We start from the raw sequence: 55,698 nt of genomic DNA, 5'->3' as shown, positions 1-55,698 counted from the left end.
GGAATCATCCGGTAGGTCGAGCCGTTGCCCACGCCGGAGCAGGCGAAGACCACCAGGTAGGCGCAGAAGAACAGGCCGAAGTCGTGGCGGATCACCCCGGCCGCCGCCACGACGGTCGCCACGACCATCCCGGCGAAGACGGCCAGCGTGACCCGGGCCCCGCCGTACCGGTCGGACAGCCTGCCGCCGAGCGGCCGGGCGACCGACCCGGCCAGCGCCCCCACGAAGCCGAGCCCGGCGAGGTAGTCGCGCACGAACGGGTGCTGGGCGAGGAACTCGGGGAACGTCGTCTTGATCACCAGCGGCAGCGCGAAGGAGAACCCGATGAACGAGCCGAACGTGCCGACGTAGAGCAGCGACACGATCCAGGTCTGCCCGTGCCGCAACGCCGCCGCGTACGACCGGGGGTCGGCCTTGGCCTCGGCGAGGCTGTCCATGAACAGCCAGGCGCCGAGCCCGGCCACCACGATGAACGGCATCCAGACCAGGCCGGCGTACGCGAGGTGGACCCGTGTGCCCGACGCCGCCGCGGGGACGCCGGCGACGACGACCAGCGGCACCAGGAGCTGGACGACCGCGACGCCGAGGTTGCCGCCGGCCGCGTTGAGGCCGAGCGCGAAGCCCTTGCGCCGCTCGGGATAGAAGAACGAGATGTTGGCCATGGAGGAGGAGAAGTTGCCGCCTCCGACGCCCGCCACGGCGGCGCAGGCGAGCAGGACCCAGAACCTCGTGTCGTGGTCCTGCGCGGCCAGCCAGCCGCTCGGCACGACGAACGCCAGCAGCGACGACGGGATCAGCAGCAGCGCCGCCGAGACCGTCGTCCACACCCGGCCGCCGAAACGCGGCACCGCGAACGTGTAGGGGATCCGGATCGCCGCGCCCACCAGATTGGGCGCGGAGACGAGCCAGAACGACTCCGACACGCTCATCGGCAGCCCGGCGGCGGGCAGGCTCAGCACCACCACCGACCACAGCACCCAGATCGCGAAGCCCAGATGCTCGGTGAAGACCGACAGGATCAGGTTGCGCCGGGCCACCCGCCGGCCGGTGGTCTCCCAGAACTCCTCGTCCTCCGGGTTCCAGTGCTCGATCCATCCGCGGCCGCGCCGGGCGGCCGCCCTCGTTTCGCTCATGGGCAACTCCTCGTCAGCATGGTCGGGGTCTCAGGAAGGGGCATGCGCCGTCCCCGCCGCCTGCGCCTTCTCCGATTGGGCGAGCCAGCGGGCGATGCCGCACACCGTGTCGGTGCAGGTGCCGCAGCCCGTGGTCGCGCGGGTCGCCGAGGCGAGGGCGGTCAGGTCACGGGCCCCGGAGCGCCACGCGGCGACCAGCGTGTCCTTGCTGACCGCGTTGCAGCGGCAGACCACGCTCGTTCCGGACAGCCCCGCCGGGTTTCCGCCGTCGGAGGCCGCGCCCTCGCCGTACGGCATGGCCCGGCCGAGCAGCAGCGCGAGCCGGTCGGGCGGCACGGGCAGGCCGCGGTCGTAGAACTGGGTGATCGCGGCGGCGGCGTCGGGCACGCCGAGCGCGATGGCCCCCGCCACCCGCTCGTCGCGGACGACGAGCTTGGCGTAGCGGCCACGGGACGGTTCGCTCAGCCACAGCACCTCGGCGCGCGGGTCGTCCGGCGCGGCGTGCACGTCGCCGAGCGCGGCCAGGTCCACCCCGCTCGCCTTGAGCCGGGTCACCACCTTCGTGCCGCGGTAGGGCGACCGGGAGCCGGTGAGCAGCGCGGCCAGCGCGGCGGCCTGCTCCCAGGCGGGCTGCACCAGCCCGGGCACCGTGCCGGGATGCCGGGCGCAGTCGCCGATCGCGTGGATGAACGGGTCGCTCGTGCGCAGGTCGTCGTCCACCAGCACGCCGCCCTCGACGTCGAGCCCGGCCACCCACGCCTGCGCGGTCTGCGGGCGCACCCCCGCCGCCACGACGACGAGGTCGGCCTCGACCAGCCGGCCGTCGTCCAGCTTCAGCCCGTCGCCGGGCAGGTAGCGGGCCGCCCGCGAGTTCAGCAGCACCCGCACGCCGAGGCCGCGCAGGACCTGGGCGAGCACCTGGCCCGCGCCGTCGTCGAGCTGGCGCTCCATCAGGTGGGCCCTCGGATGGACGACGGTGACCGCGTTGCCGCGCGCCGCCAGGCCCCTGGCCGCCTCCAGGCCGAGCAGGCCGCCGCCGAGCACGGCCACCCGCACGCCGCCGCGCGCTCCCGCCGCGATCGCGGCGCAGTCGTCCAGCGTGCGGAACGTCGCCACGCCGGGGGCGAGCTCGCCGTCGTCGCCGGTCAGCCCCTCCACGGGCGGCACCCACGCACGGGCGCCGGTGGCCAGCACGAGCACGTCGTAGCCGATCAGCGTGCCGTCGTCGAGCGTGACGCGGCGCCCGTCGCGGTCGATCGAGACGACCTCGCGGCCCCGCCGCACCTCCACGCCGTGCGCGACGGCCCAGCCCTCCTCCTGCAGCCGCACCGACTCGGCGGACATCGCGCCCGCCAGCACGTTGGACAGCAGGACCCGGTTGTACGGCGGGTGCGGCTCGTCCCCGATCGCGACGATCGCGACGCGCTCTCCCGCCGGGTCCCGGCGGCGGATCTCCTCCGCCAGCCGGGCGCCGGCCATGCCGTAGCCGGCGATCACGACCCTGGTTCTCACTGCGCCTCCCGTTCCCCCGCCGGCGACAGCCGTACGGCGCAGACCTTGAATTCGGGCATCCGGCTGACGGGATCGAGCGCCGGATTCGTCACGAGGTTGGCGCGCTGGGCGCCCGGGAAGTGGAACGGCAGGAAGACCACGTCGGGCCGCATCGACGGCACGCAGCGCACCGTCGCGAGGACCCGCCCGCGCCTGCCGACGACCGCCGCCGCCGCGCCGTCGCGCAGCCCCGCCCGCTCGGCGGTGTCCGGGTGCACCTCGACGTACGCCTCGGGCACGGCCGCGCGCAGTTCCTCCACCCGGCGGGTCTGCGCGCCCGACTGGTAGTGCTGGAGCACCCGCCCGGTGATCGCGTACAGGGGGAACTCCTCGTCCGGCGGCTCGGCCGGCCCTTTGTGGTCCACGGCGGCGAACCTGGCCCGCCCGTCGGGATGGGCGAACCGGTCCAGGAACAGCCGCGGTGTTCCCTGATGACCCGGCCGGCGGAACGCGGGCCCGGCCGGAACCGGCCAGTGGAGCCGCTCTCCGGCGCGCAGCCGGTCCCAGGTCACGCCCGAGTAGTCGGCGGGGCCGCCCTCCGACGCGGCCCTCAGCTCGGTGAAGACCGTCTCGGGGTCGGCGGGGAAGCGCTCGGGCGGCTGCCCGAGCCGTACGGCCAGGTCGTGCAGGACCTCCAGGTCGGTGCGCACCCCGGGCGGCGGGGCCAGCGCGCGGCGGCGCAGCAGCACACGTCCTTCGAGGTTGGTCAGCGTGCCGTCCTCCTCGGCCCACTGGGTGATCGGCAGCACCACGTCGGCGGCCCTGGCGGTCTCCGACAACACGATGTCGGCGACCACGAGGAGGTCGAGCGCGGCCAGCCGGTCGGCCACCCGGGCCGAGTGCGGCGCGGACACGACCGGGTTGCTGGCGAAGACCAGCAGCGCGGACGGGCCGTCCGGGGTGCCGAGCGCGTCGAGCAGTTCGAACGCCGACCGTCCCGGGCCGGGCAACGCGGACGGCTCGACCCCCCACACCCCCGCCACGTGCGCGCGGGCCGTCGGGTCGTCGATCCGCCGGTAGCCGGGCAGCTGGTCGGCCTTCTGCCCGTGCTCACGCCCGCCCTGCCCGTTGCCCTGGCCGGTCAGGCAGCCCCAGCCCGAGCCGCGGCGGCCGGGCAGGCCCAGCGCGAGCGCCAGGTTGATCCAGGCCCCGACCGTGTCCACTCCGGTGGAGTGCTGCTCGGTCCCCCGTGCGGTCAGCACGTAGGCGCTCGCGGCCTCGGCCAGGATCGCGGCGGCCCTGCGCTGGTCGGCGGCGGCGACGCCGGTCACCCGCTCCACCCGCTCGGGCCACCAGGCGGCGGCCACCCGCCAGGCCTCGTCGAACCCCGTCGTGCGGTCGCCGACGAAACCGTGGTCGAGGCGCCCGTCGGCCACGGCGGCGTGGAAGATGCCGAGCGCCAGCGCGAGGTCGGTGCCGGGAACCGGCGCGAGGTGCAGCGCCGCACGCTCGGCCGTGGGGGTGCGCCGGGGATCGACCACGATCAGCCCGCCGGCGTCCATGGCGCGGCGCAGGTGGGACAGGAACGGCGGCATGGTCTCGGCCGGGTTGGCCCCGGCGAGCAGCACCGCGTCCGCGCCCTCCAGGTCGGTCAGGGGGAACGGCAGCCCCCGGTCGAGGCCGAAGGCGCGGTGCGCCGCGGCCGCCGCCGACGACATGCAGAACCTGCCGTTGTAGTCCACCTGGGAGGTGCCGAGCGCCACCCGGGCGAACTTGCCCAGCAGATACGCCTTCTCGTTGGTGAGCCCGCCGCCGCCGAAGACCGCGACGGCGTCCGGCCCGCGATCGGCGGTGATCTCCTTGATCCTGCGGGCGACCAGGCCGACCGCCTCGTCCCAGCTCGCCGGGCGCAGGGCCCCGCCGTCGCGGACGAGCGGCGTGGTGAGCCGGGCCGGCGAGCCGAGCAGGGCCGCGGCGGCCCAGCCCTTCTGGCACAGTCCGCCCGCGGACGGGTCGCGGGGCCGCACCCGCACCGAGGCGCGGCCCGCCGGGCTGAGGGTCATGCCGCACTGCAACGCGCAGTAGGGGCAGTGAGTGTCGACGGCGCCGACAGTGGCGTCCGCCGGGCGCGTGCTCGTCGCCGCGCTCATCGCTCCACCTCCTCGACCGGCACTCGTACGCAGCCGGGCCGGTCTAGACGACGTCGGGAGTGAGGGCGTCGTGGATCTCTGAGTAGTCGGCGGCCGGGGCCGGGGCCATCCGGCGGCCGACGCCGAGCGCGAGCATCTCCAGCCGGCTCATCAGCCGGGCGAAGTCCTCGGGGAGCAGCGCCTGCTTGCCGTCGCACAGCGCCTGCTCGGGCTGGACGTGCACGTCGATCAGCAGGGCGTCCGCGCCCGCGGCCACGGCGGCCAGCGTGAGCGGCTCGATGAGCTCGGGGATGCCGAGAGAGTGGCTGGGGTCGACCATCACCGGCAGGTGGGTGCGCCGCTTGAGCAGCGCCACCGCCGACAGGTCGAGCGTGAAGCGGGTGGCCCCCTCGAACGTCCTGATCCCCCGCTCGCACAGCACGACCTGGTCGTTGCCCTCGGCGAGGAGGTACTCGGCCGCGGTGAGCAGCTCGTCGACCGTGCAGCCGAAGCCGCGCTTCAGCACGGCCGGCATGCCGCTGCGGCCCACCTCGGTCAGCAGCTCGAAGTTCTGCATGTTGCGGGTGCCGATCTGGAAGCCGTCGATGACCTCGGCCATCCGGTCGACGTGCCGGGGGTCGACCACCTCGGTGAGGATCGGCAGGCCGGTCTCCTCCCTGGCCTGCGCCAGCAGGTCCAGGCCCGCCCACTTGAGGCCCTGGAAGGAGTAGGGCGTGGTGCGCGGCTTGAACGCGCCGCCGCGCAGGCCGACCGAGCCGTGCCGGGCGACGGCCCTGGCCGTGGACATCATCTGCCCGGGGTTCTCGACCGCGCAGGGTCCGGCGAAGACGGCGATGTCCCCGTCCCCGATCACGGCGGAGCCGATGGACACGGCCGTGCCCGAGGGGAACAGCTCGCGCCGGCCGAGCCGGAAGCCGCCGCTCGCCTGTGCCGTCTGCCGGGGCCGGGGCAGGTCGGCGGGGAGGGGCAGCAGGGTGCCGGGCCCCTGCGCCACCATCACGTCCGCCCCGCCCAGCCGGTACGTCCTGGCCGTGGTGCCGGTGGAGTCGAAGTGCTGGGCCCACCCGTCGATGCCGGACGGATCGATCGTCGAGTCGAAAACCAGCAACAGCTCGGCGTCAGTCATGGGAATTCTCCACATCCGTGTGGTCGGGTCTTCGTGGTGTCGGGGCGGCGGCGGTGTCGGGGCCGGGGTCGGGGTGTGCGCCGCCGGGCCGGGTCTTGGGGGGACCTCCGGCCCGGCCCGGCGGCGCGGATCGGGTGCGGATCACCGTTGATCCGCGTGCGAATCGCCTTCGATCCGCGTGCGTGTCGCGGGAATCGGGGGCGTCGGCCGGGCGGGATCAGACGAAGACGTCCGTGAGGATCGTGCCGAGCGACTTGCCGCCGTTCTCGCGGATGTAGGTGGACAGCGAGCTGTACTTCTCCCGCAGCCGGCGCTTGAGGACCTTGCCGGTGACGCCGACCGGGAAGTCCTCGTCGCTGCGCGCGACCTCCAGCATGGTCAGTTCGGGGTGACCGGCCGCCTTCAGCTTCTCGTTCGCCTCGTTGAGCAGCTTCTGCGCGTCCGGCCTGAGCGCGCTGGACGTCACGACCGCCACCGGGACCGTGCGACCGCGGTGGATGCCCGCCACCACGGCGCAGTCGAGGACCTCGGGCAGGTCGTTGAGCAGCAGCTCCTCCATGAAGACCGAGTAGCCGGTGCCGGTCGGGGTCTCGATGGCGTCCACCGCCCGGTCGACCTGGAAGTAGTTGCCCGCCTCGTCGCGGTAGGCCATGTCGCCGGTCAGCCAGTAGCCCGACAGCTTGCTGCGGTAGGTGGTGTCGGAGTCGCTCCAGTATCCGGCGGTGATCGCCGGGCCCTTCGCGCCGAGCAGCCCGACCTCGTTGACGTCGGCGATCGTGCCGTCCCTGCGCAGCACGGCGACCTCGGCGACGCCGACCGGCTTGCCCACGCACCGGTCGTTGCGCTCGTCGGCCAGCGTGCGGACCTTCAGCAGCACGCCCCAGCCCAGCTCGGTGGTGCCGAGGCGGTCGAAGAACGCGGCCGGCGGCATCGAGGGGTCACGCTTGGCCAGGATTCCCTTGATGTGCTTCTCGTGGACCGCGTCGCCGATGGAGATCCAGACGTTGACGGAGTCGATCGCCCCGGCCGGCAGGTCCGCGCCCGCCAGCTCGGCGTACGCGTGGCCGAAGGCCATGACGGTCGTCGGGCGGTACTGCTCGACGGCCTTGGCCAGCTCGGGGCCGCTGGTGTCGAACCAGGGCACGATGGGCGTGCCGCCCAGCATGGCGTACGTCGTGTAGGCGATGCAGCCGAGGTGCGACTGGGGCAGCGCGGTCATCATCACGGCGCCCGGCTGCTCGTGGTGGTCCACGAGGCGGAAGCGCGGCCCGGCCACGCACGAGTGGTGGGTCTGGATGACCGGCTTGGGCCGCCCGGTGGTGCCGGAGGAGTGCAGGATCGAGACCGGGTCCTCGCCGACGTGGCGGAAGCGGGCCTCCTGCGGCAGCACGGCGGGCGGAGGCGCGGGCAGCTCCTCGGCCACCTGCGTCCATCTCAGGCCGGGCAGCAGGTGGAACTCCTCGCCGAGGATCTCCAGGTGGGCGAGGTCGGTGTACATGCCGACCGGGTTGGTCTGGCGGCACAGCTCGGTGGCGATGTACCGCGACGCCTTGCTGTTGACCAGCACCGCCACCGCGCCGATCTGGGACAGCGCGTAGAAGTGCAGGGAGTAGGCGAAGGAGTCCTCCAGGTAGATGGCCACGCGGTCGCGGGGCCGCACGCCCTGGCGCAGGTACCACACCGACCAGCTCTGGGCCAGCTCGTCGAGGTCCAGCAGGCTGAACTCGGTCTGCTGCTCACCCTTGGTGTTGGTGAGCGGCCGGCCCAGGTGGATGAACGGCAGCTCCGGGTGCGGGTTGGCCTCGATGGCCTTCGTCAGCAGGTTGCCGCCGCCGAGGTCCGGGTCCGCGGCGAACCTGGCGCGCTGCTCCGGCGTGAGGACGGTCTCGTGGGAGATGGTCATCGATCTCACCTTTCAGTCGTGACAGGAGATGACGTGCTCGTGGTGGGGCTGAGCTCGTACGGGGGAAGCGCGCCGAACATCTCGGCGCAGGTGTCGCGGTAGAAGTCGAGGCCGGGGCCGAGGAGGTCGCGCAGCCCGCCCAGGGCCGCCGCGAACTCCGCCTCCCCGTCCGCCCGGCCGTCGAGGAGGCCGGCGAGTGTGCGCAGGCCGTCCGCGAGGGCCTCGCGGGCGGCGGCGGCCTGCGGGTTGGCCGACTGGACGTCCCAGTAGACCTCCGGGGTGCCCGAGGCGATCCGGGCCAGCAGTGCGAGCATCGTGGCGTGCGGCGGCGGAGCGACCGCGGCCAGCTCGGCGACGCCGACGCCGAGGCGGGCCAGCGCGAGCCCGAACGACAGCACCGCCGCGTGGGTGAGCGCCTGGGTCGCCGCGGCCAGCCGGTCGTGCTCGTGCGCGCCGAGCCGTACGGCGCGGCCGCCCCAGCTTTCGACCAGCCGCAGCAGCGCCGTCGCGCGGGGACCGTCGTGGAGCACGACGGCGGCGACCGGCCGCCCCGCGAAGCCGAGCGACGGGGCGAACATCGGGTTGAGACCGGCCGCCTCGACGTCCCCGGCGTGCGCCAGGATCTCGCCGGCGACCGGGCCCTTGACCGAGAGCGTGTCGGCGAGCAGCGCGCCCGGCCGCATCGCCGCGGCCACCTGCTTCACCGCCGCCAGCGCCACCTGCTCGGGCACCGCGAGCAGGACGAGGTCGGCCCGCCCGATCTCCTCGCGGAGATCGGGTCCCATGTCCGTGATGTCGCCGCGCAGGAACCTCGCCTCGCCGGGCAGTGCCTCCCCGGGCAGTGCCTCCCCGGCGCCGGGGTCGACGACGAGCACCTCGGCGCCGGACCGCAGCAGGTGCTCGGCGAACAGGCCGCCCACGGCGCCGGCGCCGCCGACGACGACGCAGCGCCGCAGCAGGTCCGCCGCGTGGTCCGCCGTGTGGTCCGCCGTGTGGTCCGCCGTGTGGTCCCTGCGGGTCATCGTCAGGCCCCTACGGTCTGGGCCGCGGTGGCCAGCACCGCGGTGATCATGGCGCGGGACTTGACGACCGTCTCCTCGAACTCCTCCTCGGAGTCCGACAGGGCCACGATCGCGCCGCCGACTCCGAAGCTGACCCGGTTCTCGGTGGCGACCAGGGTGCGGATGATGATGCTGAGGTCGGTGGCCCCGCCCAGGGAGAACCAGCCGAGCGCGCCGGAGTAGGCGCCGCGCGGCCCCTCCTCCAGGCGGTCGATGATCTCCATCGTGCGGAGCTTGGGAGCGCCCGTCATCGACCCGCCGGGGAAGGCGGCCCGCACACAGCTCACCACCGACTCCTCCGGGCGCAGCGTGCCGCGGATCGTGGAGACGAGCTGGTGCACCGGCGCGTACGTCTCGACGTGGAAGAGCCGGGGCACGTGCACCGACCCGACCTCGCAGACCGTGTTCAGGTCGTTGCGGATCAAGTCGACGATCATGAGGTTCTCGGCGCGGTCCTTCTCCCGGCTGAGCAGGTCGTGGCGGAGCGCCTCGTCCTCCTCCGGGGTCGCGCCGCGTGGCCGGGTGCCCTTGATCGGCTTGGACTCGGCGACCCGATCGGGGCCGATCGTCAGGAACCGCTCGGGCGAGGCGCTGAGCACCGCGACGTCGGGGAAGTCGAGCAGCGCGCCGTACGGCACCGGGCTGATGCTCCGCAGGTGGCTGTAGGTCCGCAGCGGGTCGATCTCGGCCCGGACGGTGACGGCGTTGGTCAGGCAGATCTCGTAGGACTCGCCGTGGTAGATCTCCTCCAGGCACTCGCCGATCCGGCTGAGGTAACCCTGCTTGTCGTGGCGCATCTCCACCGCGTCGGCGATCGCCGGGTCGGTCATGCCGACTCCCGCGAACGCGACCGGCTCGGCCGGCCGGTGCCTCGGCAGGGAGAACAGCCGCGCCGCGGTCTCGTCCAGCCAGGCGAGCGCGCCGCCGTCGGTGTCCCCGTCCGCGTTCGTGGTCAGCGCGAGCAGGTAGCAGGCGCCCTCCACGTCGTCGAGCACGAGCATCCGGTCGGCGAACAGCAGCGCCGCGTCGGGCTCCTCGGCCTGGTGCGCGGCCTGGCCGCCCGCCTCGGCCTTGAGCTCGTAGCCCAGGTAGCCGACGTACCCGAGGTTGAAGTCGAACGGCAGGCCCTCGGGCGCCGGCACGGCGCGCTCGCGCAACTGCTCGTCCAGGTACTCGAAGAACGGCTGCTCGACCCGCTGCCGCGACCCGTCGGCCCGGCGTACGGTGACCGCGCCCTCCGCCACCCGGTAGGTGACGTACTCGGCCAGCGGACCGGAGCCGTCGCCCATGAACGAGAACCGCGACAGGCCCTCGATCACCGAGCTGCTGTCGAGCCAGAAGCCGTGCTCCTTGCCCGCGAACAGCTCACGGTAGGCGGTCTCCGCGTCCGGCAGCAGCGGCAGCCTGCGCACGTGCACCCGATAGGGCGAGCGAGTGGCGGCGGCGCGCTCCTCCCTGGCCTGGCGGTGGGCCAGCGCGAGGTCGCGGAAGTTGGCCAGCAGCTCGCGACCGTACTCGCTGCTGATCGACTCGGGGTGGAACTGGACGCCCCAGATCGGCTCGGTGCGGTGCCGGACCCCCATGACGACGCCGTCGTCGGTCCAGGCCACGGCCTCCAGCTCGTCCGGCAGGTCGGTGGCGGCCAGCGAGTGGTAGCGCACGACCGAGAACGGCGAGGGCAGGCCGGCGAAGATGTCGGCGCCGGTGTGGCGCACCTGCGAGACGCGGCCGTGCATCGGCTGCGGCGCGTGGGTGACGGTCCCGCCGAACAGGTGGCAGATGCCCTGGTGGCCTAGGCAGACGCCGAGCACGGGCAGCCCGCTCTCGCGGATGGCCCGCGCGCTCACGCCGAAGTCGCGGGCCCGCTCGGGCCGGCCGGGACCAGGGGAGATCACGACGCTGTCGAACTCGTGGATCGGCACCTGGGACCAGTCGGCGTCGTTGCGCACCACCACCGGCGGCTGCCCGTTCACCTCACCCAGGAGCTGGTAGAGGTTGTAGGTGAACGAGTCGTAATTGTCGATCAGGATCGTTCTCATTCCGGGGTTCCTCCAAGCCGTGTCGGAATAGCCGGGTGAGCCGCCGGCGCCGCGTTCACCGAGCGGCGACATCGCCGATCACCAGGTCCTCGACCCTGCAGGTCTCCGCGATGACGAGTTCGTAGAGGCGGCGCAGGAAGTCGGGGTCGATTCCGTGGTCCTGCGCGTATCGGGCGGCCCGCCGCTGCACGATGCCGATGCGGTGGGGCTGCATCATCGGGACGTTGTGCTCACGCTTGAAATGCGCGATTTCCACGCAGCACTCGATACGCCTGCGCAGCGTGTCGAGCAGCGACTCGTCGATGCGGTCCAGCGAGGCCCGCAGCGTCTCCAGACCGTCTTCTCCGGCGCCGTTGCCAGCCATGTGAACAGCCCTCCAATCGATGGTGCGCCGGTGTTCCGGCTAATTCAGGATTCGATCTGACGCACATTTCTCACAACCCCTAACACCCCCACAGCGCAGCCGGACAGTCCGGGACAACCTCGGACTTCTCGGCGGGCCGCGAGGCCACGCGGGCAAAGACGGCCCGCGACCCCGGTTGACCCCTATCGGGAAACGATGGATCCCGAATGATCGGGAAATTTGGTTGACCGTCCGAAAATGGTGGAACTAATCTCCGTTCGCGAAGTGCCTGTGAGCACGTGCGAGAAACGGCGGTGGCGAAAGTGAAACCTCGAGCATTCGTACTTACCGGATCATTCCTGGTGATCTGCCGGGCCCCTCTCTATCTGCGCGAACTGTCCCGCCGGGGGCTGCGGATCCTCGTGGTCACACCGGCCTCCTGGCGGGAGCAGGCCCTGGCCCAGATGCGCGACCCCGCGCACCCCGCCTCGGTCATCGAGGAGATCGCCTTCACCGACGGCGACGTCAACACGGACAACTCGTTCACCGCCGGCGTGATCTCCGGCGTACGGGCGTGGCGGGACCGCTACGACATCGCCGGCGTCTACGCGGTCGGCGAGACGCTGGTCGAGCCGACCGGCCTGCTCGCGGACGCCCTGGGGCTTCCCTCCCCCGGCCTGCGGGCCACCCGCGCCTGCCGCAGCAAATACCTCCAGCGGTGGTATCTGCCGGAGTTCAGCCCCGCCTCGGTGGTCGTCCCCCCGGGCGCGCGGGCGACGTTCACCGCCGCCGATGTGTCGTTCCCCGCCGTGGTCAAGCCCGCGAGCCGGCACTCCAGCTCGGGCGTGGAGACCGTGCGCGATCCGGCCGAGCTGCGCGCCCAGCTCGACGCCTACCTGCCGCACGAGACGGTGCTGGTGGAGGAGAAGGTGGCGGGCCAGGAGTTCTCCGTGGAGAGCCTGGTGCAGGACGGCCGGATCGTGTTCGCCTCGGTCACCCGCAAGGAGACGACCGAGTCGGGCGCCCGCACCTTCGTCGAGCTGTCCCACTCGGTCCCGAACGAGCTCGACGGCGTGAACGAGATCATCCTCGACGCCAACCGGCGCATGCTCGAACGGCTGGCCTTCGGATGCGGCATCGCCCACGCCGAGTGGCGCGTGGACGACACGGGCCGGGCCTACCTGATGGAGGTGGCCGCGCGCACCCCCGGCGACGGCCTGTCGATCCTCTACTCGCTCGCGACCGGCGCTCCGATGGAACCGGAGCTCATCCGCATCGCCCTCGGGGAGCCGGCGGCCTACCCCGCGCCGCGCCGGTACGCCCGGCAGGTCTACCTGGAGCACGAGCCCGGGCGGCTCGGCGACGTGACGGTGGACTGGCCGGGGATCTCACCGGTCTGGGTGGGCGAGGGCGGCCTGTGGCCCGAGGTCGCGCCCGCCGCTTCGGACGACCCGCCCACGCTGCGCGCCGTGCTCGTGCTCAAGGACCGCGGCGCCCAGCTCGGGCCGCTGTACAGCTCGGACGACCGCGCCGTGACGTTCCTCATCGACGCGCCCACCCCGGCCGAGCTGGACGAACTCGAAATGCGCGTACGGCACGCCGTGCGGATCCACACGCTCCAGCCCGCCGGCGCCCGGATGTAGGGAATGTCTGTGGACGTGCGAGGCGCGGCGGGAGGCGATGGGCCTCCCGCCGCGCCCGCCTTTCAGAGGGCGTTGACCGTCAGGGGTAGCTGACCACGTTGACGGGCACGGTGGCCGTGCCCTGGGCCGCGCCGCCCGTGTCGTTGATGACATGGGCGATCGTGCCGACGCCGCCCAGCGACACCGTGAGCAGGTCGTGGAACTTCACGCCCGACCTGTTGGGGGCCTCGAAGCCGCGCTCGGCGACGATCGAGGGGTCGGTGCTGAAGTTGCAGTAGCTGCCCATGCCCCAGGCCTCGTGGCTGGTCACGCTGTCGGCCACCTTGTAGGCGGCGTAGCCCCGGGTCGAGCCGTTCATCCAGGACGCCTGGTTGGGCGGGTCGTAGGGCAGCTCGTTCTGGAAGAAGATCGTCTTGCCGCCCTGGCCGTTCCAGATCACCTCGTACTTCCTGTAGTGCTCGACGAACAGGCCGTACGCCGTGACGTTGTCGCCGTTGACGATCAGGCCGGTGTCGGCAGGGTTGGAGTTCCAGCCCACCCCCGCGCCGTGGTCGGCCCGCCACGCCCAGATGTGGTCGATGATCGTGTTGTCGCTGTTCACCACCAGGCTGGTCGTGGCCGAGCCGGGCCCCGCGCCGCCGATCCGGAAGAACACGTCCTGGATCGAGATGGGGTTGCCGGCGTGGCTCGCCGAGGCGCCGTCCGGGCCGACCCGCAGCAGCACCGGCGAGTTGACCGTGCCGGCGTCGAGCAGCAGACCGGCGATCTTCACGCCGTCGACGTCCGCGACGTTCATCGCGACGACCCCGTTGTCCGGGATCAGCGTGGCGTAGCCGAGCCCGAGGACCACCGTGTCCGCCCGGGTCACGTTGAGCGTCTGGTTGAGGTGATAGATGCCGGGCGTGAACAGCAGGTTGAGTCCCTGGCTCAGCGCCTGGTTGAGCGTGGCGGCGCTGTCGGACGGCTTGGCGACGTAGAACTGCGTCAGCGGGATCGACGTGCCGGGGGTCGCGCCGTTCGCCCAGCTCACGCCGCTGGAGTTGGTCCGCAGCGAGGGGACGAAGACGCGGTAGGCGCCGCCCGAGTCCACGTACAGGTACGGCTTCTCCCGGGTGACCGGGCTGGTCGCGAGCGTCGTGTACGGCGGGTTCGGGAAGCTCTGCGCCGGGGCGCCGACGACGCCGGAGAACACCATGTTCCACACGGCGTTGGTCCAGCCGCCGATGGTGCTGTCGCGGGTGAACCACTGCTGCTGGGAGTACGGGCCGACCGTGCCGTCGATCTTGCTGTCGGCGATGTAGCCGCCGCTGGCCCAGCCGTACCCGTTGGGCGCGAGGTTCAGCCCGCCGCGGACGTGGATCCGCCGGAACGGCGCGGCCTGGGCCACCGCCCACCTGTCGGTGCCGTTGACGGGGACGACGGCCAGGTTCTCCGCCGACCGCCAGAAGTTCTGGGTGGCGTTGCCGTTGAACCACCCGGCGTCGACGGTGATGTCACCGTTGATCGTCACGTTGTCCGGCGACTGGCCGAGACCGGCGATCGAGGTGTAGAAGCCGATCTGGGCGTTGAGGCCGCTGTAGGTGCCCGGCTTGAACAGCAGCGCGTACCGCTGGCTGCCGAACTGGTTCGACTCCTGCTGGTTGAAGACGGTGTCGATCGTGCTCTGGATGCTCGCGCTCGACATCGAGGGGTCGAAGACCCTCACGTTGGGCCCGAGGTCGCCGCCGCCCGGGAGATCCGAGCCGCCGCCGTCGCCGCCTCCGGTGGTGTTGACGGCGAACTCCCACAGCGAGTAGCCGTACGCCGTGGCGCGGGTGAGCCCGTACATCCGGACGTACCGGCCGGTCGCCGACACGTCGAGCGACTGCGTCCCGCTCACGCCGTTCACCGTGGCGGTCGCGTCCGACCACGACGAACCGTCCGGCGACACCTGCATCTTGAACGTCTGCGCGCGGGCGGTCTCCCAGCTCAGGACCACCTTGCAGATCTGCTGGGAGCTGCCCAGATCCACCTGGATCCACTGCGGGTCACTGAACGCGCTCGACCACCGGGTGCCGGTGTTGCCGTCGAACGCGGCCGACGCCGGCGACGCGCCGTTCTCGGCCGAGGAGGCCGACGACGGCCTGCCCTGCGCGACGTTCGCGGTGCCACAGGTGGTCCCGCCGCCGGAGGCGACGTTGACGGCGAACTCCCACAGTGAGTAGCCGTACGCCGTGGCGCGGGTCAGGCCGTACATCCGGACGTACCGGCCGGTGGCCGACACGTCGAGCGACTGCGTCCCGCTCACGCCGTTCACCGTGGCGGTCGCGTCCGACCACGACGAACCGTCCGGCGACACCTGGATCTTGAACGTCTGCGCGCGGGCGGTCTCCCAGCTCAGGACCACCTTGCAGATCTGCTGGGAGCTGCCCAGATCCACCTGGATCCACTGCGGGTCACTGAACGCGCTCGACCACCGGGTGCCGGTGTTGCCGTCGAACGCGGCCGACGCCGGCGACGCGCCGTTCTCGGCCGAGGAGGCCGACGACGGCCTGCCCTGCGCGACGTTGGTCGTGCCGCAGGCCGCCGCCGCGGCGCTGTAGGTGGCGGGAACGACGCCGGTCACGGCCGCGAAGGTCGACAGTGCGACGAGCCCGGCGGCGACCAGGCCGGATCGGCTGCGCCGCCTGCGCGGTCGTCCGGGTGCGGGGTGAGGCGGGGAGGAGAAAGGCATGCATGTCTCCTTGGCGCGGAGCCCCTCGGGCGAGGGTTCGGGGGATGAGAGAGGTCCAGCGGCATGAGCGTCCGTCGCCGCTCCGCTTATGTCAAGACTTATTTCACCCTCAGAATTATGTGACCGTCGCGCCTCACCTCGTACGCGGCGCCGTCCCGGGCGCTTCGGCGTGCTTTCCGTGCGGCGGTGCCGCGTCAGCCGGCGGCGGTGATCCTGGCGACCTGGGGCGCGTTCAGGAACTCCTCCAGGACGAGCGTGGCCGCCCCCAGCGCCACCGCGTCGGGGCCGAGGCGGCCCAGGACGATCGACGTCGCGGCGTACGGCTCGGCCAGCGAGTTGGCCGCGGTGGCGCGGCGGATGCCGGGCAGCAGGCTCTCGCCGAGCCGCACCCCCACCCAGCCGCCGATCACGATCTTCTCGGGGTTGATCAGGTTGACCAGGTTGGCCAGGCCGACGCCCAGGTAGGTGACGGTCTCCTCGACCACGGGGGACTCCGACGCCAGCACGCCCGCGAGGTCCTCCTCCCAGTCGCCCTGCGAGGTGACGCCCGCCCGGTCGAGGATGGCCTCGATCCCGACGTACGCCTCCAGGCACCCGCGTCCGCCGCAGCGGCAGGGCCGCCCGTTCGCCACGATCTTCGTGTGGCCCCACTCGCCAGCGCTGCTGCTGACCCCGCGGAACGTGGTGCCGTCGGCCACGATGGTCGCGCCCACACCGACGCCGAGCAGCACGATGACCGCTTCCGAGGCGCCCCGGCCCGAGCCGAACCACAGCTCGGCCTGGCCCATCGTCTTGGCGCCGTTGTCCACGTACAGCGGGAGCGAGGTCCCGCGCCGCAGGAGCGCTCCAAGGGGCACGCCGTCCCAGCCGAAGGTCTTGGCGTGGATGACGCCGTCGGCGCCCGGCTCGACGATGCCGGGAACCCCCACGCCGATGCCGAGCACCTGCTCGGGAGCGACGCCCGCGTCCGACAGCACGACCTCGACGCCCGAAAGGATGTGCCGGGCGACCAGCTCGGGATCGTGGCGGGCCGGCCGCAGCATGTAGTCCACCTTGGCCCGCTCGGTCATCTCCAGGTCGAACAACCCGACCCGGACGTGCGTCTCGGCCACGTCGACGCCCACCGCGAAGCCGTACTCGGGGTTGACGCGCAGCAGCACGCGGGGCCGGCCGCCGTCGGACTCCACCTGGCCCGCCTCGACGACGATGTTCTCGCCCAGCAGGTCGGCGGTCATCGTGCTGACCGTGGCGGCGCTCAGGCCGGTGCGCGCGGTGAGGTCGTTGCGGCTGGTCGGGCCGGAGAAGTACAGCGCGCGCAGCAACACGGCCCGGTTTCCTCGGCGGATGTCCCGTACCGTCCTGCGCTGAGGCCTTGCCATGACCCACCCTCCCCGTCGCGACACGGTCATCTTAGTTCAGAGGCGAAAACAAGCACCCGCGCCCTCTGTCGGCCTCATCACCATGGCATCTCAGGGTTTCCCGCCCATGACGCCGCCGTGTCGTCCCCCCCTTCTTCCAGGCCCTGAACCAACGTCGGCTCGCCGCGTCCCCAGAGAGGGTCTGATAATCTGATTTCATGAAGGTGATGACCGCCACCGAGGCCTCGCGCAACTTCGCAGCCGTGCTGGACGAGGCCGAGCACGGGGAGACGATCGTCGTGACCCGCGGAGGCAGGCGGATCGCGGTCATCGGTCCCGCTCCCGTCGCGCCGGGGCGCATGGTGAAGGCGTTTCTGGCCAGAAGCGCCGGCACCCTCGACGCGGAGTTCGAGGCCGACGTCACCGCGGCCAGGGAAAGCGTCCGCGACGAGATGAGGACCACGTGGCCCGACGCCTGATTCTCGACACCGGCGTTCTTATTGCCGCGGAGCGGGGCAAAGCCGAGGTGGATTCCGTCATCGGCGACGCCGACGACGTGGCTGTCGCAGCCATCACCATCGCCGAGTTGCTCGTCGGCGTCGAACTGGCCGATCCGGTCCGGCGTCCGGCCCGGCAGGCGTTCGTGGACCAAGTCCTCGCGCTGATTCCCGTCGAGGAATACACGACCGACATCGCCAGAGTTCATGCGCGTCTGATGGCATACGTGCGGCGCGAGGGCAAGACGCGCGGCGCCTACGACCTGCTCATCGCGGCGACGGCGGCGGCGACCGCCCGGACCGTGGTGACGATGGACTCGTCCGCGGCCTTCGACGATCTGCCGGGCGTGCGGGCGCAGGTCGTTCCCCGCTGAGTGCGGGGGACGCCGGTCGCGGTCAGGCGCGGGCGGCCGCGAGCTCCTCCATGAGGACCTCGACGAGGGCGGCGGCGGGAAGGTCACGGCAGCGGCGGTATCCCCGGCCGCACCACAGGGCCATCGCCTCGGGGTCGCCGTGCTCCGCAGCCGCCCGGCGCAGTCCCTTCGTCAGGTGGTGCACCTGCGGGTAGCACGCGGGCGCCGACGCCTCGTGCTCGGCCATGAACCGATTGGCCAGGCCCCGCGCCGTACGTCCGGAGAAGGCCCGGGTGAACGCGGTGCGGGTGAACCGGGGATCGGCGAGGGCGGCCTTGTGCACGGGATGCGTCCCGCTCTCCGGGGTGCGCAGGAACGCGGTGCCGAGTTGCGCGGCGACCGCGCCCGCGGCGAGGACGGCGGCCACGTCCGCGCCGTCCATGATCCCCCCGGCGGCCACGAGCGGCACGTCGGTCGCCTCCCGCACGAGGGCCACCAGCTCCGGCAGATCGTCGGGAGCCTCCCATGTGGGCGGCCAGGAGGGCGGCGGGGGCAGGAAGGCCGCCTGGTGCCCGCCCGCTCCGGAGCTCTGGACGATCACGGCGTCGGCGCCGGACTCGGCCGCCGCGACCGCCTCCCACGGGGTGTTCACCATGACCATGATCACGCTCCCGGCGTCGTGGAGGCGGGCCGTCACCTCGGGCGGCGGGCAGCCGAAGGTGAAACCCGCCACCGGCACCCGTTCGTCCACCAGCAGGCCGATCTTGGCGTCCCACTCGTCGTCGTCCCAGGCGGGGGCCTCCGGCAGCGTCACGCCGTACCGCTCGGCCTCGGGGGCGAGCTCCTCGCGGTAGCGGGCCAGCGCCGCGTCGTCACCCGGCTCCCGCCGCGCGGCCGCGAAATCGGGGACGAAGACGTTCACACCGAACGGCCGGTCCGTCCGCTCGCGCACCGCCGCGATCTCCCGGCGCACGTCCTGCGCCGTGCGGTAGCCCGCCGCGAGGAACCCGAGGCCGCCCGCCCGGGACACCGCCGCCGCGAGGGCCGGGGTGGCTCCGCCGCCCGCCATGGGCGCCTGGATGATCGGGTTCGACGGCCCGAAGGGAAGGACGCGACCGGTCATGAGGACCTCCTCACTCGTCTGGACAGCAGCGTAGAACGCGGTCGACGAGCGCTCCGGCGGCCCCCGTGTACTCGGCGGGGTCGAACAACCGGACCAGGTCCAGCCCGTCCGGCATGGGCAGGAGTTCCTCCAGCACCTCGGCCACGGGACGCCCGGACGCGGCGGCGGCCGCGGACGCCTCCCCGAGCAGCCGCTTGGCGGCGGCCTTCCCCAGGACCGGCGCGAGCACGGCGGCCGCCCGTTCCGTCACAGTCAGGCTGCCGGTGAGCGCGAGGTTGGCCCGCATGCGCTCGGGGAACGCGACCAGCCCCTCGGCCAGTTCGGCCGTCACGGCGGCGGCCCCGCCGACCAGCCGCAGGCACTCGCGCAGCGGCTGCCACTCCGCGTGCCAGGCGCCCGCGGGCCGTTCGTCCTCGGCGAGCAGGCACTGGCCGAGGCTCGCGGCGAGCGCGGGCACCTGGATCGCCGCCGACCGGACGAGGGTGGCGAGGACCGGGTTGCGCTTGTGCGGCATCGCCGACGACACGCCCCGGCCGGGGGCGGCCGGCTCCACGACCTCGGCGACCTCGGTGCGCGACAGCGACTGCACGTCCACCGCGATCTTCCCGAGCACTCCCGAGGCGAGGGCCAGCGCCCCGGCGAGGTCGGCGATCGGAATCCGCAGGACGTGCCAGGGGACCACCGGCTCGGCCAGCCCCACCTCGGCGGCGAACGCCGCGATCAGCCGCTCCGGGTACGTCTCGGGGTCGGGCACCGCGGCCATCCGCGCGTACTCCACGTAGCCCGCCAGCGTGCCGGCCGCGCCGCCGAGCTCGGCCGGCAGGTCGGCGCGTACCCGGCGCAGCCGGACCGCGGCCTCGCGCACGGCGTGCAGCCAGCCGGCCGCCTTAAGTCCGAACGTGGTGGGCACCGCCTGCTGGGTCAGCGTGCGGCCCGGCATCAGCGTGTCGCGATGCCGCGCCGCGAGCCCCGCGAGCGCGGTCGCGGCCCGGTCCAGGTCGGCGGTGATCAGGTCGAGGGTCCGGGCGGCCACCAGCATGGCGGCCGTGTCCATGATGTCCTGGCTCGTGGAGCCGCGGTGCACGAATTCGGCCGCGGCCGGGTCCACCACCGCCACGGCAGCCGTCAGGTCCTCGACCAGCGCCACCACCGGGTTGGCCGCCTCGCGGGCGCGCAGGGCCAGGGCCGCCAGGGCGAGGCCGCCCGCCTCCGCCACCTTGCCGATCGTCTCCGCGGCCTCCATCGGGACGACCCCCAGCCGGGCCTGCGCGCGGACCAGGGCGGCCTCCGCGTCGAGCATCGCGCGCAGCCACGCGCCGTCGCCGGTCGCCCGTTCGGCCGCCGAACCCACCCGGACCGGGGACAGCAGGCCCAAATCGAGGTCACTGCCGAGGTCGCCGCCGAGGTCACTGCCGGGGGTCATCGGACGCCCGCCGGGGTCGGACCGCAGGCGAGAGCCGTACGCGGGCCGGCGGCCACGCGGGCGACGCGGCGACCCGGGAGGGCCCGCGCGGGCGTCAGCGCGAGCACGCTGCGGGCGATGGCGTCGGAGTCGCCCAGGATCACGGAGTTCACCCCCGGCCGCACGCCCGCGGCCGTCACCCAGTGGACCGACTCGGTGGGCACCCCGTACGCGAACCGCCGCTGGTGGGCCCGCCCGTCCGCGTCCAGGAGCCGGTACGGCCGGCGGGTGACCGCGAGGCCGCCCGTCTCGTGCCCGTCCTCCCCACGCCGCCCGCCGATCACGTACGCCCGGCACTGCCCGGTGCCGAGCAGGTGGCGCAGCAGGGGGTCGGCCGTGCGCCGCAGGTCGATCTCCGGCAGGCGGGCCTCGACGAGCACCCTGGCCCGTACGGCGGAGCCCGGCACGGCGGCCGACTCGGCCTCGAAGACGCCGTCGCGGGCGTGCACGCGCATGTCGGGACCGATGACGGTGAGCACGCCCGCCTCGATGAGCGCGATCATCTGCTCGACCCGCTCGGCCGGCGGCCCGATGGACAGGAACGCGTTGAGCGGCGTGTACCACCGGTCGAGGTCGTCGCGGTGCGAGCGCCCGGTGAGCCCGCCGTGGTCGACCACCTGCCTGACCTCGTTGCGCAGATCGCGCAGCACGTCGAGGGCGGCCTTCAGCGGCCCGCTGACGTTGCCCTCGCGGGCCTGCGCCAGGTCGGTGCGCAGGTAGGCGGTCAGCCATTCGCGCCAGTCGTCCGGGCCGCCGAAGCCGATCCCCCGGTACGGCTCGGCCACGCTCTCCCAGTCCCACCGCACCGCCGCGCCGATGCCGAAGGCGTCCAGCACCAGGGCCTCCCCGGCGTCGCCCCAGGCGTGGGCGAGGTAGGCGGCGCGGAAGCGGTCGGCGACGCACGCGCAGTCCCGCCGCGCCAGGAGGGTCGCGTAGTAGACGGTCTCCACCTCCTTCGCGATCAGCGGCCACAGGTCGGCGCGGAAGTCGAGCCCACCGCGGGCGGCCGAGCGCTCGGCCAGCGACGCGATCCTGCCCGGCGTGAGCAGCAGCGGTTCGTGCCTGCCCTCGACGCCCTTCTCGTTCTCCCCGCGCGACTGGTACGGGATGCCCCGGCGCGATCCGGCGTACAGGCGGGGCTCGCGGCCGGAGGGCCGGTAGACGAGGCGGCCCGCCTCGCCGCGCTCGAACCGGCCCCCGCGCCCGAGCGTCAGCAGGGCCATGTGGTCGAAGAAGTTGAGCCCGAGCCCGCGCAGCAGCACCGCCTCCCCCGGCCGTACGTCGCTCAGGTCGGCGTCGGCGGGGTTGGCGGGCGGCACGTGGACCAGCCCGTGGGCGGCGGCGTACGCGGCCGCCTCCCGCTCGGCGGCCGAGGGCGCGACCGGCAGGTGCCCCTGGGCCAGGACCACCGCGTCGAGCGAGCCGAGGACGGTGCCGTCCTCCAGCACCACCCGCTGCGCGCCGGTGCCGGGCACGTCGTCGAGCGCGGTCGCCCGCGTGGCATGCACCCGCACCTCCACCTGCCGGGGCGCCCGTGCGACCACTCGCTCGAACACCCAGCGCAGGTAGCGCCCGTAGAAGGCGCGGGTGGGGTAGGTGTCGGGCCCGAGCCGGCGCGCCTCGGCGAGCACGTCCGCCGAGACGCCGTCCACCGAGACGCCGTCCACCGACACGCCCTCCGCCGGAAGCCCGGTGTCGGCGAAGAGCACCAGGTGCCGCGCCCACTCGTGCAGGCTGGGGCCCGTCTCCAGCGGCCCCCGGATGCCGACGCTGGGATCGGTGAAGAGCGTGACCTGCGAGGCGACGGTGTTCATGAGCAGCTGGCCCGGCTGGTCGGTGCGCCACACCTGTCCCGCCCCCGGCGGGTACGGATCCACGACGTGCAGCAGGACGCGTGCCCGCGGCGGCAGCCGCCGCGCGTTGGCGCACAGCCGCTCGATCACCGACATCCCGCGTGGCCCCGCTCCGATCACGCACACCTCGAACGGCCGGGTCGATCGTGTTGTGGTCATCCGCTCCTCCAGTTCCCCTCGGGTCGTGAGTCGAGGATGCGGCAGCGAAGTCTTCGTGAGGTATGTCACATTTGGCGAGGCGGTGTTAAGCATTGCTTCATGCACGACGTGACGCGCCTCGGGGCGCTGGTGGCGGTCGCCGAGGCCGGTTCGATCACCCGGGCCGCCGCCCGCCTCGGTTACACACCGCCCGCGCTGTCGCAGCAGATCGCCAAGCTGGAGCGGGAGGCGGGAGCCACACTCGTGATCCGGCACCGCCGCGGCGCCACGCTCACGGCGGCGGGCGAGCTGCTGGTGGAGCACGCCCGGCGGGTGCTCGACGAGCTGGAACGGGCCCGGCACGGCCTGGCCGCGCTCGCCGGCCTGTCCGGCGGCCACATCACGATCGGCACGTTCACGACCGCCGGCATCCACCTGCTGCCGCCGGTCCTCGCCGCGTTCCGGCGGGCTCACCCCGCCGTGGAGGTGAATGTGAGGGAGTACGAACCGCCGTCAGGGCTGCCCGCGCTGGCCACCGGCGAGGCCGATCTCGTGCTCACGCACACCTACGAACATCAGCCCGCCCCCGCGCCGCCCTCCGGGGTCCTCGTCGAGGCACTGCTGGTGGAGGAGCTGGTGCTGGTGGCCGCCCCCGGGCACGCGCTCACCGATGCGGCCGAGCCGCTGCCGTGGCCCGAGCTCGCCGGCCGGCCGCTGATCAGCGGCTCGCGCGGGCTGGCCAACCGGGAGGCGCTTGAGGCGCTGTTCCGCCGCGAGGGGCTGGTGCCGCCCGTCGTGGCGTACGAGACGGGCAACTACGGCATGTCGTGCGCCCTCGCCAGCGGGGGCATGGGCCTGGCCCTCGTGCCGAGGACCGTCGCCGACCTGGCCGAAAACCCCCTCAGCGTACGACGGCTCGCCCCGCCCGGCCTGCACCGGACGATCAGCCTGGCCATGCGGTCCGACGACAGGTCTCCCGCGCTGGCGACCATGCGTTCGCTGTTCAGGAGCATGCGCAGGGCGGCGCCCCGGCGGCCCCAGGAGGAGCCGCCGAGGTGAGGGCGCCGGTCGGTCCGAACCGTGTCATCCGAACCGTGTCAGTCGAATTCGGGGTCGGTGTTGCGGCTGCGCTTCATCTCGTAGAAGTACGGGAACTTCGCCATGGCGACGGCGCCGTCGAAGATGCGGACCGCCTCATCGCCCCGCGGGATGCGGGTCATCACCGGGCCGAAGAACGCCACGCCGTCGATGTGGATCGTGGGCGTGCCCACCTCGTCGCCGACCGGGTCCATGCCCTCGTGGTGCATCCGACGCAGGGCCTCGTCGTACTCGTCGGTGCCGGCGGCGTCGGCCAGCTCGACCGGCAGCCCGACCTCGGCGAGCGCCTCCTTGACCACGACCCCGTAGTCCTTGTTGTCCTGGTTGTGAATGCGCGTGCCCATCGCGGTGTACAGGTCGCGCAGCACGCCCTCACCGTGGTGCTGCGCGGCGGCGATGCACACCCGGACCGGGCCCCGCCACCTGGGCACCGCCTCACGGTAGAAGTCAGACAGGTCCTCCTTGCCCTCGTTGAGCACGGAAAGACTCATCACCCGGAACCGCAGGTCGATGTCGCGCTGCTTCTCGACCTCCAGAATCCACCGCGACGTGACCCACGCGAACGGGCAGACGGGGTCGAAGTAGAAGTCCACTCGGGGACGGCTGCCCGCTCCGGCCTGGTCGACGGCGCTGTCGATGTCGCTCATGAAACTCTCCTGACGAATGGGCTCGGGGGGATCGGAGGGCCGGTTTCGCGAGCGTATCCAATGACCGGTGGGCCACGACACCGGACTCGACCCCTTGAACCACCAGCGGTTCCCCCTCATCGTCGGCCGGTGGTGTCGTTCTCACCTGCCGGGCTCTCTAGGCTGTCCTCATGGCTGAGATTCACGCGAAGCCGGAGATCGGCGAGAAGGCGGCGACCCTGCGCGCGCTCCACGTGCCCGGCGACCCCCTTGTGCTGCCCAACGCCTGGGACGCCGCGTCGGCGCGCGCCGTCGAGGCGGCGGGCTTCCCCGCCGTCGCCACCGGCAGCGCGTCCGTCGCCGCCGCCCTGGGCTACGAGGACGGGCAGGACACGCCGGCGGACGAGATGTTCGCGGCCGTGGCCCGCATCGCCCGGGCCGTCGCGGTCCCCGTGACCGCCGACGTCGAGCGCGGCTACGGCCTGAAGCCCGCCGAGCTCGTCGAGCGGCTCGCCGCCGCGGGCGCCGTGGGCTGCAACCTGGAGGACTCCGACCCGGCGACCGGAGCGATGATCGACCCCGCTGAGCAGGCGGACTTCGTGGCCGCCGTGCGGGCGGCGGCGGACGAGGCAGGGACCGGCCTCGTGATCAACGCCCGCGTGGACACCTTCATCCACGGTTCGGGGACCCCCGGCGAGAGGCTCGCGGAGGCGCTCGACCGGGGCGGCCGCTACCTCACGGCCGGCGCCGACTGCGTCTACCCGATCTTCGCGGGCGACCCCGAGGTGATCGCCACCCTCGCCCGGGAGCTCGGCGGCCCGATCAACGTGCTGTCCCGGCCCGGCGTGCCGGCCGTCCGCGATCTCGCGGCCCTCGGCGTGGCCAGGGTCAGCTTCGGTCCCGGCATCCACCGCGCGGCCCAGGCGTTCACGGCCCAGATGCTCGACACGATCGCCCGGGGAGACGACCCCTTCCCGCCCGCCTGACCACGTCGGCCGGCCTACATCTCGCCGTACGACCAGCCCGACCAGCGCTCGACGCGGACGAGGATCGCGGGCCCGGCCGGGGGACGCTCGCGATACGGGGCGTACTTGCGCACCAGCCACGCCACGGCCCGCTCGTGCTCCTCGCCGCCCTCCACGACGCGGGCGAGCCCGTCGGCGCGCACCCACCACAGCCGTTCCCAGTCGTCCTCGTAGTGGTCGGCCAGCAGGCAGACGCGGGGATCGTCGCGGATGTCGCGCAGCCGTCGCAGGTCGGTGGTGGCCTTCGGCTTGTGGTCCACCGCCGTCACCACGGTGCCCTTCTCCCCGTCCCGCAGCACGGCGAACGTGACCGGGACGAGCCGCGGCGCGCCCCCGGCTCCAGCGGTCGCGAGGCGGGCCACCGGGGCCGCCGCGAACAGCTCGCGCGCCCGCCCCTCGGGCATTCTCACCGGCCCAGCCTACGCACGGTGAGCCTCCGGTCGCGCCCCCGGGCGCGCTTGATCGTCTTTGTACGGCGGCCTATGGTGTCCGCCATGGAGGCATCTGAGTTACTCGAGCGGGCCCGCTCGCGCGCATCCGACCCCGCAGACCCCCTGGAAGTCCTGTCCGCCGCGATCGCCCTGTGCCGGGACCTGTCCGGCGAACCGGGCGGCGCGGTGGACTCCCTGCTCGATCTCGCCGTGTGCCGGGCCCGTGAGGCCGGCGCGTCCTGGACCGCCGTCGGTGAGCGGTTCGGGTACATCGTGCGGAGCCCGCGCAGGCGCTTCACGCCCGCCTTCGCCCACCGGCACCTGGTCAACCGCCGCATGAAGCGCGACGCCGCCTGCTCCTTCTGCCGCAGGCCGCCGGGCCCACGCGTCCACATGGTCCACGGCGAGGGCGGGCGCATCTGCGACCGCTGCGTGGCACTGGCCGGCGACATCGTCGCCGGGCTGGCCCGTCGCGGCCGCTGACGCGCGTCAGGTGACGGTGAGCCGCGCCGCGTAGCGCTCGTCCCGCCACAGCTCCTCGCCGAGCACCTCGGCCAGCGCCGTCGCCGCGTCGTACACGTCGACATGGCGCAGGTACAGCGGGGCGAAACCGAAACGGACGAAGTCCGGCTCGCGGTAGTCGCCCACCACCCCCCGGTCCGCGAGCGCGCGCACCACGGGGTAACCCTGCGGGTGACGGTAGCTGATTTGGCTTCCCCGCCGCTCCGGGTCGCGCGGGGTGGCCAGGGCGAGCCCGAGCCCGGGGTCGACGAGATCGTCGAGCAGGTCGATGAACAGCGAGGTCAGGGCCAGGCTCTTGGCCCTGACCTCGTCCAGGTCCACCCGCTCCCAGATGTCGAGGGACGCGTTGAGCGCGGCGTACGACAGGATCGGCGGGCTGCCCGTGGCGAAGCGGCGCACACCCGGGGCGGGGCGGTAGTGCGGTTCGAAGTCGAAGGGCGCGGCGTGGCCGTGCCAGCCCGACAGCACGTTGTGGACGGCGTCCTGGTGGCGCGGCGCGACATACAGATAGGCGGGGGCGCCGGGCCCGCCGTTCAGGTACTTGTAGGTGCAGCCGACGGCGAAGTCCGCCTCGCCCACCCGCACGGGCAGCGCCCCGGCGCTGTGGCACAGGTCCCAGACCATGAGCGCGCCGGCCGCCCGGACCAGCTCCGTCACCGCCGCCATGTCCCTGGCCTCGCCGGTCCGGTAGTCCACGTGTGACAAAAGCACGAGCGCGACGTCCTCGCCGAGGGCGTCCTCCAGCGAGCTGCCGGCCTCGCCGACGTCCCGGATCTCGTACGCGCCGAGCGCCCTGGCGGCGCCCTCCACGACGTACCGGTCGGTGGGGAAGTTGTCGAGGTCGGAGACGATCACACGGCGGCCGGGCCGCAGCGGGAGGGCGGCCGTGACCACCTTGAAGATGTTCACCGAGGTGGAGTCGCCCGCCAGCACGTCGCCGGGCCGCGCGCCGACGAGGGGCGCGATGCGGTCGCCGGTGCTCTGCGGCATGTCCCACCAGCCGGCCGTGTTCCAGCTCGCCCCGAGGTGCACCCCCCACTCGGTCTCGACCGCGTGGGCCACGCGTTCCGGCGTATGCCTCGGTAGCGCGCCGAGCGAGTTGCCCAGCAGGTAGACGACCCCGGGAGGCAGCGAGAACTCGTCCCGGAACGCCCCGAGCGGGTCCTTGGCGTCGAGGTCCTGGCATTCGGCACGGCTGAGAACCATCGGCAACTCCTTCGTCACAGCATTATGTACCGAAATATCCGATCTTGTCGTGGTCGTGATGACAGAGCGTTCCCGGTGCCGGTAATACCGGAAGGGACCGTTCCACGGATGCGGACGGCTATAACCCCCAGAGATCGCCACACCGGCACGATCAGCCAAAAGTAAGCACAAGACGCACCCAAGACTCTGTGCGATCGTGGACAAGACGGGGCAAGTTCTCTGGAGACGCCAAACCCCCGTTGGTGACAGAGGGTGATCAAACGTGACGGAATCCCCGTCGGTGCATCACGAGTCCCCGATCTATCGCCGTATCGCCGACCGGCTGCGCGATCAGATCCTGTCCGGAGCACTCGGTGACGGCGACCGCCTACCGGGCGAGAACGCGCTCATGAAGGAGCACGGCGTCGCGCGGGCCACGGCACGACAGGCGCTCGCCGTGCTGATCAACGAAGGGCTGGCCGTGCCGAAGCGGGGATCGGGCGTCTACGTGCGGCTGTTCCGCCCCATCCGCCGCCACGGGTCGCGCCGGCTCTCGCGGGAGCAGTGGGCCCAGGGCCTGGCCATCTGGGACTCCGACACCCGGGGCCGGTCGTACGTCGTGGACGAGGTGACCATCCTGCGTGAACCGGCGAGCGAGCAGGTCGCCCGCGTGCTCGGCGCCGGCGAGGTGTGGGTGCGCCGCCGCCGCTACTCGGTGGACGGCCGTCCGGTGCAGCTCGCGGCCTCCTGCTTTCCCGCCGATCTCGTGGAGGGCACGGCGGTCGTCCTGCCCGACACCGGCCCTGGCGGGGTGTACGCCCGGCTGGGCGAGCTCGGCCGGGCTCCCGTCCACTTCAGCGAGGAGGTGCGGGCACGGATGCCGCTGCCCGGGGAGGCCGGGTCGCTGGGCCTGCCGGCCGGCACGCCGGTGATCTCCGTCACGCGGGTGGCCTTCGCGGAAGGGGGCGTGCCGGTCGAGGTCAATGAGATGATCTTGGACGCGGCGTCGTATGTACTCCAGTACGACTTCGACGCCTAGGTCAAGAGGCAAGGTTGACCTGACCATACCGATCATTGATTTCTCTAGAGATGTCCCCCACCTTGAGGAGGAGACGTCAAGCACCCGGGCATATGGCGAGGAAAGGTGTACGGATGTCCTTGGACCGACGCCTCGCCGAGATCGCCCGGGAGTTTCCCAAGTGGACGATCTGGCGGAGTGACGCGGGCCGGTGGTGGGCGACCCGGCACCACCCGCTCACCTCGGCGCAGCGGGCGGCGGGATGCGCGATGACCATCGACGCCGACGAGCCCGACGGGCTGCGCGAGCTGTTGTGCGAGCAGGAGGCCCGCGTCGCCGATCCATGAGCGCGGAAGCCCCCGACCCGATCGGGGGCGGGGGCTTCCGCTACCACCACTCACACGACTCTCACCCGGCCACCCGCTGATACGGCCACGCGGTCACCCGGCGCGGGTGGGCTCACTTGCCGGCGGCCGGCTTCCCGTCCGGTGCGGCACGCCGCACCCGGCCGAGATTGACGTCGGTGTCCTCGGGCGACGGCGGCACGTCGTGACCGTTCTCGTGGCGTCCGTCGTCCACGATCAGGACCGCGTCGTCCTCGTCGCCGTCCATCCGCCCCTGACCCGTGGCGGCGTCGTCCGCCTCGTGCCCGGACGGCGCGGCCTCCAGGGCCTGCGGCGTGTCCTCGACCGGCTCGTGCGGCTGCTCGTAGGACTGCTCGTACGGCTGCTCGTGCCCCTGGGCGGGCGCGCCCGCGGCGATGGCGTGCACCTGCGGCCCGGGCGGCAGCACGGCGGCCTCGTCGATCAGCGGGCCGGCCGCGCTCTCGCGGTGCATCAGGTCGCCGAGCACCGCGCCGATCTCGTTGAGCCGCCGCACGACCTCCGTGTGGGTGTCGCTGAGGTAGGCCACCCGGCGGCCGGTGTGCTCGTCCAGCGCGTTCACCCGGTGCTGCGCCGCCGCCAGCATGGCCTCGGCCTGCCCGCGCGCCTCGATGAGCAGCCGCTCCGCCTCCATCCGGGCGGCGGTGAGCTGCCGCTCCCCCTCGGCGCGCGCGGAGCGCAGGGTCTCCTCCGCCTCCGCACGGGCCGAGCGCAGGGTCTCCTCCGCCTCCCCGCGGGCCGAGCCCAGCGTCCCCTCCGCCTCCGCGCCCGCCTGCGCCAGCAGCCGCTCCGACGTGGCGGTGGCGTCGGCGACGCGGCGCTCGGCCTCCTCCTGGGCGGCGCCCCTGATCGCGTCGGCCTGCTCACGCGCCGACGTCACGAGCCGTTCGGCCTCGGCCGCCGAGGTCTCGCGCAGCCTCCTGGCCTCCGACTCGGACGCCTCCTTGTTGGCCGTCGCCTCCTCCTGCGCCAGCTTGAGTATCTGGCTCAGCCGCTCCCCCAGCTCGTCGGGGTTCTGCGGCGACTCCGTCATCCTCCGCCGCGCGTCGGCCAGCTCCAGGCGGCTCTGCTCCGCCTGGTCGATCGTGCGGGCGAGCCGCTCCTCCAGGTCCCGGATCTGGTTGCGGGTCCGGATCATGTAGTCGTGGACCTGCCTGCGGCTGTAGCCACGCATCACGACTTCGAAGGAGTCGTCACTCATCAGGTCGGGGAAGTTGTCGGTCTGATTCGTCATGAGAAACCCTGGGGTTGGAGATAACGACGGTAACGCAGCCAGGACACGACTTTCCTGCTATCCGTCGCACATCGCAACCTGAACGCCTCGGTCGGCCGGCGAAACCGGACGCCGCGCCGGGCCCGGCGCGGGCGCTCGTGGGATCATGGCCCCATGCCGTACATCGCCGACCTGGACGACGACGCCACGCCGATCATCCATCCCGAGGCATGGGTGGCCCCCGGGGCGGTGGTCGTCGGGAGGGTGCGGCTCGGGCGCGGCGCGAACGTCTGGTACGGCTCTGTGCTGCGCGGCGACGACGAGCGCATCGAGGTCGGCGCCGAGGTCAACATCCAGGACCTGTGCTGCCTGCACGCCGATCCCCGTGAGCCCGCGATCCTGGAGGACCGGGTGAGTCTCGGCCACCGGGCGATGGTGCACGGCGCGCACATCGAGACCGGCGCCCTCGTGGGGATCGGGGCGGTCGTGCTCGGCGGCGCGGTCGTCGGGGCCGGGTCCCTGATCGCGGCGGGGGGCGTCGTGCCGCCCGGCCGCCGGATCCCGGCGGGCGTGCTGGTCGCGGGCGTGCCGGGGAAGGTCGTGCGCGAGCTCACCGACGACGACCGCGCCTCCTTCGCCCGTACGCCGGACAACTATCTCGCCAAGGCCCGCCGTCACGCCGCGGCCTCGGTTCGGTCCCGATGAGCGTGCCGGCCAGCGCCCGGTGGTCGGACAGCTCCGGGTCGGTCTCGATGACCTCGGCTCCGCCCGGACGGTAGTCGGCCTCGGTCGCGAAGATGTAGTCGATCTTCCGGCCGCCGCGCGTGGTGGGCTCGCCGCCCCGGCGCGCGACTCCGCGTGAATCCGCGTCGACCTCCGTGTAGCCGCCGTCGCCCAGGCCCATGCCGTACACCTCGGTCAGCTGGTCGTGGCCGGGCTCGCGGTTGAAGTCGCCGGTGAGGATCACCGGGTCGTTCCCGGCGTACTCCGACACCAGTCCGGTGACCTGCCGCGGGGTCTCGGTGTCGGAGATGTGGGTCACACAGCAGATCGAGCGGCGCGGGCCGACCCGGCCGGTGGCGCACAGCAGGCCGCGCGGGTGGATCGTCTCATCGGGTGAGGCCGGGGCGTGGTCGGCGCGCAGCAGCCGCCGCAGCGGCGGGCCCTCGGCGCCGTTCTTCAGTGCCAGCGCCATGCCGAAGGTCTTGCCGTCCGGCGGGGCCGTGTCCGGGGTGAGATCGCTCCACAGCGTGCGGCACCGGTCCTCGCGGCCCGGCCCGCCGCCCTTCGCGTAGCCGTACCAGACCAGACGGTAGCCGGGCAGCTCACCCCGGAGCAGGCCCACCTGGGCGTAGCACATCTCGGTGAACGACGCGACGTCCGCGTCCCGCGACCGGATCAGCGCGGAGACCTGACCGGCCCAGGTCCTGCGGCGCTCGGGGGTGAGGTCGCGTACGCAGGTGCCGGCGCTGTTGCCCGCCGCGCAGACGTTGTAGGTGAGAACGCTCACCCGATAGGTGTCGGCCACCGATGGAAGACCGGCCACCACAAGCGCAACAATCGCCACTCCTGCGACAAATACCCCCATACATGGAGAAGTTAGTCAGCGTTGGATCACCCGATCCAGGCGCCTGTGGTGAAATTACCGACATTGATTGCCCACACCGGCGCGGCGACCGCGAGGTAGGCCATCATGACCCAGGGCCTTCGGCTGCCGACGACGCCGACCGAGATGTAGAGCGGCCACCACAGCAGGGACGCCCGGCCCACCGACATGTAGAACGACGACATCGCCAGCAGCGCCACCGCCTGCGGCGCCAGGTAGGCGACGTCGGCCCAGTTGCGCCGGACCAGCCGCGCGATGATCAGCAGGACCAGCACGAGCGCCGCGATGATCTCCTCGCGGTACGACGTGGCCAGGATGGGCTCGTTGAGCGACCTGTGCCAGGTGTCGATGAACACGTTCCAGGGCAACTCGGGATAGCGGCCCCAATACTGCGCCTCCGCCGCCTTCCAGGCCATGAGGTCGCCGGTGCGGTTCCAGAGGTAGATCATGTACGCCAGCACCGGCACGCCCGGCAGCACCAGCCACGGCGCGTTCCGCCATCCCTTGGGAGCGCGCAGCCCGTCGCGCGAGACGAGGAACTGCACGACCAGGCCGAGGGCCAGGAAGAGCCCGGAGATGCGGATGGACGACGCGAATGCCGCGCAGACTGCGGCGGCCTCCCACCGGCCCCGTCGCGCCAGCAGCCACGCGGGGATGGCGAGCGCGAGGAACAGGCCCTCCGTGTAGCCGGCGAGCAGGAACACGGCGAACGGGCTGAGGAAGAACGCCAGCACGGCCCAGGGGCCGCTGCCCTCCCGGTACGACTCGCTCAGCCGCGACAGCGCCACCGCCACGACGGCGCTCGCGACGAGCGAGATCAGGACGAGGGCGAGCCTCAGGTCCGGGATGACCAGGTGCAGGACGCGCAGCAGCAGCGGCAGCCCCGGGAAGAACGCGACGAGCCGCGGCGAGTCCTGGTCCTCCGGCCGGCCGTCGTAGCCGTACCGCGCGATGTCCATGAAGTTGTAGGAGTCGTACCGGTTGAACCGGTCGAGAATCGCGTCCTCCGTACGGCCCGGCGCCGCGAGGATCAGGTAGATGTACGAGGCGACCTGCCAGAAGAACCAGATGAGCAGGGCCGTGCGATCGGGTGAGTGGCTGAGCCACCACATCGCCCAGCGTCTGCGGCCCGAGTGCGGCCCTGTCTGCTCGCCGGTCGCCGTCCCGGCAGAGGTGTCCACGGGCGCCATCTTCTCCGATGCCTCGTCCGCGCTCCGCTCACGGGCGGTCCCGGCCTGCTGGATCTCCGTCACGAGCACCTATGGAATACGCCACGGCAGTCCCTGCCAAGTGGCCGACACACCCCGAAATAGCCATTAAGCCGAAGAAATAAGCATATGTGCTGCTCAACGCCTCCCGGCGCGTGAAACTTTCACCGACGGTCTCCGCCGCGCCGACGCTCCCGCCGCCTCCGGGACCGGCGGGCTACCATCGAATGCAGCGAGGGGACCGCCGGAGTTCGTCGCGGCATCGTCTGCCCGGGAGGGGCATCGGCCAGGACCTGGCCGTCGCCCACTCCGGCTACGGCCGGAAGGCGAGAAGCCGTCCTCTCCGGAGGACGGAGGTCACTGCCGGGTGTACTGGGACGGGTTCACGACGATGGAGCACGACGTGCGCGCCGTCGTCGGCGACCCTCGGTGGACGCTGCTTCCCCCCGTCGCCCGGGCGCACACCCTGGCCCAGCGGGCCCTGGTCACTCCTGACGGCGTCCGGTGGCTGTTCGGCGCGCACGCCCGGTGGTATCGCCTCGACCGCGTCGACGGCCGCTGGCACCTGTCGGCTCCTCCGTCGCATCCGGCCGTCCGCTCCGGCGCACGGCCGAGCGCGCCGAGCGTGGCGATCCCGCCCGCGCTGATCCCCGCGGGCCCCGACTTCGCGTACGACCGCGGGTCCACGCAGGGGTTCGTCGGCCCGGACGTCCCGCACGAGATCACCGAACGGCTCCGCGCGCTGCTGCTCGCCCACCGCGGGCTGCGGCGGGAGGATTTCCCCCTCGGCGGCAGCGTCTACCAGCAGATCTTCGCCCGCGACGTGGCCGCGACGGTGGCCGCCGTCTGGGGCACGATCATGTGGTGCGCCTACGCGCCCGCCTTCGACGGCAACGAGGTCATGCTGTCGATGTTCGGCGAGTTCCTGGCCCGGCCGTTGCCCGGGGACGACTGGGTGCGCTGGCTGCCCATGGGCTCGCTCGACGCGCTCGTGGCCCTCTACGCCGAGCGGATGCGCTCCGGCGCGCGGGAGGCGGGGCTGCGCCTGGCCGGGCTGATGACCGAGACCGCCACCGTGCTGCGCGCCGACCCCCGGTTCCGCCCGCGCGCCGACGCGCTGATCGCGATGGCCGAGCCGTTGCTCGGCAGCCCCTGGCTGGACCAGCACGCCCTGCCCGGCGGCGCCGTACGGCAGGCCTGGCTGTCGCGCTGCCCGCCACACCTCGTCTCGGCCACGCTCCCCGAATGGGCGCCCGGCGAGCACTTCCGGCACACCCTGTACGACCTGGTCGAGGCCCTGGACTACACGGCCGCACGTGGGATGGATCCGCGCGCCATGGCGGCCGCGCTGCTGGCCGCCGACGTGGCGGGCGTGTGCGGCGTGTCCGAGCCCGCCTGGGCGGCGCCGGGCGGCTCGCGCACCGCGCAGGTGGTCGCCGCGCTCTATCCGTGGATGGACGACGAACTCCGGCAGGCCCTCTATCTGGCGCTCGCCGAGCCCGCCCACCCGCTTCGGGGCTGCTGGCCGGCCGGCGGCGAGCTGCCGCCGGGGCTGGTCCCGCCCGACCGGGAGACAGCCGCCGCACTGCTCGGCTCCGCGTACGCGACCGGCCTGGCCTGGTGCGCCCTGACCTCGACGCCCGCGCCGCCGGAGGGCTTCGCGGTATGCTCCGCGGTCGTGAAATGCTTGATCCACCAGCGGGACGATCCACGTCCGCAGGAGGCGGCGGAGCCGCGCAGGCCCGACCTGGACGAATCTGGTGGATGGCTGTTCGAAACATCCAATTCGGATATTCCGTCCTTACCTCCGCTTTAGCAATCCCTTCCCCTCATCACTGCCTTTTTCATCGAATTGTGATCTCGATAGCAGGGAAATGGTCCCGGAGGGACGAGGGCCGCGGGTCGGAATGGTCACGATGGGCCATGTCCCGGCAGGGTACCCAGACGTAACCTCGTGATGGGTGTGGGCTGCGGAAGGAAGGACGACGCGGTGGGGCACGACGACCTGGACTCTCGGGTCCACGACCGTGTCGCGTTGGACGAAATCGCGCTCTACGCCGAGGTGCTGGAGGCCGTGAACATCACGGAGAACCGACTGACCTTGGAAGAGCTCGACAACGCGCTCGGATTGCGGACTTCGGCGAGCCGCTGAAGGCATTGAGAGCATGGACCGTCCCGGGCATCTGGTGGGCCCGGGACGGTCGCTCGGCCGCGATGGTCCGTCCGGCCGCCCGGACGGGCGATCACGGACAGGTGATCACGAGCCGGCGATCACGCACAGGCCGATCACGCACAGGCCGGCGCGGACAGGTCGGCAGGAGCAGACGGTGACGGCCAGGCGGTGACGGACAGGCGTCACGACCTGACGAGACGGGCGATGGCCGCCGAGGCCTCCTTCATCTTCTCATCGGCCTCCGGGCCTCCGCTCTTGACGGCGTCGGCGACGCAGTGGGCGATGTGGTCCTCCAGCAGACCGAGCGCCACCGCCTGAAGGGCGCGGGTGGCCGCCGAGACCTGAGTGAGGATGTCGATGCAGTAGGTCTCCTCGTCCACCATCCGCTGCAGTCCCCGGATCTGTCCCTCGATCCGGCGCAGGCGGGTGAGGTAGGCCTGCTTGTCCCCGCTGTACCCGTGCATCCCTCCACGATACCCGTTACCGGTATCCAGCGTCGCCGTCCCGATACGGCGCGTAGGGCGGGCGGTTCCGGGAATGCATCCTTGACATCCTCCCCCTTCTAAAGGAGGGGGATTCCTCGGAGATATCCGATGAACCGGTCGTAGCGGCCCTGGAGTCGCGGATGGGAACCCAGGCTGTCCTTCGCACGCTGCCGTTCGCCGTCATGGCGACGGTGGTCGTGCTCGACCTGCTCGCCGGATCGTCCCTGGGCCTGCTGCCGTTGCTGACCCTCGGTCCCGCGTTCGCGGTGACGGGCGGCGTGCGCCATACCGCGCTGACCGGGCTGGTCGCGCTCGTCCTGTCCGTGCCGCTGGCCTACCACGACCGCCTGCTCGGCGGCCCGCGGACCACCGTCACGCTGGCCGCGATCGTCGGGGTCACCGCGGCCGCCATGCTGGCGTGCCGGCTCCGGGCCGAGGGCGAACGCAGGCTCGCGGACGTCCGCCTCGTCGCCGAGGCGGTTCAGCGCGCGCTGCTGCACCCGGTGCCCCGCCGCGCGGGCGACCTGCGCATCGCCCTGTCCTACACCTCCGCCGCCGTGGACGCCCGCATCGGCGGGGACCTGTACGACATCGCCAGGGGGCCGGGTGGCGTCCGGCTGATCATCGGCGACGTGCAGGGCAAGGGCCTCGACGCGGTGGAGACGGCGGCCTCGGTCGTCGGCGCCTTCCGCGAGGCCGCCTACGACGAGCCGGCGCTCGCCGATGTCGGCCGGCACCTGGAGGACCACCTCGCGCGGCAGCTGGGCGGGGAGAAGTTCGTCACCGCCGTGCTCGCGGAGGTGAGCGAGAACGAGATCCGGCTGCTCAACTACGGTCACCCGCCGCCTCTGCTGCTCACGTGCGACGGCCGTGTCCACCGGCTCGAACCGCGCGAGGAGGCGCCGCCGCTGGGCCTGGGCGCGCTCGCCCCCACCGGCCCCGAGCCGTACGGATCCGCGTTCCGCGAGGGCGACCAGATTCTCTTCTACACCGACGGCGTGTGCGAGGGACGCGACCGGGGTGGAGACTTCTATCCTCTGGAGGACCGGGCGCCCCACCTGCTGCGGGCCCGCGACCCGCAGGAGGCCCTCGACCTGCTGGAACGCGACCTGGTCGCGCACGTCGGCGGGCCCGTGCCGGACGACGCCGCCATGCTGCTCGTCCGCAGGGAACGGCCCTGACGGCCGGGCCCGGGCATCGTTTGCCATGTGCAATCATTGACGGACAGCAGCTCCGGCGGGCCGTGAGGCGACGGCCGGACGGCAGGGCAAGGTGAGCAGGGGCGAGCACGAGTGGAACCGGGAAGGCACGGACAGCCCGACACCTTCTCCATGCTCACCGTTCTGGACGAGGACGTCGTCGTCATCCGGATGTTCGGCGATCTGGACCTGGGCTCCGCCCACTCGCTGCGCGCCTGCCTGGCCGAGGCCGTCGGGCTGCGCACGCCGCCCCGGATCGTGCTCGACGCCGAAGGGCTCAAGTTCTGCGACTCGACCGGGCTGAGCGTCCTCATGGGAGCCGTGACCGCGGTCAGTGCGGCCGACGGGCGCCTCGCGCTCAGCGGCGCCCACGGGCGCTTCGCCCGAATGCTCAGGATCACCGGCCTCGACACGGAGCTGCCGATCCACGACTCCGTCATCGCCGCCGCCGCGTATCTCAGCGCGCCCGGCGGCTGAACCGGCTCGGCGGCCCACCACTCCACGGGCCACCACACCACGGGCCACCACTCGACGGGCCACCAGCCGCGCGGATGTGCCACCCGCCGCCGTGACGGGTCAGGGGCGCGAGCGCAGGCCGTACATGAGCTCCTCCCAACGGACCGCGACGGACGGCGCGGCGTGGGCGGACGCGGTCTCCAGCGCCCCGGCCGCCAGCTTCATGCGGCGGCGTTCGTCGTCCACGAGGGTGAGCAGCGCGCAGGCGAGCGGCTCGGCGTCGCCGCCCTCCCCCTCCTGGACCAGCACGCTGTCGCGGTCCGGGCGGAGGAACTCGGCGGGGCCGCGGGATCCGGCGAAGCCCACGACCGGCACCCCGCAGCTCAGCGCTTCGATGACGGTCATGCCCAGCAGCTCGTGCCGCGACGGCACCGCGACGATGGACGCCTTGGCGAACTCGCCGGGCAGGTCGGGCGTGGTGCCCATGAAGTACACATGGTTGTGCAGGTCGAGGTCGCGGACGAGGGCGCGCAGCCGCCGCTCCTCCGGGCCCCCGCCGTACAACCGCAGCCGCCAGTCGGGCCGCTTGTCGGCGACGATCGCGAAGGCCCGCACGAGCTGGTCGTAGGACTTGCCGGGCACCAGCCTGCCCCCGGCGCTGACGATCCGGTTGTCCATGCGGGAGCGCGGCCAGGGCGTCCCGGGCAGCGCGTCCGGGATGACGTGGACGGACAGGTCGTCATCGAGCAGCCGCACCCACTCGTCCCGCCGGGCGGCGGTGCTCGTCACCACGGCGTCGAGGCGGGGATAGAACCGGCGCACCGGGCCGGCCACCGACGGCCTGCCCCACTCCCGCGCGATGCGGACGACGTCTCGCGGGGCATGCCTGGCGGCCTGCACGCTCAGCGACGGCCGGGTGGTGACCAGGACGTCGGCGCGCAGACCGCGCAGCATCCGCCAGAGCGCCACCTCGGTGCGCACCTGTCCCCGGGGCAGCAGGTGATGGACACCGGGCCGGGCGTCCACGAGCCAGCGCAGCGTCACCTGGCGGTCGACCGGGAAGAACGGCGTCTCCCTGGCGCGCCGGACGCTCACCACCTCCACCTCGTGCCGTGAGGCCAGCCCTCCCGCGAGGTTCAGCATCGCCCGCACGTCACCACGCATGCCGTACGCCGAGGGGAGCAGGAACGCGATCTTCACGCTCCCACCTCCAGGAGCAGCTCGTCGCCCTGGGTGAAGCTGGGCCGGATCGGCACGCCGTCCACGAGCGCGTGGGGATAGTGGACGCGGCGGCGTTTGCCCTCGACGTCGTCGAGCCTGGCGCCCAGCGGCAGCGCGCGATCGACGCCGTCCACCTCCAGGTAGGGCTCCCAGGAGCCCTGCGAGTCGGGGGTGGCGGCCAGCACGTCGCACAGCGAGAGCGCGGCGTGGAACCGGACCCCCTTGACGGTGGCGGCGACCCGCACGGTCGCGCCCGCATCGTCGAAGCCCGCGTCCTGGGGGCCGGGATCGTGGGGGCCCACATCGCCGGCGCCCGCACCGTGATGGCCCGCACCGTGGTGGCCCGCACCGTGGTGGCCCGCACCGTGATGGCCCGCACCGTGGTGGCCCGCGTCGCTGCGGTCCAGGGTGCTGTGGTCCGGGGCGCCGCGGTCCTGGTTGTTGTGGTTCAGGTTGTTGTCGTTGTTGTTGTGGTTCAGGGTGTTGCGCTCCGGGGCGCCGCGGTCCGGGTCGCTGTGACGCAGCGCGAGCGTGGCGTGACGGTGCTGGTCGTCGTCGTCCAGGCCGGTGTAGGCCAGCAACCCGGTCACCTCGAACCGCCCCTCGCGGAACCACACCGCGCGGACGTCGGCGACCGGCTCCGCCGGATCTATCTTCAGGGCCAGAAATCCGTTTCGCGTGCGGTAGGCCCGGTAGGCCAGCGTCCGGCGGCCCAGGGCGTACGCGTCGAGACGGTCGAGCGAGAACCCGGGATCGGCGCTCTGGATGCGGGCGCGGACGCCGTCCTGTTCGAGGTAGGTGTCCCAGCGGCCGGGACCGAGGTCGAGGGCCGCGAGGGAGACCGCGACGCTGGCGTCCCTCGTACGCCCCCCGGATGCGCCGAGCGTCACCCGCCGTTCCTCACCCGTGCCCCGTCGCCGCAGGACCAGGCGGGTGCCGTCCGCCAGCGGCTCGGCGATGGACAGACGCAGGGAGAGGACGTCCGCCAGGGTGACCTCCGCGTCGATGACGACCACACCCACCGTCCAGCCCCCTCCCCGTCGATTGAGCCAACGTTGAGGTTACCGTGATTTTCCTGTTATGTGGAGAAAGCCTTTGTCACTCTTCCGTGAAACACGGTTCATTACATCGCCTTGACCGGCGATTTCCACAAAAAGTTCACGATCGTGGCAAAGTCTGCTTTACCCCTGCTTGATGGATTTGATCAGGAGCTGGGCGACGTCCACGACCTCCAGCGACTCCTTGGCCTGACCGGCGTTCTTCTTCTCGTTGATCGCGTCGCCGAGCATCACGAGGCAGAACGGGCAGGCGGTGGAGACGGTGTCGGGATCGGTGGTCAGCGCCTCGTCCACGCGCTCGGTGTTGATGCGCTTTCCGATGCGCTCTTCCATCCACATGCGTGCGCCGCCGGCGCCGCAGCAGAATCCGCGTTCCTTGCAGCGGTGCATCTCCTGGGCCTGGACGCCGGGCACCTTGGCCATGATGTCGCGCGGCTGGGCGTAGACCTTGTTGTGCCGCCCGAGGAAGCACGGGTCGTGGTAGGTGATCTTCTCCTCGATCGGGGTGATCGGGGTGAGTCTGCCCTCCTCGACCAGGTGCGCCAGGAGCTGGGTGTGGTGCACGACCTCGTAGGTGCCGCCGAGCTGCGGATACTCATTCGCCAGGGTGTTGAAGCAGTGGGGGCAGGTGGCCACGATCTTCTTGACCCCTGCCTCGTTGAGGGTCTCGATGTTCTGCTGGGCGAGCATGTTGAACAGGAACTCCATACCCAGGCGCCGGGCCGGGTCGCCGGTGCAGGCCTCCATCGGGCCGAGCACGCCGAACTTCACCCCGGCGATGTGCAGCAGCTCCGCCACCGCCTTGGTGGTCTTCTTGGCCCGGTCCTCCAGCGCGCCGGCGCAGCCGACCCAGAAGAGGTACTCGACGTCTTCGGGCATCGTTGAGTCGACGATCGGAACCTCGAAATCGAGCTCCTCGATCCACTCGGCGCGCTTCATCTCCGGCATCCCCCACGGGTTGCCCTTGTTCTCCAGGTTCTTGAGCATCACGCCCGCCTCGGACGGGAACGACGACTCGATCATCACCTGGTAGCGGCGCATGTCGAGGATGTGGTCGATGTGCTCGATGTCGACCGGGCACTGCTCGACGCAGGCGCCGCAGTTCGTGCACGACCACAACACGTCGGGGTGGATGACCCCGTCCTCGCCGACGAGCGGCTTGTCGAGCAGGGCCAGCACGTCCTCGGGGAAGCTCTCCTTCTCCTTCTCCCCGGCCAGCAGGTAGGGCGCGATCGCGAAGGCGTGGTCGCGCTGGTCGAGGATGAGCATCTTGGGCGACAGCGGCTTGTCGGTGTTCCAGGCCGGGCACTGGGACTGGCAGCGGCCGCACTCGGTGCAGGTGTAGAAGTCGAGGAAGCCCTTCCAGGACGTGTCGGTGATCTTGCCGCGGCCGAACACCTCGACCTCGGGGTCGGCCTCCTCGAAGTCGAGCACCTTGCCGTTGCTGCGCATCGGCTGGGCCGGGCCCATCCCGTCGGGGCGGCGGGAGAACAGCACGTTCAGCGGCGCGGTGAAGATGTGCAGGTGTTTGCTGTTCACCACGATGACCAGGAACACCAGCATGAGGCCGATGTGCAGCAGCAGGGCGATCTGCTCCAGCAGCTCGCTGTGCGGCAGGATCCTCCCGATGGCCAGGCTGGCGAAGGCGCCCGAGTCATAGGGGAAGGTGCCGTTGGCGGCCGCCGACCCCCGGGCGAGGAACAGCGTCCAGATGATGTTGAAGATCATGAACAGGACCAGCCAGGCCCCGCCCAGGTGGGATCCGGAGAAACGGGAGCCGCGCCCGAGCTTCTTCGGCGAGTTCTTGATCCGGATGGCGGTGAACGCGACCAGCCCGAGCAGACAGGCGACCGCGATGAAGTCCTGCAGGAAACCCAGCACCGGCCAGGTCCCGATCAACGGGATGTGGAAGTCCGAGTGCCCGGTGATCGCCCCCTGGATGACCGCGCCGTACGCCTCGATGTAGACGGTCAGCAGGATGAAGAACGCCCACATGACGAAGAAGTGGGCGGTGCCGGACGGGGTCCACTTCAGCAGCTTGCGCTGGCCGAAGACCTCGACCAGCTGGGCCTTGATCTCGGCGCCCGCGTGTTCCTTGGCGTACTCGATCCGCTCCGGGGCCGGCTGACCGCTGGTGGCGAGCCGGTAGAGGAACAGCACGCGACGGCCCGCCAGTGCGACCGCCACGGCGGTCGCGACGAGGCCCACAATCGCTACCCAGAGCACGAGTCCCTCCCAAATCGAAACGTCGGCGGCCAGCGTAGGGACGCGGCGCCCTCACGGGGGCGGTGGAATCCCGCCCTGTGGATAACGCCTACGCTTCCCGAATGGTACCGATGAGTAACTTATCCTGGGTCACGCTCGGCGAGTGGCGCTTGTCACTGCGTTTCCCGCCGACGGCACGATACTAGAACAAAGCTCTACAAGAGGGTACGAGAGGGGCGGCCGTAATCTATTCGGCCAGGTAACGCTGCACGGTGGGGCCCAGCAGCGCGACCATCTCCTCGATGTCGGCGGAGGCCAGCGGTTCGAACCTGAGGATGTACCGCGTCATCACCACGCCGAACAACTGCGCGAAGGCGGCCTGTATCCGCAGCGGCGGAACGTTCAGCGTCTCGGCCACCCGGCCGAGGATGGCTGTGGTGAAGAACTCCCGGATCATGCCGACGGCCTGCTCGTTCACCATCGCCGTCCGCACCAGGCCCAGCAGCGGCTCCCTGGCCGCCGGGTCCGCCGTCATCGTCAGGACGAAGCGGACGAGGCGCTCGCCGATCCCCTCACGTGGCCCCGACAGGATGAGGGGAAGCGCCGAGGAGGGGTCCACCGGGAGCCGCATGGCCGCGACGAACGTCCCCTCCTTGCTGTCGAAGTAGTGGTGGACGAGAGCCGGATCGACACCGGCCTCCCGGGCGATGCCGCGGATCGTCGCCTTGTCGAACCCCCTCTCCGCGAAGACCCTGCGCGCCGCGGCCAGGATCTCCCCACGGGTGTCCGCCGCGCCCGGACGCCGGCCGGGTCGTCGCCCCGGTCGCGGCCTGCCATCCGAGACCTCCGTCGTCACGTCGCTCCCCGCTCCAGCTCAGTCCCTGCGGCCCACCGCGAGATACACGCGCATGGGGACGGTCACTCGCCCGTCGGGAAAGACCCGGCCGAGCTCGGCGCGCTCCCGGGCGAGCAGCTCCGCCACCACGTCACCCTCCATCCTCGCCATGTAGGAGTGGGAGCGCAGATCGGTCAGGAAGTCCTCCAGTCGCACCGACCTGGTCCACTCGATCCAGGTCTTCGCCACGACGAGGCCGGCGTCGGACATGGCCGCGGCGATCGGCGGCATGCTCCACCCTGGCAGCACGGGCCCGATGTATCCGGGGCACGACTCGGCGAGCCGCACCTGGTTGGCCGCCAGCCAATCCGCCTTGCCGGGATCCACGCTGTTCCACCAGCCCGCGACCGCGCCGCCGTCCCCGGTCACGCGTACGGCCTCGGCCACCGACCGCACCGGGTCGAGCCAGTGCCACGACTGGGCGTACGTCACAAGGTCGGCCGCGCCCGTGCGGAAGGGCAGGTCGTTCCCGTCGGCCAGCAGGGCCGGGCAGGGCGTGCGGGCGCGCAGCCGGGCCAGCATCCCCTCGCCGCGGTCCACGGCGACCACCCGGGCGCCGCGGTCGAGCAGGCCCCGGGCCGAGATGCCCGTGCCCGCTCCGACGTCGATCACGGTCGCCCCGGCGAGCCGGACCCCCGACAGGCTCTCCAGCGCGACGTAGAGGGCCTCCGGGTAGTGCGGCCTCGCCGCGTCGTACTCCTGGGAGACGCGGTCGAAGACCCGATGGCTGTCCGCGATCCGCTCGTTCATGAGGCCGTGGACGAGGCGGCGTAGTGGAGCCTCGCGAAGGCGAGCGCTTCGGTCAGGTCCTCGATCCGTTCGCTGCGGCTCGTGGCCTTGCGCGTGTTGATCTCCAGGACGATCAGGCCCCGGTAGCCGTTCCCGGCCAGGCGTTCCAGGATCGGCCCGCAGGGCTGCGACCCCCGGCCGGGCACCAGGTGCTCGTCCTTGTTGGTGGTGCCCACCCCGTCCGCCAGATGCAGGTGGGCCAGCCGCTCGCCCAGTTTGGTCGCCATCTCCATCGCGTCGGACCCGGACACCGCCGTATGGGACAGGTCGAGCGTCACGTCGGGGAAGTCGAAGTCGAGGGGGTTCCAGTCCGGCGCGTACGGCACGACCTCGTTGCCTCTGGCCCGCAGCGGGAACATGTTCTCCACCGCGAAGACGACGTCGGTCTCCTCGCGCATCCGGGCCAGGCCCTTCTCGAACTCCTTGGCATAGTCGCGCTGCCAGCGGAAGGGCGGGTGGACGACGACGGTGTGCGCGCCCAGCCGCTCGGCCGCCTCGCGGGCCCTGCGCAGCTTCAGCCACGGGTCCCGGCCCCACACCCGCTGGGTCACCAGCAGGCAGGGCGCGTGCACGGCCATGATCGGGATCTGGTAGTGGTCCCGCAGCCGTTGGAGGACTTCGATGTCCTGGCTGACCGGGTCCTGTCCCACCATGATCTCTACGCCGTCGTACCCGAGCCTGGCGGCCAGTTCGAAGGCGTCCGGCGTACGCTCCGGGTACACCGACGCCGTCGACAGCGCCACCTTGCCGTGGGGCACGCGGATGTCACTCATGAGGCCAGCCTCCCCTGGCGGCCGGCGGGCACGTTCCAGTCCCGTGGCCGTGGCCGTCCGTTCGCTCCATGCGCCCGTTCACGGATCCAGCCTAAGCCGCAGCCGCGCCGTACGCCGCTTCGCCACAATCAACTACCCAAGGTCGCCAACTAATGTGGGGCGCATGGCACGGATCGTGAGCGGGGCCGTACCGAGTCCGAACATCTGGAACACTCCCCAGATCTACGAGCTGGAGAACCTCGCCGTGGGACCCGTGGGCGCGGCCGACTCGGCGATGCGGGCCGTCCGGCCCTGGGACGGCGCGACCGTGGTCGAGATCGGCTGCGGCAGCGGCTTCCACCTGTCCGCGCTCGCCGCGTCCGCCGGGCGGGTGGTGGGTGTCGAGCCGCACGGCGGCCTGGCCGCCCAGGCCGCCGCCCGCTGCGCGTCGCTGGCCAACGTCTCGGTGCGTACGGGCACCGCGCAGGCGCTGCCCCTCCCCGACGCGTCGGCCGACGTGGCGATCGCGCGGTGGGCGTACTTCTTCGGGCCCGGCTGCGAGCCCGGCCTGCGCGAGCTGGGGCGGGTGCTGCGCCGGGGCGGCGCGGCGTTCGTGGTGGACGTGGACGCCTCGCGCGGGGCGTTCGGCCGCTGGTTCCGCCGATCGCTGCCGTCGTACTCGCCCGAGGCCGTGGAGCTCTTCTGGTCCCGGCAGGGCTGGCGGCGCGAGGAGCTGGACCTGCGCATGACGTTCCGTTCCCGGGCCGACATGGAGGCGGTGCTGCGCATCGAGTTCACGCCTGAGGTGGCCGGCGAGGCACTGCGGGAAGCCGAGGGCCTGGAGATCGACTACCCGAACGTCCTGAGGTGGCGGGAATTCTGAATCCGGGCTTGACCTTGTCACCGGCGTCAAGCTTTACCGTCGTGCCCAGGACAGCCGAGGAGGAGCCGATGCGGATCGGCGAGCTGGCCCGGCGTGCCGGAGTGAGCACCCGGGCGGTGCGGTACTACGAGCAGCGGGGGCTCATCCGGTCGCGCCGCTCGGCGAACGGATATCGCGAGTACGACGAGTCGGACGTCCCGATCGTCAGCGAGATCCGCGAGCTGATGTCGGTCGGCTTCACGCTGGAGGACGCCCGCCCGTTCGTGGACTGCCTGCGGTCCGGACATTCGTCCGGGGGCTCCTGCCCTGAGTCGGTCGCCGTCTACCGGCGCAAGCTCGCCGAGATCGACCGGCAGATCCGCGACCTGCTGGCCCGCCGCTCGGAGGTGGCCGCCCAGTTCGCCGACGCCTGCCCCGGCTGCCTGCTGACACGACGAGGAGAGTCATGATCACGCTGACCGCGGAGAACTTCGACGAGCAGGTGCTGCACGGCGACAAGCCCGTGCTGGTGGACTTCTGGACCGACTGGTGCCCGCCGTGCAAGATGATCGCCCCGATCCTGGAGGAGATCGCCGCCGAGTACGGCGACCGCCTCATCGTGGCCAAGATCAATGCCGACGACCACCCCGAGATCGCCCAGCGCTACAACGTCCTGGGCTTCCCCACGCTGAACCTCTATCGGGACGGCGAGATCGTCCGGCAGATCAGGGGCGCCAAGCCCAAGCGCCTGCTGCTCGCCGACCTCGCCGGCCACTTCTAGTCACGTCCGTCTGCCGGGAGCCGCTTGAACGGCATATATAAGCGTTGACTTCTATAAGCGGCTCTCGGCATAGTGGGCGCGTGCACGCATTCGACGCGCTGGGGGATCCGGTGCGACGCCGGATCCTGGAGCTGCTCTCCCAAGGTGAGCAGACGTCGGGAGCGCTCACCTCTGTCATCCGCGCCGAGTTCGGGATCTCACAGCCGGCCATCTCCCAGCACCTTCGAGTGCTCCGCGAGTCAGGGCTGGCGTCCGTACGGGCCGAGGGCACGCGGCGGCTGTACGCCGTGGAGCCCGAGCCGCTGCGGGAGGTCGACACCTGGCTGGAGCGGTTCCGCGGCTTGGGAGAGCAGCGGCTCGACGCGCTCGGCACCGAACTGGCGAGGGGCAGACGGGAGCGGCGACTCGGCCGGCGGCACGACGGCGGCGATGCTCATCACACGACCCATCACGTTGCCCGTCACGCAGCCCACGACGGACGAACCGACGAGGAAGAGCGGCCATGAGCGACTTCATCGACCAGATCAACCGAGTACACCGCGCGGTCGGCACGCGCGCCCTGCAGGAAGGCGAGGCCCGTACGGTGCTGCTACGGCGCACCTACGACGCCGGGATCGAGGACGTGTGGGACGCCTGCACCGACTCCGAGCGGATCAGCCGCTGGTTCCTTCCGGTGAGCGGCGAGCTGAAGCTCGGCGGGCACTACCAGCTCCAGGGCAACGCGGGCGGGGAGATCCTGCGGTGCGAGCCGCCCCGGCTGCTCCGGGTGAGCTGGCTGTTCGGCGAGAACCCCGGCTTCAGCGAGGTCGAGGTGCGGCTGAGCGCGGAGGGCGACGGCCGCACCGTGTTCGAACTGGAGCACGTCGCCGTGGTGCCGCCGGAGTTCTGGGACCGGTTCGGGCCGGGGGCCACCGGCGTCGGCTGGGACCTGGCGGTGCTCGGGCTCGGGCTGCACCTGCGCGGCGAGATGCTCGACGACCCCGCGGCGTGGGAGCAGTCGGAGGAGGCACGCGAGCTCATGAGGCTCAGCAGCGACCTGTGGGGCGCGGCGTACCGGGCCTCCGGCGCGCCGGACGACGTGGTGACCGCCGCGGTCGCCGGCACCACCGCCTTCTACGTGCCGGACAGGCCGGAAGTCTAGTTCGCACCCCGCGCCGCTTTCCGGAGGGGATTGTCGGCGGCTGCCGGTAACCTCCCGCACGTGAGCAAGGCAGCGAAACCGGCGTACCGGTGCGGCGAGTGCGGCTGGACCACGGTCAAGTGGGTCGGCAGGTGCGGGGAGTGCCAGGCGTGGGGCACGGTCGAGGAGGCCGGGGCCCGGCAGGGCGTCCACGTGGTCAAGCCGGGCGCGGTCTCCGCCCCCGCCGTCCCGATCGGCCAGGTGAAGGCCGAGGCCGTCAGCTCGCGGACGACCGGGGTCCCCGAGCTCGACCGCGTGCTCGGCGGCGGCCTCGTCCCGGGCGCGGTCGTGCTCCTGGCAGGAGAGCCGGGCATCGGGAAGTCGACGCTGCTGCTGGAGGCCGCCGCCCGCACCGCGAGCGGCGAGACCGTCCTCTACGTCACCGGCGAGGAGTCGGCCGCCCAGGTGCGCATGCGGGCCGATCGCATCGGCGCGATCGAGGACAGGCTCTACCTTGCCGCCGAGACCGACCTGTCGGCCCTGGTGGCGCACGTGGACAAGGTGCAGCCGAGCCTGCTCATCGTCGACTCGGTCCAGACGATCGGCTCGGCCGACGCGACCGGAGTGCCCGGCGGCGTGACCCAGGTCAGGGAGGTCGCCGGCAACCTGGTCCGCCTCGCGAAGGAGCGGGCCCTGTCCACAGTGCTCGTCGGCCACGTCACCAAGGACGGCACGATCGCCGGACCTCGGGTGCTGGAGCACCTCGTGGACGTCGTGCTCCACTTCGAGGGCGACCGCAACTCGCGGCTGCGCCTGGTGCGCGCGATCAAGAACCGGTTCGGGCCGATCGACGAGGTGGGCTGCTTCGACCTGCACGAGCGCGGCATCAGCGGGATCACCGACCCCAGCGGGCTGTTCGTCTCCCGCCATCCCGAGCCGGTGCCGGGCACCTGCGTCACCGTGACCATCGAGGGCACCCGGCCGATCCCGGCCGAGTTGCAGGCCCTGGTCGGCCCGACCGAGGCCCCGCAGCCCCGCCGCACGTCGTCCGGTCTCGACTCCTACCGGGTGGCGATGGTGCTCGCCGTCATGGAGCGGCGGCTCAACGCCAAGATCAGCAAGTGCGACGTCTTCACGGCCACGGTGGGCGGCATCCGCCTGACCGACCCCGCCGTCGACCTCGCCCTGATGCTGTCGGTCGTCAGCGCGGCCGGCGACCAGGCCCTGCCCGCCGGGCTCGTCGCGCTGGGCGAGGTCGGCCTGGCCGGCGAACTGCGGCCGGTGCGGGAGGTCCGGCGGCGGCTGGCCGAGGCGGCCCGGCTCGGCTTCACCAGGGCACTGGTGCCCACCGGCTCGCTGGAGGAGGAAGGCCCACGCCTGGAGTCGTCGGAGAGCCGCGGCCGGCTCGTGGCGCTCCGCTCGCCGACCGGCCGTACGACGCCGTTCGCACCGGGCTTCGAGGTCACGGAGGTGGAGAACGTATGGGACGCGCTCAACCTCATGAGGTCGGCCAGGTGATCGGCCGTCACACCGGTGAGCACGGCGTCACGCCGGTAAACTCTGTTGCCTGCCCCGTCGGCCGTGGCCTCGCCCCCGCGCCCCCGAGGGGCTTCACAGGGCGTCCGCGGAGCGCCTCGCGGAATCTCGCCGCGACAAGGGATCGGTAGGAAGACGATCCGACGGATGACGACCGGGCGAGCCCACTGGGGTGCATGTGCTGGACAACGACAAGGCGATCGACGACCGAAGAAGGGCCGTGCTCGCCGCGCTCGCCCCGGGGACGGCGCTGCGTGACGGGCTGGAGCGCATCCTGCGCGGCCACACCGGCGGCCTGATCGTCCTGGGATACGACCGCACGGTCGAGGACATCTGCACCGGCGGGTTCACACTCGACGTCGAGTTCTCCGCGACCCGCCTGCGTGAGCTGGCCAAGATGGACGGCGCGATCGTGCTCGACACCGCCCACCTCAGGATCGTGCGGGCCGCCGTGCACCTCGTGCCCGACCCGGCCATCCCCACCGACGAGTCCGGCACCCGGCACCGCACCGCGCAGCGGGTGGCCAGGCAGACCTCGCTCCCGGTCATCGCGATCAGCAAGTCGATGCGGATCATCGCGCTCTACCTCGACGGCATCCGCTACGTCCTGGAGGAGTCGGCCGCGATCCTGTCCAAGGCCAACCAGGCCCTGGCCACGCTCGAACGCTACAAGAAGCGGCTCGACGAGGTCTCCGGCAACCTGTCGGCCCTGGAGATCGAGGACCTCGTGACGGTCCGCGACGTGGCCGTCGTCGTCCAGCGCCTGGAGATGGTCCGCCGCATCGCCCGCGAGATCGAGGGATACGTCGTCGAGCTCGGCACCGACGGGCGGTTGCTGTCCCTTCAGCTCGACGAGCTGTTCGCGGGTGTGGAGACCGACCGTGTGCAGATCATCCGCGACTACGCGCCCGGCTCGCTCGGCGCGCGGCCGTACGGGGACGCCGACGCCATGGGGGAGCTGGACGAGCTGTCCTCCGGCGACCTGCTCGACCTGCCGAAGGTGGCGCAGATCCTGGGTCACCACGGCGGCGACGCGCTCGACACGCCGGTCAGCCCACGCGGCTTCCGGCTGCTCACCAAGGTCCCCCGCCTGCCCGGGGCGATCGTCGACCGGCTCGTGAGCCACTTCGGCGGCCTGCAGAAGCTACTCGCGGCCAGCACCGACGATCTTCAGGCCGTCGGCGGCGTGGGCGAGACCCGGGCGCGCAGCGTCCGCGAGGGCCTGTCCCGGCTCGCCGAGTCGTCCATCCTGGAGCGCTACCTCTGATCGATGCGCGGCAGTTCGACTCGATGACCTGCCGGAGCGGCTGAGGAGCGCGCGGCCACGGCGGTGCGAGCACGAGGACGGAGAGGTCGCCGACGCTCATGATCTAGGGGGTGAACAGCTTCCAGTGCCCCTCGGAGACGACCTCGACATGGCCGTCGATCACCTTGATGGCGGTCTCATCGTCGATCGCGTACGCCCGATTCGGGATGCCGGCCGCCCACTTTTCCGCCTCGGCCATGGTGTTCTCCGGCAGGAGTTCGTGATCCAGGTGCGGGAAGATCGAGAAGTCGACGACACCCAGGGTGCTGTCGTCACCGGAGGGCGACTTCCACTCGACGAAGTCCTCCCCGATATGGGGAGTCATCACCATGCTCCCGGCGCTCAGTCCCGCCCAGACCGTCTCGCTCAGCGACGGCAATAGATCCGCCAGCCCGGACTGCCGCATCCAGTGACACAGGTACAGCGCATCGCCGCCGTTCACCAGCAGGACGTCTGCCTCCCGGACCCAGGGGACCCAGCGCTCTTCACCGATACTGGGCAGCGCGGTGAGCTCCAGCACTCCCACGGACTTCCACCCCAGCTCGCACATGGGTAGGGCGGACTGTCCACTGATGAAACGCCATGCGCCGACAGGAGTCCCCTGGGGGTGCCCGTATGCCGCGGTGGGGATGCAGAGGGCGTGGGACTCGGCGATCGGCTTGCCCAGGAGGTCGACCAGCGCGTCGTGGATGCTCGCGTTCGCGATGCCGGCGGATGTGAGAAGGAGCCGCATGATGCCCTTTCCTGGGCGCTCTGTCGCTGCCCTGCGTCAGAAGCGGTAGTCGGCCTGGCCGAACGGGCCGCCCTCGTCGTACTCCACCTCCGTGCTGCGGGTGTGGAAGTAGACCACCACGCCTCCGGAAACTGGTTGCAGAATGAAATCGGTTGGAATGACACTAACACGACCAGTTGCGAAGTGCCACCAGATTCGCCGGCTGACGTACGACGCCAGGCCGCGGGAGAGGAGGCGGGCCAGACCATCGATCATGCGGACCCGCACGCCTCTCGGCGTCCGCCTCTCAGCGCCCTCTCGCGACGCCCTCTCTCAGCGCAGATGGAAGACGATCTTCGGGCTCTTGAGCCGGCCCGAGTGGGCGGTCGCGACGTACGTGCCGGGGTCGGCGGCCGGCCGCTTGCCGGCGCACGTGCTGCCCGAGCGGTGACGGTCCCATTTGATCGAGCGGACGTAGGGGATGCCGCGCTCCAGCAACTGCCGGTCCACGCCGTCGCCCGCTACGCAGTCGGCCGTCGACCACACGCGCTCGCCACCCGACAGCACCCGCATCTCCAGCGTGCGCGGCCCGACGTCCACCGTGCATTCGACCTTGCTCGTGCTCACCACCGTCAGCAGGAAGGACGGCGTGTCATCCTTGCTGTACACGTCCTGACCGTTCTGCAGCGCCAGCACGAGGTCCTTCTCGTCGCAGGGATCGCCGGGACGCCGCGGCTTGCCGGGCGAGGGCGAGACGCCCGCGGAGGCGGACGGCGACGGCTGCCCGGGGACGCCGGCGCCGGAGACGGCGGGCGTCTTCGGGGCGAGCCCGGCGGGCAGCGAGACGACCAGCCGGTCGGAGGGCGTCGCCTTGACGGCGGCGGCGGTCTCGTCCGGCCGTCCGGAGGCGCTGCTGCACGCCCATGCCACGACCGCCACCACGACGAGCATCCCCGTGAGCACCGACACCCGGCGGCGCCAGTAGACGTCCGCCCCCTCGACGCCCACGTCACCACGGAAAGTGTCCGGATCCATACGGACAGTATGGGGAGCCCTGGGGGGCAGCCGGGAACGGCTCGCTGAACCTTGTCCTTCTCCACATCACAGCGTCGCCGGGTCTTTGCGCAATCGGGCGCCACACGCGCGCCGGCACGGCTCTCGGTACAGTCGGGGCGTGTCCGCCTCCCTGCGTGAGTCCATCCTCGACTGGTATGCCGAGCACAACCGCGATCTGCCCTGGCGGCGTCCCGACGCGACCCCCTGGGGCATCCTGGTGAGCGAGATCATGCTCCAGCAGACGCCCGTCGCCCGAGTGCTGCCCGTCTGGACCGAATGGATGGAGCGCTGGCCCACCCCCGAGGCGCTCGCGAAGGAGTCCCCCGGCGAGGCCGTACGCCACTGGGGCCGGCTCGGCTACCCGCGCAGGGCGCTCAACCTGCACGCGTGCGCCCGGGCCATCACGGCCGACCACGGCGGCCGCGTGCCGGCCACGTACGACGAACTGCTGGCCCTGCCCGGGATCGGCGACTACACGGCGGCGGCCGTGGCCAGCTTCGCGTACGGCGGCAGCCACGCGGTGCTCGACACCAATGTGCGGCGGGTGCTGGCCAGAACGGTGCGCGGCGAGGAGTACCCGCCGAAGGCGCCCACGGCGGCCGAACGGCGGCTCGCCGAGTCGCTGGTGCCCCCGGTGGGCGCGCCCCGCTGGGCCGTGGCCGTGATGGAGCTGGGCGCACTGGTGTGCACCGCCAGGGCGCCCCGCTGCGAGCGCTGCCCGGTCACCGCACAGTGCGCGTGGCGCCTGGCCGGACGTCCGGCCCACGACGGCCCGGCTCGGCAGGGCCAGACGTACGCGGGGACCGACCGGCAGTGCCGCGGCCGCCTGCTCGCCGTGCTCCGCGAGGCGCACGGGCCGGTCCCCAAGAAGGCGCTGGACGCCGTCTGGGCCGACCACGTGCAGCGCGAGCGCGCACTGGACGGCCTCCTGGACGACCGCCTGGCCGAGGTCCTCCCGGACGGCACCTACCAGTTGCCCTCCTGACCCCGGCCGCCCGGAAGGCGAAGCACGGTGTCCCGCTCGGCGCTCCGGAGGAGCCGGCGGGAATGAGGGTGGCCGGCCGGACAGTGCTTGTGTGTGGACATGTCACTGCGCGCCCGGATACGTGACGGGGATGCCGAGGCGTTCGAAGCGCTCTTCGAGGAGATGGAACGGCCGGTATTCAGCCACGCCTTCCGATTGACCGGGGACTGGTCGGCCGCCGAGGACGTGCTGTCGCTGACCTTTCTCGAGGCCTGGCGGCTGCGGTATCGGATCGACGCCGACGGCGGGTCCCTGCGGCCATGGGTGCTCGGGATCGCGACCAACGTGGCGCGGAATCTGCGCCGGGCGGCGAGGCGGTACGACGACGCGCTGGCCAGGATGCCCAGAGGCCACCCCGTCCCCGACTTCAGCGACGAGATCGTCGGCCGTATCGACGCCGCCGAGCAGTTGGCCGCGATCCGGCAGGCATTCGGCTCGCTGCGCCGCCAGGAGCAGGAGGTGTTCGCCCTCTGCGTGTGGTCGGGGCTCGACCACGCCGAGGCGGCCCAGGCGCTGGGCGTCGCGGTCGGGACCGTCAGATCCCGCCTGTCCAGGGCGCGCAAGAAGTTGGAGAAACTCGCCGCGGAACGGCAACGGGACTCCGGATGGCGACAGGTAAAGGGTGACCACGACAGCGTGGTCCGGTCTGTAGGGGAGGAGAGCCGATGAACAAGGGTGAGCGCGAGGCGCTGGCCGGGTTGCTGCCGTTCGAGGCGGAACCACATCTCCCGAACGACCGGCGTCGCCTGCTTAAGGAGTTCGTCATGTCGGAAATCCGCACGTCGGCCGGGCGCCCCCGGCGACGCCCGCTGCGACGCCCGCTGCGCCCCGCCCTCCTGGCCTCCGCGCTGGCCCTGGGGGTCGCGGCGGCCGTGGGCGTCCCAGCGTTTCTCAGCGGCGGGACACCCGCGTACGCCGTGTCGAGGAACGCCGACGGGACGCTCACGATCACCATCGATCAGGCGAAGGACCCCAAGCCGCTGGAGGCCACACTCCGCGGCATGGGGGTGAACGCGGTCGTCGACTACATCCCCATGGGGAAGCGATGCTCGCCTCAACCCCGCAGCACGAGCTTCCTGTCCCGGCAGGAGGCGCAGCACCCCGCCGACGGTAGGCCGTTCCTGATCTGGCCGTCCGACGAGCCGGGGTTCCGCATCGATCCGGCCGCGGTCAAGCCTGGGCAGACGGCGGTGCTGGAGTTCAACGTCTCCGCCGACGAAACGATCGCCGCGATCTGGGCGAACATCTCCCGTGGGCCCGTCGCGCCCTGCACGCTCGTGGACAGCGACGAGGCGCCGCTCGGCCCCCCATCCGGCTGGGACGACTGACCGCCTCGGCGGGCGCCGGGCGGCAGTCGAAGACGGCCTACCCGGCGCCCCGCCTCGGGCGCCCGTCAGGCGGCGAGCTTGAGGCCGAGCGCGGTGAGGTTACGGCGGGTCCAGTCGAGCTCGTCGGCGAGCTTCGCCACCAGAGCGGCGGGCCCCTTCGCCTTGGGGGAGGTCAGGTCGTGGGCCTCCACCTCGACGTGCGCGGTGCCGTTCACCGCTCCGGACAGGATCGCGGTGAGCGTGTCGGCGATCACCGGCTGGGTGCTGGGGATCTCCTGGCTGTGGTTGTGCACGTGGCTGAGCTTGACCACCGGGGCCCCGGCGAGAGCCAGTCCGCGCAGCGCCGCGTCGGGCTCCTCGGCGCCACAGGACAGATGGCAGGCGTCCAGGCAGACGCCGAGGTGATCGGAGTCGATGTCGCAGACCCGCTCAAGGGCCTGCTCGGTGGTCTCCAGCACGCAGCCCGGCCAGGGCTCGAAGCCGACCCTGACGATCTTGCCGGTGACGCTGTAGAGGCCGCGCAACTCACGCGACAGCCGTTCGAGCCGGCGGGAGGCGATGGCGTGCAGGTCGGCGGGCCAGTCGCGGCGCCAGCCGATGGGGATCGTGGAGATGCTGCCCGACTGCACGTCGTCGGGCAGCAGGAACGCGAGGATCTTCGCCAGCGACATCGTGTAGCGGTAGCGCTCGGGCTTGGCCCAGTCGGGTCCGGGGACCTCCTGGTTGCGCCCGCCGGTGCCGTTCAGGCTGACGCACTCCAGGCCGCGCTCCTCCAGCGACCGGCGCAGCCGTACGAGCTCGATGCGATCGGAGACGAGGTGGTCCGCCACGGCGGGAGCGAGCCACAGGCCGACGCCCAGCCGATCGACTCCCAGCTTCCTGCGCACCGGCACGGCGTAGCGCGTGAGGTGGGCGATCAGGTTCTCCAGATCCTCGGCGGGATGTACGCCCGCGTTGTAGGCCAGGTGAACCAGCGTCCCGTCGTCGTGCAACAGGCGCATCAGGTGCCTCCAAGGCTTGTGCACTTCCGGACCGCCATTTCGCCCACAGGGCGGGTCCCGACCCCGTGGGGACTCCGGTCCTCCTACCGCCGGGGTCTCTCCCGGGCAGACCGAGCTTCCTCCGTGCGCCCGGCCCTGCGCGTCCGCCCCGCAGCGGATTGTCCGGTACGCCGCAGGGATGACATGCCGCCCGCTCTCACTCATGGCATACCGCGAGCGGACTCTACAAAGTGTAGTACTACGCCCGGTGGTGGGATACCGGTTCTCGCCTTCTCGGCAGGAAGGTGACCGCACCGTGACCCGGGTACGGCGGAGACCCGGGTAAGGCGGAGACCCGGGTACGGCGAAAACGCCGAGGGGCGCCCCTCGCGGAGCGCCCCTCGGGTGGAACGGGTTATCGCAGGCGGATCAGCAGGCGGATCAGCGCTGGACCGCCTCGGCGATGGAGGCCGCCGAGTCCGGGACCGACGGGGCCTTCGCCTCACCGGTGAAGGTGAACGTCGCGGCGTCGCCTTCGCCCTCGATGTCGATCTTGACGACCTGGCCCGGCCGCAGCTCGCCGTACAGAATCTTCTCCGACAGCGTGTCCTCCAGCTCGCGCTGGATCGTGCGCCGCAGCGGACGGGCGCCCATCACCGGGTCGTACCCGCGGTCGGCCAGCACCTGCTTGGCCGCCGGGGTCAGCTCCAGGCCCATGTCGCGGTCCTTGAGCCGCTCGGCCACCTGGGCGAGCATCAGGTCGACGATCCGGATGATCTCCTTGGGCGTGAGCTGGTGGAAGACCACGATGTCGTCGACGCGGTTGAGGAACTCCGGCCGGAAGTGCTGCTTGAGCTCCTCCTGCACCTTGGACTTCATCCGGTCGTAGTTCGACTCGGCGTCGTTCGCGCGGGCGAACCCGACCCCGATGCCCTTGGAGATGTCCCGGGTGCCGAGGTTGGTCGTCATGATGATGACGGTGTTCTTGAAGTCCACCACCCGGCCCTGGGCGTCGGTCAGCCGACCGTCCTCCAGGATCTGCAGCAGCGAGTTGAAGAT

At 72.0% G+C, this 55,698-nt stretch carries 54 protein-coding genes (1 of these 54 only partly in view); 23 read left to right on the top strand and 31 right to left on the bottom strand.

Annotated features, from left to right (window positions below):
- The 8 genes from FLX07_RS28155 to FLX07_RS28120 form a co-directional block, all read right to left on the bottom strand.
- A protein-coding gene (locus tag FLX07_RS28155) for an MFS transporter (RefSeq protein ID WP_142574704.1) crosses the window boundary here: on the bottom strand, positions 1-1,133 show its 5' portion. Its footprint begins 361 nt before the window's first position; 1,133 of the gene's 1,494 nt are visible here — the first part of the coding sequence; its start codon is at positions 1,131-1,133; the stop codon falls past the left edge of the window.
- A 30-nt stretch (positions 1,134-1,163) separates the two neighbouring features.
- Entirely contained in the window at positions 1,164-2,645 is a 1,482-nt protein-coding gene (locus tag FLX07_RS28150) for an FAD-dependent oxidoreductase (protein WP_142574703.1), read from the bottom strand.
- The gene (locus FLX07_RS28145; RefSeq protein ID WP_142574702.1) at positions 2,642-4,774 is read right to left on the bottom strand and encodes a molybdopterin oxidoreductase family protein; all 2,133 of its coding nucleotides are present in this window, start codon (positions 4,772-4,774) and stop codon (positions 2,642-2,644) included. The genes FLX07_RS28150 and FLX07_RS28145 overlap by 4 nt, the downstream gene beginning before the upstream one ends.
- 43 nt (positions 4,775-4,817) lie before the next feature.
- Complete coding sequence (aroF, locus tag FLX07_RS28140; RefSeq protein WP_142574701.1) at positions 4,818-5,900, bottom strand: 3-deoxy-7-phosphoheptulonate synthase; 1,083 nt, start codon at positions 5,898-5,900, stop codon at positions 4,818-4,820.
- A 217-nt stretch (positions 5,901-6,117) separates the two neighbouring features.
- Complete coding sequence (locus FLX07_RS28135) at positions 6,118-7,803, bottom strand: class I adenylate-forming enzyme family protein (protein ID WP_142574700.1); 1,686 nt, start codon at positions 7,801-7,803, stop codon at positions 6,118-6,120.
- A gap of 5 nt (positions 7,804-7,808) precedes the next feature.
- Positions 7,809-8,825: a prephenate dehydrogenase/arogenate dehydrogenase family protein gene (locus FLX07_RS28130; RefSeq protein ID WP_142574699.1), complete on the bottom strand. Its 1,017-nt coding sequence runs from the start codon at positions 8,823-8,825 to the stop codon at positions 7,809-7,811.
- Positions 8,826-8,827: 2 nt separating this feature from the next.
- Positions 8,828-10,903 carry an aminodeoxychorismate synthase component I gene (gene pabB, locus FLX07_RS28125; protein WP_142574698.1) on the bottom strand — a complete coding sequence of 692 codons (2,076 nt, stop codon included), beginning with the start codon at positions 10,901-10,903 and terminating at the stop codon, positions 8,828-8,830.
- 55 nt (positions 10,904-10,958) lie between these two features.
- Positions 10,959-11,267 (bottom strand): chorismate mutase family protein, encoded by a 309-nt coding sequence (locus tag FLX07_RS28120; RefSeq protein WP_030509683.1) that lies wholly within the window; start codon positions 11,265-11,267, stop codon positions 10,959-10,961.
- 341 nt (positions 11,268-11,608) lie between these two features.
- Here FLX07_RS28120 and FLX07_RS28115 point away from each other — a divergent pair, with 341 nt between their 5' ends.
- Entirely contained in the window at positions 11,609-12,889 is a 1,281-nt protein-coding gene (locus FLX07_RS28115) for an ATP-grasp domain-containing protein (protein ID WP_208762424.1), read from the top strand.
- Positions 12,890-12,968: 79 nt separating this feature from the next.
- On the opposite strand, the gene FLX07_RS28110 is transcribed toward FLX07_RS28115, so the two are convergent.
- Both FLX07_RS28110 and FLX07_RS28105 read right to left on the bottom strand, forming a co-directional pair.
- The gene (locus FLX07_RS28110; protein WP_142574696.1) at positions 12,969-15,602 is read right to left on the bottom strand and encodes a discoidin domain-containing protein; all 2,634 of its coding nucleotides are present in this window, start codon (positions 15,600-15,602) and stop codon (positions 12,969-12,971) included.
- Between the two features lie 194 nt (positions 15,603-15,796).
- Positions 15,797-16,981, bottom strand: coding sequence for an ROK family transcriptional regulator (locus tag FLX07_RS28105; RefSeq protein WP_142574695.1), 1,185 nt, complete (start codon positions 16,979-16,981; stop codon positions 15,797-15,799).
- A 197-nt stretch (positions 16,982-17,178) separates the two neighbouring features.
- On the opposite strand from FLX07_RS28105, the gene FLX07_RS28100 reads away from it, so the two are divergent.
- Together FLX07_RS28100 and FLX07_RS28095 are read left to right on the top strand one after the other, a co-directional pair.
- On the top strand, positions 17,179-17,439 hold the full coding sequence (locus FLX07_RS28100) for a type II toxin-antitoxin system Phd/YefM family antitoxin (RefSeq protein ID WP_142574694.1): 261 nt from the start codon (positions 17,179-17,181) through the stop codon (positions 17,437-17,439).
- Entirely contained in the window at positions 17,424-17,831 is a 408-nt protein-coding gene (locus FLX07_RS28095; protein WP_142574693.1) for a PIN domain-containing protein, read from the top strand. The genes FLX07_RS28100 and FLX07_RS28095 overlap by 16 nt, the downstream gene beginning before the upstream one ends.
- A 22-nt stretch (positions 17,832-17,853) precedes the next feature.
- On the opposite strand, the gene FLX07_RS28090 is transcribed toward FLX07_RS28095, so the two are convergent.
- The 3 genes from FLX07_RS28090 to FLX07_RS28080 are packed head-to-tail and all read right to left on the bottom strand — an operon-like array spanning position 17,854 to position 22,407.
- Entirely contained in the window at positions 17,854-18,933 is a 1,080-nt protein-coding gene (locus FLX07_RS28090; RefSeq protein ID WP_142574692.1) for a nitronate monooxygenase, read from the bottom strand.
- A 10-nt stretch (positions 18,934-18,943) separates the two neighbouring features.
- Positions 18,944-20,356, bottom strand: a complete 1,413-nt coding sequence (locus FLX07_RS28085) for a nitrosuccinate lyase (RefSeq protein WP_142574691.1) — start codon at positions 20,354-20,356, stop codon at positions 18,944-18,946.
- Entirely contained in the window at positions 20,353-22,407 is a 2,055-nt protein-coding gene (locus tag FLX07_RS28080; RefSeq protein WP_142574690.1) for an FAD/NAD(P)-binding protein, read from the bottom strand. Before FLX07_RS28080 ends, FLX07_RS28085 begins: the two co-directional genes overlap by 4 nt.
- Positions 22,408-22,506: 99 nt before the next feature.
- Here FLX07_RS28080 and FLX07_RS28075 point away from each other — a divergent pair, with 99 nt between their 5' ends.
- Entirely contained in the window at positions 22,507-23,445 is a 939-nt protein-coding gene (locus FLX07_RS28075) for a LysR family transcriptional regulator (protein WP_142574689.1), read from the top strand.
- A gap of 38 nt (positions 23,446-23,483) precedes the next feature.
- Here the strand turns inward: FLX07_RS28075 and FLX07_RS28070 are convergent, their stop codons facing one another.
- A complete protein-coding gene (locus FLX07_RS28070; protein WP_142574688.1) occupies positions 23,484-24,131 on the bottom strand; it encodes a mycothiol-dependent nitroreductase Rv2466c family protein in 648 nt (215 codons plus the stop codon).
- A 170-nt stretch (positions 24,132-24,301) separates the two neighbouring features.
- Between FLX07_RS28070 and FLX07_RS28065 the strand changes: the two genes are divergently transcribed.
- Positions 24,302-25,096, top strand: coding sequence for an isocitrate lyase/PEP mutase family protein (locus FLX07_RS28065; RefSeq protein WP_142574687.1), 795 nt, complete (start codon positions 24,302-24,304; stop codon positions 25,094-25,096).
- A 14-nt stretch (positions 25,097-25,110) separates the two neighbouring features.
- Here FLX07_RS28065 and FLX07_RS28060 read toward each other — a convergent pair whose 3' ends face one another.
- Positions 25,111-25,539, bottom strand: a complete 429-nt coding sequence (locus FLX07_RS28060) for a TIGR03668 family PPOX class F420-dependent oxidoreductase (RefSeq protein WP_142574786.1) — start codon at positions 25,537-25,539, stop codon at positions 25,111-25,113.
- 90 nt (positions 25,540-25,629) lie between these two features.
- On the opposite strand from FLX07_RS28060, the gene FLX07_RS28055 reads away from it, so the two are divergent.
- The gene (locus FLX07_RS28055) at positions 25,630-26,049 is read left to right on the top strand and encodes a ClpX C4-type zinc finger protein (RefSeq protein WP_167748419.1); all 420 of its coding nucleotides are present in this window, start codon (positions 25,630-25,632) and stop codon (positions 26,047-26,049) included.
- 6 nt (positions 26,050-26,055) lie between these two features.
- Here the strand turns inward: FLX07_RS28055 and kynU are convergent, their stop codons facing one another.
- On the bottom strand, positions 26,056-27,294 hold the full coding sequence (gene kynU, locus FLX07_RS28050) for a kynureninase (protein WP_142574685.1): 1,239 nt from the start codon (positions 27,292-27,294) through the stop codon (positions 26,056-26,058).
- 262 nt (positions 27,295-27,556) lie between these two features.
- Between kynU and FLX07_RS28045 the strand changes: the two genes are divergently transcribed.
- Together FLX07_RS28045 and FLX07_RS28040 are read left to right on the top strand one after the other, a co-directional pair.
- The gene (locus tag FLX07_RS28045; RefSeq protein WP_142574684.1) at positions 27,557-28,312 is read left to right on the top strand and encodes a GntR family transcriptional regulator; all 756 of its coding nucleotides are present in this window, start codon (positions 27,557-27,559) and stop codon (positions 28,310-28,312) included.
- Positions 28,313-28,425: 113 nt separating this feature from the next.
- Entirely contained in the window at positions 28,426-28,638 is a 213-nt protein-coding gene (locus FLX07_RS28040; RefSeq protein WP_142574683.1) for a hypothetical protein, read from the top strand.
- Positions 28,639-28,750: 112 nt separating this feature from the next.
- On the opposite strand, the gene FLX07_RS36700 is transcribed toward FLX07_RS28040, so the two are convergent.
- Positions 28,751-29,908 (bottom strand): hypothetical protein, encoded by a 1,158-nt coding sequence (locus FLX07_RS36700; protein ID WP_167748418.1) that lies wholly within the window; start codon positions 29,906-29,908, stop codon positions 28,751-28,753.
- A gap of 153 nt (positions 29,909-30,061) precedes the next feature.
- Here FLX07_RS36700 and FLX07_RS28030 point away from each other — a divergent pair, with 153 nt between their 5' ends.
- The gene (locus FLX07_RS28030) at positions 30,062-30,592 is read left to right on the top strand and encodes a gamma carbonic anhydrase family protein (protein WP_142574682.1); all 531 of its coding nucleotides are present in this window, start codon (positions 30,062-30,064) and stop codon (positions 30,590-30,592) included.
- Here the strand turns inward: FLX07_RS28030 and FLX07_RS28025 are convergent.
- Together FLX07_RS28025 and FLX07_RS28020 are read right to left on the bottom strand one after the other, a co-directional pair.
- Complete coding sequence (locus tag FLX07_RS28025) at positions 30,498-31,433, bottom strand: endonuclease/exonuclease/phosphatase family protein (RefSeq protein ID WP_167748417.1); 936 nt, start codon at positions 31,431-31,433, stop codon at positions 30,498-30,500. The genes FLX07_RS28030 and FLX07_RS28025 overlap by 95 nt on opposite strands.
- A gap of 68 nt (positions 31,434-31,501) precedes the next feature.
- Entirely contained in the window at positions 31,502-32,746 is a 1,245-nt protein-coding gene (locus FLX07_RS28020) for a mannosyltransferase family protein (protein ID WP_142574680.1), read from the bottom strand.
- A gap of 322 nt (positions 32,747-33,068) precedes the next feature.
- On the opposite strand from FLX07_RS28020, the gene FLX07_RS28015 reads away from it, so the two are divergent.
- Both FLX07_RS28015 and FLX07_RS28010 read left to right on the top strand, forming a co-directional pair.
- The gene (locus FLX07_RS28015) at positions 33,069-34,517 is read left to right on the top strand and encodes a hypothetical protein (protein ID WP_189105070.1); all 1,449 of its coding nucleotides are present in this window, start codon (positions 33,069-33,071) and stop codon (positions 34,515-34,517) included.
- A gap of 147 nt (positions 34,518-34,664) precedes the next feature.
- Positions 34,665-34,853, top strand: a complete 189-nt coding sequence (locus FLX07_RS28010) for a hypothetical protein (protein ID WP_142574679.1) — start codon at positions 34,665-34,667, stop codon at positions 34,851-34,853.
- A gap of 203 nt (positions 34,854-35,056) precedes the next feature.
- On the opposite strand, the gene FLX07_RS28005 is transcribed toward FLX07_RS28010, so the two are convergent.
- On the bottom strand, positions 35,057-35,338 hold the full coding sequence (locus tag FLX07_RS28005) for a metal-sensitive transcriptional regulator (protein WP_142574678.1): 282 nt from the start codon (positions 35,336-35,338) through the stop codon (positions 35,057-35,059).
- A 161-nt stretch (positions 35,339-35,499) separates the two neighbouring features.
- Here FLX07_RS28005 and FLX07_RS28000 point away from each other — a divergent pair, with 161 nt between their 5' ends.
- Both FLX07_RS28000 and FLX07_RS27995 read left to right on the top strand, forming a co-directional pair.
- A complete protein-coding gene (locus FLX07_RS28000) occupies positions 35,500-36,540 on the top strand; it encodes a PP2C family protein-serine/threonine phosphatase (RefSeq protein WP_208762423.1) in 1,041 nt (346 codons plus the stop codon).
- A 150-nt stretch (positions 36,541-36,690) separates the two neighbouring features.
- Positions 36,691-37,035, top strand: coding sequence for an STAS domain-containing protein (locus tag FLX07_RS27995; RefSeq protein ID WP_142574677.1), 345 nt, complete (start codon positions 36,691-36,693; stop codon positions 37,033-37,035).
- A 99-nt stretch (positions 37,036-37,134) separates the two neighbouring features.
- Here the strand turns inward: FLX07_RS27995 and FLX07_RS27990 are convergent, their stop codons facing one another.
- From FLX07_RS27990 to FLX07_RS27960, 6 genes are all read right to left on the bottom strand, one after another.
- The gene (locus tag FLX07_RS27990) at positions 37,135-38,214 is read right to left on the bottom strand and encodes a glycosyltransferase (RefSeq protein WP_142574676.1); all 1,080 of its coding nucleotides are present in this window, start codon (positions 38,212-38,214) and stop codon (positions 37,135-37,137) included.
- Positions 38,211-39,257, bottom strand: a complete 1,047-nt coding sequence (locus FLX07_RS38015; RefSeq protein ID WP_229689922.1) for a hypothetical protein — start codon at positions 39,255-39,257, stop codon at positions 38,211-38,213. The genes FLX07_RS27990 and FLX07_RS38015 overlap by 4 nt, the downstream gene beginning before the upstream one ends.
- Positions 39,258-39,416: 159 nt before the next feature.
- Positions 39,417-41,519, bottom strand: coding sequence for a (Fe-S)-binding protein (locus tag FLX07_RS27975; RefSeq protein ID WP_142574675.1), 2,103 nt, complete (start codon positions 41,517-41,519; stop codon positions 39,417-39,419).
- 226 nt (positions 41,520-41,745) lie between these two features.
- Positions 41,746-42,354: a TetR/AcrR family transcriptional regulator gene (locus FLX07_RS27970; protein WP_142574674.1), complete on the bottom strand. Its 609-nt coding sequence runs from the start codon at positions 42,352-42,354 to the stop codon at positions 41,746-41,748.
- 18 nt (positions 42,355-42,372) lie between these two features.
- Positions 42,373-43,143, bottom strand: a complete 771-nt coding sequence (locus FLX07_RS27965) for a class I SAM-dependent methyltransferase (RefSeq protein WP_142574673.1) — start codon at positions 43,141-43,143, stop codon at positions 42,373-42,375.
- Positions 43,140-43,955: a sugar phosphate isomerase/epimerase family protein gene (locus FLX07_RS27960; RefSeq protein WP_142574672.1), complete on the bottom strand. Its 816-nt coding sequence runs from the start codon at positions 43,953-43,955 to the stop codon at positions 43,140-43,142. Before FLX07_RS27960 ends, FLX07_RS27965 begins: the two co-directional genes overlap by 4 nt.
- Before the next feature lie 163 nt (positions 43,956-44,118).
- Here FLX07_RS27960 and FLX07_RS27955 point away from each other — a divergent pair, with 163 nt between their 5' ends.
- From FLX07_RS27955 to disA, 7 genes are all read left to right on the top strand, one after another.
- Positions 44,119-44,817, top strand: coding sequence for a class I SAM-dependent methyltransferase (locus FLX07_RS27955; RefSeq protein WP_142574671.1), 699 nt, complete (start codon positions 44,119-44,121; stop codon positions 44,815-44,817).
- Between the two features lie 41 nt (positions 44,818-44,858).
- Positions 44,859-45,266, top strand: coding sequence for a MerR family transcriptional regulator (locus FLX07_RS27950; protein WP_229689923.1), 408 nt, complete (start codon positions 44,859-44,861; stop codon positions 45,264-45,266).
- Positions 45,263-45,577 (top strand): thioredoxin, encoded by a 315-nt coding sequence (gene trxA, locus FLX07_RS27945; RefSeq protein ID WP_142574670.1) that lies wholly within the window; start codon positions 45,263-45,265, stop codon positions 45,575-45,577. The genes FLX07_RS27950 and trxA overlap by 4 nt, the downstream gene beginning before the upstream one ends.
- Before the next feature lie 80 nt (positions 45,578-45,657).
- A complete protein-coding gene (locus FLX07_RS27940; RefSeq protein ID WP_142574669.1) occupies positions 45,658-46,083 on the top strand; it encodes an ArsR/SmtB family transcription factor in 426 nt (141 codons plus the stop codon).
- Complete coding sequence (locus FLX07_RS27935) at positions 46,080-46,718, top strand: SRPBCC family protein (protein WP_142574668.1); 639 nt, start codon at positions 46,080-46,082, stop codon at positions 46,716-46,718. The genes FLX07_RS27940 and FLX07_RS27935 overlap by 4 nt, the downstream gene beginning before the upstream one ends.
- Before the next feature lie 60 nt (positions 46,719-46,778).
- A complete protein-coding gene (gene radA / locus FLX07_RS27930) occupies positions 46,779-48,215 on the top strand; it encodes a DNA repair protein RadA (protein ID WP_142574667.1) in 1,437 nt (478 codons plus the stop codon).
- A 196-nt stretch (positions 48,216-48,411) separates the two neighbouring features.
- On the top strand, positions 48,412-49,500 hold the full coding sequence (gene disA, locus FLX07_RS27925; RefSeq protein ID WP_229689924.1) for a DNA integrity scanning diadenylate cyclase DisA: 1,089 nt from the start codon (positions 48,412-48,414) through the stop codon (positions 49,498-49,500).
- 103 nt (positions 49,501-49,603) lie between these two features.
- On the opposite strand, the gene FLX07_RS27920 is transcribed toward disA, so the two are convergent.
- From FLX07_RS27920 to FLX07_RS27910, 3 genes are read right to left on the bottom strand one after another with little or no spacing between them, the layout of a single operon-like run.
- Positions 49,604-50,272 (bottom strand): Type 1 glutamine amidotransferase-like domain-containing protein, encoded by a 669-nt coding sequence (locus tag FLX07_RS27920; RefSeq protein ID WP_142574666.1) that lies wholly within the window; start codon positions 50,270-50,272, stop codon positions 49,604-49,606.
- 36 nt (positions 50,273-50,308) lie between these two features.
- Positions 50,309-50,527: a hypothetical protein gene (locus tag FLX07_RS27915; RefSeq protein WP_142574665.1), complete on the bottom strand. Its 219-nt coding sequence runs from the start codon at positions 50,525-50,527 to the stop codon at positions 50,309-50,311.
- A gap of 57 nt (positions 50,528-50,584) precedes the next feature.
- A complete protein-coding gene (locus FLX07_RS27910) occupies positions 50,585-51,286 on the bottom strand; it encodes a hypothetical protein (RefSeq protein WP_142574664.1) in 702 nt (233 codons plus the stop codon).
- Between the two features lie 139 nt (positions 51,287-51,425).
- On the opposite strand from FLX07_RS27910, the gene FLX07_RS27905 reads away from it, so the two are divergent.
- From FLX07_RS27905 to FLX07_RS27895, 3 genes are all read left to right on the top strand, one after another.
- Positions 51,426-52,292, top strand: coding sequence for an HhH-GPD family protein (locus FLX07_RS27905; RefSeq protein ID WP_142574663.1), 867 nt, complete (start codon positions 51,426-51,428; stop codon positions 52,290-52,292).
- Positions 52,293-52,391: 99 nt separating this feature from the next.
- Positions 52,392-53,000, top strand: a complete 609-nt coding sequence (locus FLX07_RS27900) for an RNA polymerase sigma factor (RefSeq protein ID WP_142574782.1) — start codon at positions 52,392-52,394, stop codon at positions 52,998-53,000.
- A complete protein-coding gene (locus FLX07_RS27895; protein ID WP_142574662.1) occupies positions 52,997-53,659 on the top strand; it encodes a hypothetical protein in 663 nt (220 codons plus the stop codon). Before FLX07_RS27900 ends, FLX07_RS27895 begins: the two co-directional genes overlap by 4 nt.
- Positions 53,660-53,724: 65 nt before the next feature.
- On the opposite strand, the gene FLX07_RS27890 is transcribed toward FLX07_RS27895, so the two are convergent.
- Entirely contained in the window at positions 53,725-54,660 is a 936-nt protein-coding gene (locus FLX07_RS27890) for a TIM barrel protein (RefSeq protein WP_142574661.1), read from the bottom strand.
- 420 nt (positions 54,661-55,080) lie between these two features.
- On the bottom strand, positions 55,081-55,698 hold a 618-nt coding region (locus FLX07_RS27885), incomplete at its 5' end, for an AAA family ATPase (protein WP_167748416.1).

It is taken from the genome of Microbispora bryophytorum (assembly GCF_006874465.1).
Lineage (GTDB): Bacteria > Actinomycetota > Actinomycetes > Streptosporangiales > Streptosporangiaceae > Microbispora > Microbispora bryophytorum.
This window is presented reverse-complemented; position numbering and strand designations above follow the sequence as displayed.

What these genes read in the sequence shown, in the direction of transcription:
- FLX07_RS28145 (WP_142574702.1), bottom strand. Translation starts at nt 4,774, where the DNA reads ATGAGCGCGGCGACGAGCACGCGCCCGGCGGACGCCACTGTCGGCGCC.
- aroF (WP_142574701.1), bottom strand. Translation starts at nt 5,900, where the DNA reads ATGACTGACGCCGAGCTGTTGCTGGTTTTCGACTCGACGATCGATCCG.
- FLX07_RS28135 (WP_142574700.1), bottom strand. Translation starts at nt 7,803, where the DNA reads ATGACCATCTCCCACGAGACCGTCCTCACGCCGGAGCAGCGCGCCAGG.
- FLX07_RS28130 (WP_142574699.1), bottom strand. Translation starts at nt 8,825, where the DNA reads ATGACCCGCAGGGACCACACGGCGGACCACACGGCGGACCACACGGCG.
- pabB (WP_142574698.1), bottom strand. Translation starts at nt 10,903, where the DNA reads ATGAGAACGATCCTGATCGACAATTACGACTCGTTCACCTACAACCTC.
- FLX07_RS28120 (WP_030509683.1), bottom strand. Translation starts at nt 11,267, where the DNA reads ATGGCTGGCAACGGCGCCGGAGAAGACGGTCTGGAGACGCTGCGGGCC.
- FLX07_RS28110 (WP_142574696.1), bottom strand. Translation starts at nt 15,602, where the DNA reads ATGCCTTTCTCCTCCCCGCCTCACCCCGCACCCGGACGACCGCGCAGG.
- FLX07_RS28105 (WP_142574695.1), bottom strand. Translation starts at nt 16,981, where the DNA reads ATGGCAAGGCCTCAGCGCAGGACGGTACGGGACATCCGCCGAGGAAAC.
- FLX07_RS28100 (WP_142574694.1), top strand. Translation starts at nt 17,179, where the DNA reads ATGAAGGTGATGACCGCCACCGAGGCCTCGCGCAACTTCGCAGCCGTG.
- FLX07_RS28090 (WP_142574692.1), bottom strand. Translation starts at nt 18,933, where the DNA reads ATGACCGGTCGCGTCCTTCCCTTCGGGCCGTCGAACCCGATCATCCAG.
- FLX07_RS28085 (WP_142574691.1), bottom strand. Translation starts at nt 20,356, where the DNA reads ATGACCCCCGGCAGTGACCTCGGCGGCGACCTCGGCAGTGACCTCGAT.
- FLX07_RS28080 (WP_142574690.1), bottom strand. Translation starts at nt 22,407, where the DNA reads ATGACCACAACACGATCGACCCGGCCGTTCGAGGTGTGCGTGATCGGA.
- FLX07_RS28075 (WP_142574689.1), top strand. Translation starts at nt 22,507, where the DNA reads ATGCACGACGTGACGCGCCTCGGGGCGCTGGTGGCGGTCGCCGAGGCC.
- FLX07_RS28070 (WP_142574688.1), bottom strand. Translation starts at nt 24,131, where the DNA reads ATGAGCGACATCGACAGCGCCGTCGACCAGGCCGGAGCGGGCAGCCGT.
- FLX07_RS28065 (WP_142574687.1), top strand. Translation starts at nt 24,302, where the DNA reads ATGGCTGAGATTCACGCGAAGCCGGAGATCGGCGAGAAGGCGGCGACC.
- FLX07_RS28060 (WP_142574786.1), bottom strand. Translation starts at nt 25,539, where the DNA reads ATGCCCGAGGGGCGGGCGCGCGAGCTGTTCGCGGCGGCCCCGGTGGCC.
- FLX07_RS28055 (WP_167748419.1), top strand. Translation starts at nt 25,630, where the DNA reads ATGGAGGCATCTGAGTTACTCGAGCGGGCCCGCTCGCGCGCATCCGAC.
- kynU (WP_142574685.1), bottom strand. Translation starts at nt 27,294, where the DNA reads ATGGTTCTCAGCCGTGCCGAATGCCAGGACCTCGACGCCAAGGACCCG.
- FLX07_RS28040 (WP_142574683.1), top strand. Translation starts at nt 28,426, where the DNA reads ATGTCCTTGGACCGACGCCTCGCCGAGATCGCCCGGGAGTTTCCCAAG.
- FLX07_RS36700 (WP_167748418.1), bottom strand. Translation starts at nt 29,908, where the DNA reads ATGACGAATCAGACCGACAACTTCCCCGACCTGATGAGTGACGACTCC.
- FLX07_RS28030 (WP_142574682.1), top strand. Translation starts at nt 30,062, where the DNA reads ATGCCGTACATCGCCGACCTGGACGACGACGCCACGCCGATCATCCAT.
- FLX07_RS28005 (WP_142574678.1), bottom strand. Translation starts at nt 35,338, where the DNA reads ATGCACGGGTACAGCGGGGACAAGCAGGCCTACCTCACCCGCCTGCGC.
- FLX07_RS28000 (WP_208762423.1), top strand. Translation starts at nt 35,500, where the DNA reads ATGGGAACCCAGGCTGTCCTTCGCACGCTGCCGTTCGCCGTCATGGCG.
- FLX07_RS27995 (WP_142574677.1), top strand. Translation starts at nt 36,691, where the DNA reads ATGCTCACCGTTCTGGACGAGGACGTCGTCGTCATCCGGATGTTCGGC.
- FLX07_RS27965 (WP_142574673.1), bottom strand. Translation starts at nt 43,143, where the DNA reads ATGAACGAGCGGATCGCGGACAGCCATCGGGTCTTCGACCGCGTCTCC.
- FLX07_RS27960 (WP_142574672.1), bottom strand. Translation starts at nt 43,955, where the DNA reads ATGAGTGACATCCGCGTGCCCCACGGCAAGGTGGCGCTGTCGACGGCG.
- FLX07_RS27955 (WP_142574671.1), top strand. Translation starts at nt 44,119, where the DNA reads ATGGCACGGATCGTGAGCGGGGCCGTACCGAGTCCGAACATCTGGAAC.
- trxA (WP_142574670.1), top strand. Translation starts at nt 45,263, where the DNA reads ATGATCACGCTGACCGCGGAGAACTTCGACGAGCAGGTGCTGCACGGC.
- FLX07_RS27935 (WP_142574668.1), top strand. Translation starts at nt 46,080, where the DNA reads ATGAGCGACTTCATCGACCAGATCAACCGAGTACACCGCGCGGTCGGC.
- FLX07_RS27920 (WP_142574666.1), bottom strand. Translation starts at nt 50,272, where the DNA reads ATGCGGCTCCTTCTCACATCCGCCGGCATCGCGAACGCGAGCATCCAC.
- FLX07_RS27915 (WP_142574665.1), bottom strand. Translation starts at nt 50,527, where the DNA reads ATGATCGATGGTCTGGCCCGCCTCCTCTCCCGCGGCCTGGCGTCGTAC.
- FLX07_RS27910 (WP_142574664.1), bottom strand. Translation starts at nt 51,286, where the DNA reads ATGGATCCGGACACTTTCCGTGGTGACGTGGGCGTCGAGGGGGCGGAC.
- FLX07_RS27900 (WP_142574782.1), top strand. Translation starts at nt 52,392, where the DNA reads ATGTCACTGCGCGCCCGGATACGTGACGGGGATGCCGAGGCGTTCGAA.
- FLX07_RS27895 (WP_142574662.1), top strand. Translation starts at nt 52,997, where the DNA reads ATGAACAAGGGTGAGCGCGAGGCGCTGGCCGGGTTGCTGCCGTTCGAG.
- FLX07_RS27890 (WP_142574661.1), bottom strand. Translation starts at nt 54,660, where the DNA reads ATGCGCCTGTTGCACGACGACGGGACGCTGGTTCACCTGGCCTACAAC.